The 57,671-nt window shown below is 54.6% G+C and carries 48 protein-coding genes, 1 tRNA gene and 8 pseudogenes (2 of these 57 cut by a window edge); 31 read left to right on the forward strand and 26 right to left on the reverse strand.

The window, feature by feature from the left end:
• A protein-coding gene (locus ET810_RS06050; RefSeq protein WP_166741028.1) for a RidA family protein crosses the window boundary here: on the forward strand, positions 1 to 75 show its end. The gene continues 384 nt to the left of window position 1, outside the view; the window shows 75 of its 459 coding nt (coding positions 385-459); its start codon lies off the left edge, out of view; it ends in the stop codon at positions 73 to 75.
• Positions 76 to 147: 72 nt separating this feature from the next.
• Positions 148 to 990: an MBL fold metallo-hydrolase gene (locus tag ET810_RS06055; RefSeq protein WP_087453267.1), complete on the forward strand. Its 843-nt coding sequence runs from the start codon at positions 148 to 150 to the stop codon at positions 988 to 990.
• Positions 991 to 1,100: 110 nt separating this feature from the next.
• Here ET810_RS06055 and glxR read toward each other — a convergent pair whose 3' ends face one another.
• Complete coding sequence (gene glxR, locus ET810_RS06060; RefSeq protein WP_087453268.1) at positions 1,101 to 1,784, reverse strand: CRP-like cAMP-activated global transcriptional regulator GlxR; 684 nt, start codon at positions 1,782 to 1,784, stop codon at positions 1,101 to 1,103.
• Positions 1,785 to 1,958: 174 nt separating this feature from the next.
• Entirely contained in the window at positions 1,959 to 2,300 is a 342-nt protein-coding gene (locus tag ET810_RS06065) for a hypothetical protein (RefSeq protein ID WP_134316141.1), read from the reverse strand.
• A gap of 80 nt (positions 2,301 to 2,380) precedes the next feature.
• Between ET810_RS06065 and nth the strand changes: the two genes are divergently transcribed.
• The 4 genes from nth (at position 2,381) to ET810_RS06085 (ending at position 5,849) form a co-directional block, all read left to right on the forward strand.
• A complete protein-coding gene (gene nth, locus ET810_RS06070; RefSeq protein WP_087453270.1) occupies positions 2,381 to 3,187 on the forward strand; it encodes an endonuclease III in 807 nt (268 codons plus the stop codon).
• Between the two features lie 2 nt (positions 3,188 to 3,189).
• Positions 3,190 to 3,792, forward strand: a complete 603-nt coding sequence (locus tag ET810_RS06075; RefSeq protein ID WP_087453271.1) for a TlpA family protein disulfide reductase — start codon at positions 3,190 to 3,192, stop codon at positions 3,790 to 3,792.
• Positions 3,792 to 4,571: an NUDIX hydrolase gene (locus ET810_RS06080; protein ID WP_087453272.1), complete on the forward strand. Its 780-nt coding sequence runs from the start codon at positions 3,792 to 3,794 to the stop codon at positions 4,569 to 4,571. Before ET810_RS06075 ends, ET810_RS06080 begins: the two co-directional genes overlap by 1 nt.
• A gap of 81 nt (positions 4,572 to 4,652) precedes the next feature.
• Positions 4,653 to 5,849 (forward strand): MarP family serine protease, encoded by a 1,197-nt coding sequence (locus ET810_RS06085; protein ID WP_134316142.1) that lies wholly within the window; start codon positions 4,653 to 4,655, stop codon positions 5,847 to 5,849.
• Here the strand turns inward: ET810_RS06085 and ET810_RS06090 are convergent.
• The gene (locus ET810_RS06090) at positions 5,846 to 6,760 is read right to left on the reverse strand and encodes an alpha/beta fold hydrolase (RefSeq protein ID WP_134316143.1); all 915 of its coding nucleotides are present in this window, start codon (positions 6,758 to 6,760) and stop codon (positions 5,846 to 5,848) included. The two genes, ET810_RS06085 and ET810_RS06090, sit on opposite strands and share 4 nt — an antisense overlap.
• A 100-nt stretch (positions 6,761 to 6,860) precedes the next feature.
• Positions 6,861 to 7,361, reverse strand: coding sequence for a phage holin family protein (locus ET810_RS06095; RefSeq protein ID WP_087453275.1), 501 nt, complete (start codon positions 7,359 to 7,361; stop codon positions 6,861 to 6,863).
• Positions 7,362 to 7,477: 116 nt separating this feature from the next.
• On the opposite strand from ET810_RS06095, the gene ET810_RS06100 reads away from it, so the two are divergent.
• On the forward strand, positions 7,478 to 8,143 hold the full coding sequence (locus tag ET810_RS06100) for a hypothetical protein (RefSeq protein WP_134316144.1): 666 nt from the start codon (positions 7,478 to 7,480) through the stop codon (positions 8,141 to 8,143).
• Positions 8,144 to 8,176: 33 nt separating this feature from the next.
• Here the strand turns inward: ET810_RS06100 and ET810_RS06105 are convergent, their stop codons facing one another.
• A complete protein-coding gene (locus ET810_RS06105) occupies positions 8,177 to 9,049 on the reverse strand; it encodes an HAD family hydrolase (RefSeq protein WP_087453277.1) in 873 nt (290 codons plus the stop codon).
• Positions 9,050 to 9,708: 659 nt separating this feature from the next.
• On the opposite strand from ET810_RS06105, the gene ET810_RS06110 reads away from it, so the two are divergent.
• The 8 genes and pseudogenes from ET810_RS06110 (at position 9,709) to ET810_RS06145 (ending at position 15,002) form a co-directional block, all read left to right on the forward strand.
• Positions 9,709 to 10,122, forward strand: a complete 414-nt coding sequence (locus ET810_RS06110; protein ID WP_087453278.1) for a hypothetical protein — start codon at positions 9,709 to 9,711, stop codon at positions 10,120 to 10,122.
• Between the two features lie 466 nt (positions 10,123 to 10,588).
• Positions 10,589 to 11,621, forward strand: a pseudogene (ssd, locus tag ET810_RS06115) (septum site-determining protein Ssd).
• 6 nt (positions 11,622 to 11,627) lie between these two features.
• Entirely contained in the window at positions 11,628 to 12,749 is a 1,122-nt protein-coding gene (locus ET810_RS06120) for a TadA family conjugal transfer-associated ATPase (RefSeq protein ID WP_087453280.1), read from the forward strand.
• A complete protein-coding gene (locus ET810_RS06125) occupies positions 12,749 to 13,504 on the forward strand; it encodes a type II secretion system F family protein (RefSeq protein ID WP_087454820.1) in 756 nt (251 codons plus the stop codon). Before ET810_RS06120 ends, ET810_RS06125 begins: the two co-directional genes overlap by 1 nt.
• Positions 13,504 to 14,124 carry a type II secretion system F family protein gene (locus tag ET810_RS06130; RefSeq protein ID WP_225870250.1) on the forward strand — a complete coding sequence of 207 codons (621 nt, stop codon included), beginning with the start codon at positions 13,504 to 13,506 and terminating at the stop codon, positions 14,122 to 14,124. Before ET810_RS06125 ends, ET810_RS06130 begins: the two co-directional genes overlap by 1 nt.
• Positions 14,125 to 14,198: 74 nt before the next feature.
• The gene (locus ET810_RS06135; RefSeq protein WP_087453282.1) at positions 14,199 to 14,393 is read left to right on the forward strand and encodes a DUF4244 domain-containing protein; all 195 of its coding nucleotides are present in this window, start codon (positions 14,199 to 14,201) and stop codon (positions 14,391 to 14,393) included.
• Between the two features lie 9 nt (positions 14,394 to 14,402).
• A pseudogene (locus ET810_RS06140) lies at positions 14,403 to 14,674 on the forward strand (hypothetical protein).
• Between the two features lie 10 nt (positions 14,675 to 14,684).
• Positions 14,685 to 15,002, forward strand: a complete 318-nt coding sequence (locus ET810_RS06145; protein ID WP_225870236.1) for an Rv3654c family TadE-like protein — start codon at positions 14,685 to 14,687, stop codon at positions 15,000 to 15,002.
• 48 nt (positions 15,003 to 15,050) lie between these two features.
• Here ET810_RS06145 and ET810_RS06150 read toward each other — a convergent pair whose 3' ends face one another.
• Positions 15,051 to 17,408 carry a DEAD/DEAH box helicase gene (locus ET810_RS06150; RefSeq protein WP_087453284.1) on the reverse strand — a complete coding sequence of 786 codons (2,358 nt, stop codon included), beginning with the start codon at positions 17,406 to 17,408 and terminating at the stop codon, positions 15,051 to 15,053.
• A 249-nt stretch (positions 17,409 to 17,657) separates the two neighbouring features.
• Between ET810_RS06150 and ET810_RS06155 the strand changes: the two genes are divergently transcribed.
• Positions 17,658 to 17,861, forward strand: coding sequence for a cold-shock protein (locus ET810_RS06155; RefSeq protein ID WP_087453285.1), 204 nt, complete (start codon positions 17,658 to 17,660; stop codon positions 17,859 to 17,861).
• Positions 17,862 to 18,103: 242 nt separating this feature from the next.
• Positions 18,104 to 21,049, forward strand: coding sequence for a type I DNA topoisomerase (gene topA / locus ET810_RS06160; RefSeq protein WP_087453286.1), 2,946 nt, complete (start codon positions 18,104 to 18,106; stop codon positions 21,047 to 21,049).
• 226 nt (positions 21,050 to 21,275) lie between these two features.
• On the opposite strand, the pseudogene ET810_RS06165 reads toward topA, so the two are convergent.
• Both ET810_RS06165 and ET810_RS06170 read right to left on the reverse strand, forming a co-directional pair.
• Positions 21,276 to 23,253, reverse strand: a pseudogene (locus ET810_RS06165) (OPT family oligopeptide transporter).
• Between the two features lie 212 nt (positions 23,254 to 23,465).
• Positions 23,466 to 24,992, reverse strand: a complete 1,527-nt coding sequence (locus tag ET810_RS06170) for an adenylate/guanylate cyclase domain-containing protein (RefSeq protein ID WP_134316145.1) — start codon at positions 24,990 to 24,992, stop codon at positions 23,466 to 23,468.
• A gap of 47 nt (positions 24,993 to 25,039) precedes the next feature.
• Here ET810_RS06170 and ET810_RS06175 point away from each other — a divergent pair, with 47 nt between their 5' ends.
• The 3 genes from ET810_RS06175 to ET810_RS06185 all read left to right on the forward strand — a co-directional run bounded on the left by ET810_RS06175 (position 25,040) and on the right by ET810_RS06185 (position 27,498).
• Positions 25,040 to 26,242 (forward strand): DNA polymerase III subunit delta', encoded by a 1,203-nt coding sequence (locus ET810_RS06175; protein ID WP_134316146.1) that lies wholly within the window; start codon positions 25,040 to 25,042, stop codon positions 26,240 to 26,242.
• A gap of 60 nt (positions 26,243 to 26,302) precedes the next feature.
• Positions 26,303 to 27,265 carry an SMI1/KNR4 family protein gene (locus ET810_RS06180; protein ID WP_087453289.1) on the forward strand — a complete coding sequence of 321 codons (963 nt, stop codon included), beginning with the start codon at positions 26,303 to 26,305 and terminating at the stop codon, positions 27,263 to 27,265.
• A gap of 160 nt (positions 27,266 to 27,425) precedes the next feature.
• A tRNA-Thr gene (locus ET810_RS06185) sits at positions 27,426 to 27,498 on the forward strand.
• Positions 27,499 to 27,738: 240 nt separating this feature from the next.
• Here the strand turns inward: ET810_RS06185 and ET810_RS12635 are convergent.
• The 5 genes and pseudogenes from ET810_RS12635 to ET810_RS06220 all read right to left on the reverse strand — a co-directional run bounded on the left by ET810_RS12635 (position 27,739) and on the right by ET810_RS06220 (position 32,226).
• Positions 27,739 to 28,194, reverse strand: a pseudogene (locus ET810_RS12635) (tyrosine-type recombinase/integrase).
• Positions 28,195 to 28,980: 786 nt separating this feature from the next.
• Positions 28,981 to 29,793, reverse strand: coding sequence for a DUF3037 domain-containing protein (locus ET810_RS06200; RefSeq protein ID WP_087453290.1), 813 nt, complete (start codon positions 29,791 to 29,793; stop codon positions 28,981 to 28,983).
• A gap of 109 nt (positions 29,794 to 29,902) precedes the next feature.
• A complete protein-coding gene (locus tag ET810_RS12640) occupies positions 29,903 to 30,520 on the reverse strand; it encodes a HipA family kinase (protein ID WP_225870235.1) in 618 nt (205 codons plus the stop codon).
• Between the two features lie 167 nt (positions 30,521 to 30,687).
• On the reverse strand, positions 30,688 to 31,119 hold the full coding sequence (locus ET810_RS06210) for a hypothetical protein (protein WP_225870234.1): 432 nt from the start codon (positions 31,117 to 31,119) through the stop codon (positions 30,688 to 30,690).
• Positions 31,120 to 31,896: 777 nt separating this feature from the next.
• Positions 31,897 to 32,226 carry a hypothetical protein gene (locus tag ET810_RS06220; RefSeq protein WP_087453294.1) on the reverse strand — a complete coding sequence of 110 codons (330 nt, stop codon included), beginning with the start codon at positions 32,224 to 32,226 and terminating at the stop codon, positions 31,897 to 31,899.
• 506 nt (positions 32,227 to 32,732) lie between these two features.
• Between ET810_RS06220 and ET810_RS06225 the strand changes: the two genes are divergently transcribed.
• Positions 32,733 to 33,044, forward strand: a complete 312-nt coding sequence (locus ET810_RS06225) for a hypothetical protein (RefSeq protein ID WP_087453295.1) — start codon at positions 32,733 to 32,735, stop codon at positions 33,042 to 33,044.
• Positions 33,045 to 33,273: 229 nt separating this feature from the next.
• On the opposite strand, the gene ET810_RS06230 is transcribed toward ET810_RS06225, so the two are convergent.
• Positions 33,274 to 33,510 (reverse strand): hypothetical protein, encoded by a 237-nt coding sequence (locus ET810_RS06230; RefSeq protein WP_087453296.1) that lies wholly within the window; start codon positions 33,508 to 33,510, stop codon positions 33,274 to 33,276.
• A gap of 125 nt (positions 33,511 to 33,635) precedes the next feature.
• On the reverse strand, positions 33,636 to 35,282 hold the full coding sequence (locus ET810_RS06235; RefSeq protein WP_087453297.1) for an acyl-CoA synthetase: 1,647 nt from the start codon (positions 35,280 to 35,282) through the stop codon (positions 33,636 to 33,638).
• Positions 35,283 to 35,491: 209 nt separating this feature from the next.
• Between ET810_RS06235 and ET810_RS06240 the strand changes: the two genes are divergently transcribed.
• A complete protein-coding gene (locus tag ET810_RS06240; RefSeq protein WP_134316147.1) occupies positions 35,492 to 36,301 on the forward strand; it encodes a GDSL-type esterase/lipase family protein in 810 nt (269 codons plus the stop codon).
• Positions 36,302 to 36,428: 127 nt separating this feature from the next.
• Here ET810_RS06240 and rfbA read toward each other — a convergent pair whose 3' ends face one another.
• From rfbA to ET810_RS06270, 6 genes are all read right to left on the reverse strand, one after another.
• Positions 36,429 to 37,298 (reverse strand): glucose-1-phosphate thymidylyltransferase RfbA, encoded by an 870-nt coding sequence (gene rfbA, locus ET810_RS06245; RefSeq protein WP_134316148.1) that lies wholly within the window; start codon positions 37,296 to 37,298, stop codon positions 36,429 to 36,431.
• A 3-nt stretch (positions 37,299 to 37,301) separates the two neighbouring features.
• Positions 37,302 to 38,708 carry a dTDP-4-dehydrorhamnose reductase gene (rfbD, locus tag ET810_RS06250; protein WP_087453300.1) on the reverse strand — a complete coding sequence of 469 codons (1,407 nt, stop codon included), beginning with the start codon at positions 38,706 to 38,708 and terminating at the stop codon, positions 37,302 to 37,304.
• 3 nt (positions 38,709 to 38,711) lie between these two features.
• The gene (gene rfbB / locus ET810_RS06255) at positions 38,712 to 39,716 is read right to left on the reverse strand and encodes a dTDP-glucose 4,6-dehydratase (RefSeq protein ID WP_087453301.1); all 1,005 of its coding nucleotides are present in this window, start codon (positions 39,714 to 39,716) and stop codon (positions 38,712 to 38,714) included.
• Positions 39,717 to 39,739: 23 nt separating this feature from the next.
• Complete coding sequence (locus tag ET810_RS06260) at positions 39,740 to 41,113, reverse strand: M1 family metallopeptidase (protein ID WP_087453302.1); 1,374 nt, start codon at positions 41,111 to 41,113, stop codon at positions 39,740 to 39,742.
• A complete protein-coding gene (locus tag ET810_RS06265; protein WP_087453303.1) occupies positions 41,106 to 43,187 on the reverse strand; it encodes a prolyl oligopeptidase family serine peptidase in 2,082 nt (693 codons plus the stop codon). Before ET810_RS06265 ends, ET810_RS06260 begins: the two co-directional genes overlap by 8 nt.
• Positions 43,188 to 43,272: 85 nt before the next feature.
• A complete protein-coding gene (locus ET810_RS06270) occupies positions 43,273 to 44,352 on the reverse strand; it encodes an alpha/beta hydrolase (protein WP_087453304.1) in 1,080 nt (359 codons plus the stop codon).
• A gap of 399 nt (positions 44,353 to 44,751) precedes the next feature.
• Here ET810_RS06270 and ET810_RS13015 point away from each other — a divergent pair, with 399 nt between their 5' ends.
• Both ET810_RS13015 and lpdA read left to right on the forward strand, forming a co-directional pair.
• On the forward strand, positions 44,752 to 44,886 hold the full coding sequence (locus ET810_RS13015; RefSeq protein WP_259484390.1) for a hypothetical protein: 135 nt from the start codon (positions 44,752 to 44,754) through the stop codon (positions 44,884 to 44,886).
• A gap of 290 nt (positions 44,887 to 45,176) precedes the next feature.
• Positions 45,177 to 46,586, forward strand: coding sequence for a dihydrolipoyl dehydrogenase (gene lpdA, locus ET810_RS06275; protein WP_087453305.1), 1,410 nt, complete (start codon positions 45,177 to 45,179; stop codon positions 46,584 to 46,586).
• A 70-nt stretch (positions 46,587 to 46,656) separates the two neighbouring features.
• Here the strand turns inward: lpdA and ramB are convergent.
• Positions 46,657 to 48,085 (reverse strand): annotated as a pseudogene (gene ramB / locus ET810_RS06280) (acetate metabolism transcriptional regulator RamB).
• A gap of 475 nt (positions 48,086 to 48,560) precedes the next feature.
• Between ramB and ET810_RS06285 the strand changes: the two are divergent.
• The 7 genes from ET810_RS06285 (at position 48,561) to ET810_RS06315 (ending at position 55,088) form a co-directional block, all read left to right on the forward strand.
• Positions 48,561 to 49,319 (forward strand): succinate dehydrogenase cytochrome b subunit, encoded by a 759-nt coding sequence (locus ET810_RS06285; protein WP_087453306.1) that lies wholly within the window; start codon positions 48,561 to 48,563, stop codon positions 49,317 to 49,319.
• A gap of 18 nt (positions 49,320 to 49,337) precedes the next feature.
• Complete coding sequence (locus ET810_RS06290; RefSeq protein ID WP_134316149.1) at positions 49,338 to 51,353, forward strand: fumarate reductase/succinate dehydrogenase flavoprotein subunit; 2,016 nt, start codon at positions 49,338 to 49,340, stop codon at positions 51,351 to 51,353.
• Positions 51,353 to 52,102 (forward strand): succinate dehydrogenase/fumarate reductase iron-sulfur subunit, encoded by a 750-nt coding sequence (locus ET810_RS06295; RefSeq protein ID WP_087453308.1) that lies wholly within the window; start codon positions 51,353 to 51,355, stop codon positions 52,100 to 52,102. The genes ET810_RS06290 and ET810_RS06295 overlap by 1 nt, the downstream gene beginning before the upstream one ends.
• A 59-nt stretch (positions 52,103 to 52,161) precedes the next feature.
• Positions 52,162 to 52,512, forward strand: a complete 351-nt coding sequence (locus tag ET810_RS06300) for a hypothetical protein (protein ID WP_087453309.1) — start codon at positions 52,162 to 52,164, stop codon at positions 52,510 to 52,512.
• Between the two features lie 336 nt (positions 52,513 to 52,848).
• Entirely contained in the window at positions 52,849 to 54,156 is a 1,308-nt protein-coding gene (locus ET810_RS06305) for a DUF445 domain-containing protein (protein WP_134316150.1), read from the forward strand.
• Positions 54,157 to 54,218: 62 nt separating this feature from the next.
• A complete protein-coding gene (locus ET810_RS06310; protein WP_087453311.1) occupies positions 54,219 to 54,509 on the forward strand; it encodes a DUF2516 family protein in 291 nt (96 codons plus the stop codon).
• 6 nt (positions 54,510 to 54,515) lie between these two features.
• A complete protein-coding gene (locus tag ET810_RS06315; RefSeq protein WP_087453312.1) occupies positions 54,516 to 55,088 on the forward strand; it encodes a beta/alpha barrel domain-containing protein in 573 nt (190 codons plus the stop codon).
• Here the strand turns inward: ET810_RS06315 and ET810_RS06320 are convergent.
• The 4 genes and pseudogenes from ET810_RS06320 to ET810_RS06335 all read right to left on the reverse strand — a co-directional run.
• A pseudogene (locus ET810_RS06320) lies at positions 55,085 to 55,932 on the reverse strand (LmeA family phospholipid-binding protein). The gene ET810_RS06315 and the pseudogene ET810_RS06320 overlap by 4 nt on opposite strands.
• 90 nt (positions 55,933 to 56,022) lie before the next feature.
• Complete coding sequence (gene pflA, locus ET810_RS06325) at positions 56,023 to 56,892, reverse strand: pyruvate formate-lyase-activating protein (protein ID WP_087453314.1); 870 nt, start codon at positions 56,890 to 56,892, stop codon at positions 56,023 to 56,025.
• A 182-nt stretch (positions 56,893 to 57,074) separates the two neighbouring features.
• Positions 57,075 to 57,668, reverse strand: a pseudogene (gene grcA2 / locus ET810_RS13340) (autonomous glycyl radical cofactor GrcA2).
• Positions 57,648 to 57,671: pseudogene (locus tag ET810_RS06335) on the reverse strand (pyruvate formate lyase family protein) (its annotated part continues 1,878 nt past the right edge of the window); the annotation flags it as partial. The pseudogenes grcA2 and ET810_RS06335, both read right to left, overlap by 21 nt.

Genomic DNA, 57,671 nt, shown 5'->3' on the forward strand with positions numbered 1-57,671 from the left:
AGCGCCGTAGGGGTGGCGGAACTCCCGTTGAATTCTCCGGTTGAGATTGAAGTTGTTGTTGAGGTTGCTGAGTAGGGAGTGTTGGCAGTCCTCTATGCAAACGGGCCCTGCAAAACTAACGGTGGGGTTCCGTTTAAGTAGTTTGGCATGGCAATAATCGCTAAGCTGATGGGCATGGAGCATCCTGCTTACAGTCAGCTACGGCCGGTTAGTCCGTCCGTTTCGGTGGTACTTTGTCCCAATCCGGGGTACGCCGCCCTCGAAGGAACGAATTCGTGGGTGGTGCGTGCGGAGGGGGACTCGCGCAGCATAGTTATTGACCCTGGTCCTGAGGACGAGGGGCACCTTAATGTGCTCAACAGTAAGGCCAATGAGGTTGGCCTGATACTGCTTACGCATAGGCATCACGATCATGCTGATGGGGCACCGCGCTTCTACCAACTCACGGAGGGTACTCCTATCAGGGCGCAGGACCCGGCTTATTGCAAAGGCGGAACACCGCTTGTCGACGGCGAGGTGATCACCGTGGACGGCGTTACTCCCCAAGTAGAGGTTGTTTTTACGCCGGGACACACCGCTGACTCCGTGTGTTTCTTTGTGTGGAGCGGGGAGCCGCACGCATCGGAGTTGGAGGGGATCATCACTGGCGATACCATCGCGGGGCGCCATACCACGATGATTTCCGAGACTGATGGCGATTTGGGGGATTACCTCAATACTCTCGCGCTCCTGGAGGAGCGGGGCAAAGACGTGTGTCTTATGCCGGGTCACGGGCCGGAAGGGCATGACGTTGCAAGCTTTGCGCATTGGTATACCCAGCGTCGTCGTCAGCGCTTAGATCAAATCCGTGCAGCGCGTGCTGAGCTCGGCGAGGATGTGTCTATCAAGCAGCTTATCGACGCCGTCTACGATGACGTGGACCCAGTTCTGCGGGGTGCTGCGGAACAGTCGACCCGCGTGGCACTGCGCTATCTGGCGGAGCAAGAATAGTCGCATCCATAAAAGGCCTGTTGGCCCGGCTCCCGCATGGGAAAGCCCGGGCCAACAGGCCTTTGTAGGGAGTGGAAAACCAACTCCCTATATGTAAGCGCTGGACAACGTTAGCGTGCGCGCTTTGCCAGGTGCTCGGTGTCCACGATCAGAACCGACTTGCCTTCGAGGCGGATCCAACCGCGGTGGGCGAACGTGGCTAGGGCCTTGTTCACGGTCTCACGGCTTGCGCCTACGAGCTGAGCGATTTCTTCCTGTGTGAGGTCGTGATTCACGCGGAGAGCGCCGCCTTCTTGGGTGCCAAAGCGGTTGGCCAGCTGCAGCAGCGTCTTGGCAACGCGGCCGGGAACGTCGGTGAAAATCAGGTCTGCGAGGGAAGCGTTGGTGCGGCGCAGGCGACGAGCCAGGACGCGAAGCAGCTGCTCGGAGATCTCTGGGTGATCACTGATCCACTGGCGCAGCATCTCCGAATTCATGGTTGCGGCATGAACCTCGGTGACGCAGACAGCGGAAGACGTACGTGGGCCTGGGTCGAAGATGGACAGCTCGCCGAACATGTCGGAGGGGCCCATGACTGTTAAGAGGTTTTCGCGACCGTCGAGTGAGTGGCGGGCCAGCTTCACTTTTCCGGAAGTGATGATGTACAAACGGTCGCCAGGCTCACCCTCTTCAAAGATTGTTGCCCCACGCGGGAATCGGACGCTTTCAAGCTCCTGAATCAGATTGCTGACCGCAACTGGATCTACACCTTGAAAAATTCCGGCGCGGGAGAGAATATCCTGCACACCATCCACGTCAATACTCCTCTAGTAGGCCGCGCTAGGAATGTCTCCGAGTCTGAGCTATAGCTAGTGCGGCGTTATAACCGGATCCTGGTGCGATTGTGGAGATCACGTTCGCATTGCCTTGATCGGTTTAGTTAATGTTTCCTAGATCACCATACTATGTACTGGGTCACTTTTGCACCCTCAAAATGGATTGGTCACAAAGTGAGGGGTTTGGGTACTGAATGGGGGTGAAATTTTTGAATTATCGCGAGTAATCCGCTTCATCGTGGGGTTCGGGGTCCGCTGCGGGGGTACCAAAAAGGTGGGATTATTTTCCGTCCTTAGATAAAAATTCTTAGCATCGCCGGCAGGGTCTGGTGTCTCTGCGTCTGCGCTGGTGAGTGGGAGGTCAGTGATCTCGGCTGCGGCGTTGTTTTCCTCAGGAATTCCGTGTGGGTGGAGTACCTTGATCTCTAGACGATCCATCCATAAGAGAAACAGTGCCAGAGCAAAGGGGACGAAAAATACCAACAGGAAGCTCATGCTGCCACTTTAGCCTTGCATCAAGCGGCATGCAGCGCAGTTTCGGGTCAATGTCACAGGCCTGGAATAAGGTGGGTGCCATGTCGAGTCAGTATCCGTTAGAGTTGCCAACCTCTCCGCCAGTTACCCGGGTCAAAGTGGGGGCGCATAAGGCTGCGCGTGGGCAGGAGACTCCCCTGGGGAAGAAGCGCCGAGCGCGCAGGATTAACAGGCTTCTGAGCGTGGGATACCCAGAGGCCCATTGTGAGCTGGATTTTAAAAATCCATTAGAACTCACCGTGGCCACAGTACTGAGCGCGCAATGCACTGACGTGCGCGTTAACCAGGTGACTCCTCGGCTTTTCTCCAAGTATCCAACAGCATGGGACTACGCCAACGCGAATGAGCTTGAGCTGCAAGAAATCATCCGACCTACCGGATTTTATAAGGCAAAGGCCGCGCATCTTATCGGGTTGGGGCAGAAGCTGGTGGCTGACTTCGGCGGTGAAATCCCGCAGAGTATCGAGGATCTGGTGAGCCTGCCGGGCGTGGGGAGAAAAACTGCCAATGTGGTTCGCGGAAACGCTTTTGGCATTCCGGGGCTCACCGTGGATACGCATTTTGGTCGGCTAGTGCGTCGCATGGGCCTAAGCTCGCACACTGACCCTCTGAAAGTGGAGTCTGAACTCGCAGAACTCATAGAGAAGAAAGAATGGACGATGTTTTCCCATCGCATCATCTTTCATGGTCGCCGTGTGTGCCATTCACGTAAAGCTGCCTGTGGAGCTTGTTTTCTGGCTGCGGAGTGCCCAAGTTTTGGGGTTGAGGGGCCGGTGGATCCCGAGCTGGCATCTGCTTTAGTGGTAGGGGATAATCGTGAGGCGTTAGTGGAGTTGGCAGGAGCTTAAGTATGAAAAAGACAATCGCTGCTTCTTTTGGCGTTTTTGTCGTGATGCTTGTGCTTCTCATTGCGGTCGTTCCGCATCTCCTGCGTGGCGGCTCGGGCGACCAGAAAGAAAGTGCCGGGGCTGAGGGGGCTGACATCGTGGCCCAGAACGTTCAGAACCGTCCGGAATGTCCCGTTGCGGACGTGGGTGGGGTCTCGCTTCCGTGCTTGGGTGCTCAGCACCGCGCCCATCCTAAGCCTGCTGTTACGGTGGTATCGCTGTGGGCTTGGTGGTGTGAGCCGTGTCGCAAGGAATTACCGCTTTTCGACGAGCTCGCGGCCAAACACCCAGAGTTTTCCGTGGTAGGAGTCCATGCAGACACTCATGCCGCTAACGGCGCTGCGTTGCTCAACGACCTCGGTATTCAGATGCCATCGTTGCAAGACAATAACAATAGTTTCGCAGCCTCACTCGGTTTGCCTAAGGTAGTGCCCATCACCCTTGTTTTTGATCAGAACGGAAAGCTCATCTCGACGATCCCGAAGCCCTTTGAACACTATGAAGATCTTGAGTCTGCAGTGCTAAAAAATCTCCCCGCAACTGTTACTCCTACGGAGGCCTCCTGATGGACAGCAACGAGGGGCGACTTGGCGATTTCCCGCAACCAGATATGCCAGGAGAAAACATCACGCTGCGCCCAGAACGCGCTCCCGTATGGATGAGGCGCCTGGTCGGGGATGTGACTGGTGGTGCTATCAACGGAAGGATCCGGCGGGCACTACGCCCGGAGTCCTCTCCCGATTCCACTAAGCGCGCTGCGGTGCTGGTTCTTCTTGCTGGAGCGGAAACCTCAGCCGAGATGCCTAACGACGCCTCTGTGCTTCTCACGCACCGGTCGCCAAGCATGAGAGCGCACTCCGGGCAGGTAGCTTTCCCTGGTGGTCGTCTTGATAAGACTGACGCGAACGCGGTGGACTGTGCGCTTAGGGAAGCGTGGGAAGAAACCGGGCTGGATCGTCGGACGGTGACGCCCCTGGCGCAGCTTCCGGAGGTGCATATTCGTGCCACAGGCTACCCGGTGCTTCCTGTGTTGGCTCATTGTCACAGCGTCGGGCCCATCGGCGTGGTCAGCCCACAAGAAGCCGACTCGGTGGCTAATATCCCCGTGTTGTCTCTCACGGATCCCGCTAACCGGTTTATGGTGCAGCACCAGGACTGGTCTGGGCCGGCATTCCGGGTGAACGATTATGTGATCTGGGGTTTCACCGGGGGATTGCTGGATGCTCTTATCGCTCATGCGGGATGGGAGCATCCGTGGGATAAAACCACCCACTACGATTTGCACAAGACACTGTCTGAATCGCGAAATAATGAGCGGCTTGGCCAGTTGTACCCGCGTAGGTAGACCACCGCCTGCGGCCAGGTTCTCAGATATCGCGCCTAGTGCGCTTTAGTACACACGCTCATAGGAAGGTATCCCACAGACGTGACTCCAGGAACAGTCGTGGACATAATCATCGGTCTGGCGTTCATCTTGGCTATCTTTTCCGGATGGCGACAAGGCGCGTTCGCCTCGGTGCTCTCGACCTTGGGTGTGATAGCTGGCCTGATCTGCGGGGCTGCCCTTGCCCCGGTGGTGATGGAACAGACAGAATCCACGGCATTGCGCTTCCTGCTTGCTTTGGGCACGGTGATTCTTCTCGTCGGAATAGGCAATCTCGTCGGCGGGCTTATCGGCTCGTCGTTGCGAGATCGGGCCCAGTGGCGCAAAACTTTGGCGATAGACTCGATGGTGGGGGCGTTATTTCAGGCGCTTGCCACATTGATCGTTGCGTGGCTGGTTGCCATTCCACTGGCCACGAGCCTGAGTGGTTCGGTATCGCAAGGTATTAAGAACTCCACGATTTTGGGATTCGTTGATCGCAACATTCCAGCTGCCTTGTCGACGTTGCCCTCTAGGATCTCCGCGATGCTCAATGAGTCCGGGCTACCGCCTTTGATTTCTCCCTTTGTGGAAGGAACGCAATCAAAGCAGGTAGAAGCACCCGCAATTAAAGTTGCGGATACAGCTCTTGTGGAGCGCCTACGTCCTTCGGTTATCCATGTGCTGGGCGAATCTGAAAAATGTAGTCGACGACTCATGGGGTCTGGCTTTGTCATAGACGAATCCCACGTGATCACTAATGCGCACGTGGTGGCAGGTACCGATAAGGTTAGCTTGGATACCGTCGAGGGCGTCTTTGCCGCTGAAGTCGTGTACTACAACGCACAACTGGACGTAGCAGTGCTGAAGTCCGACAAGATCAGTCTCCCTGCGCTTGCATGGGCTCAAGAACCGGCTGAATCTGGCGCGGATGCCATTGTCATGGGATTCCCGGAATCAGGCCCCTTTGAGGCAGCCCCTGCGCGTGTGAGCGATCGCATTAAAATCTCTGGCGCAGACATCTATTCCAACGGCAGGGTTGAACGTGAGGCCTATACCGTGCGCGGCAGCATCCGAAAAGGAAATTCCGGCGGGCCCATGGTGGATACTGAAGGAAACGTGCTGGGGGTGGTCTTTGGGGCATCTGTAGACAGCAGCGACATCGGCTATGTGCTTACCTCCCAAGAAGTACAAAACATCGTGGGCGATATCGCAGCGCTGGAGAGCCCTGTGGATACTCAGAAATGTGTGGCCAGCTAGATAGTCCGGATAAAACGCAGCACCTCGGAAATAAAACCCTCAGGGTTTTCCAGGTGCGGGCGTTGGCCTATGCCACCGACTGTGGAGGTGCTGAGCCCCGCTGCCGACCGTGAGTGCGCGCGGCGGGCGAGCCATGCGGACGTGGCGGAGGCGTCGACAAGCATGTGCACAGGCACCTGGACCTTAGACAGCGTCCACTTCACGGGAGGAACATTAACGCTATAGCGAGAGGTTTTTGTTACCGGGAGGAACGTGGAATCGATCGACATCGCTCTACGACGCAAACGAAGCTCCTGCTCAAAACGCTCGCTGACGTGAAAGCTAAGGCCTGTGGTGAGTCGCAGATCGCGTTCAATGAGACGGTCGCGCCGGGACCAGCACCAGGAGCGTAGCAGATGGGGGAGCCGGAACATCATGGTCATCGGAAGAATGTGAGAAAAAAGCCAGGGGCGAAGCCCAATCGCTCGGCGCATGTCGGCGGGGTGAAGCGCCCCAACGGCTAGCAAAGAATCCACGTGATCGGGATAATTAGCGGCCAGCAACCACGCGATAGAAGCCCCGGAGCCCACCCCGATGACGTGGGCAGAATTATGCCCGAGCGTCCGGATAGAACCTGCGATGTCGCCCGCGGCAAAGCGGTGTTCGTAGCCGCTTGGGGGTTTGTCCGAGAGCCCGTAGCCGCGCATGTCCAGCGCTGCGACGTGAAAACCAGCTTCTGCTAAAGGCCCGATGACGTGGCGGAAATCAAACCAGCCTCCAAAAGAGTCGTGCAGAAGCACAATAGCGGGATTCTGCGGGTCGCCCGCTGTCGCAGCGTGCAGGCGCAGCCCACGCGTATGCAGCATCTGGTGGTGGAATGGGCCCTCCAATGCAACTACAGAGGGGGACAGCGGCTGCCGGTGTTTCTTCAATCTCTTAAGCTTTCTTGTGGACGCTAGTAGGCTAGTAGGACGCAAAACGCCCCCGCACAACGACGTGTGAGGGGCGCACTAGTGTTTCCGCTATTAAGCGTTAGCTGTACATTCCGTGCTGCTTAGCCTCCAAGCTGGCCTGTGCCTTTCCCGGAACGAGATTCTTAAGCTCTGTGACGGACTGAATAGTCTGCTTGGGCTTGCCGATCTTCTTGACTTTCTTAAAGCCCACAAAGGCAAGAAGGGCCGCGAGGACGATCATGATGAGGAAGACGATGAGGAATGCAGCCCAACGATCCAGCCAGACACTGAGCAGCTCTGCAAGGAAGAAGAAAAAGAAGAAGGAGCTGTAGAGGGCGATAGTGCCAGCGACACTAAACAGGCCGCCGCCGATCACGCCTTTTTTAGCTTCTGCAGCAAGCTCGGTCTTAGCAAGCTCGACCTCTGCGCGGAACAATGAGGACATCTGCGCGGTAGCGTCACTTACGAGGGAACCGATGGAGCCTTTGTTGGTGGCATCGACATCAGTCAGGGGGATTCCATTAACCTTTGCGTCGAATTGATCCGCGCCATCAGTGAAAAAGCCGTTGTCCTTGCTCACAGGTTGATCCCTTCAGATCGAATTCATTTAAAACAGTTATCTTCAATCGTGCCACGAAACGCGCGTGAAGGTGAATTTACTGGATAGATTGTTGTGTATTTGTAGTATTAAAACTCATGGCAACCTTGGACCATCTACTCGCATCCGGTGAAATTAAAACACTCGCTCAACGTGCTACAGATGGCATCGCCGCAGTTCATCGCAGGCCAGTCAACCTGCGCAAGTATGAAGTTACCTCCTCAGAATCGCTGTTGCGAGGCGCACGAACCAGCGCCGCTCTTGATCCCGAACTGGGGGAAAAGTACCACATCAGTGGGTACAGCATGCTCGCGCCAGCTGTGATCGAACAAACATCGAGGACCTTTCTCCGTGCGCCACTCCAAGTCCTTGCCCGCATAGATGCTTTGGCGGGAGGACCCGGCAGGCCTACCTCTGCATCCGCGGAACTTGAAGTCCTAGCCCGCGTGATCACATCGGACCCCAATCCGGCTCTGATACCGGCTGTTGTGCATGGGGAGATCATCGGGCGTGCAGCTTTTGGCCCTAGAAGCGCGCTCGTGGCACGCGTTGCTGCTCGTAGTGCAGCGGTCACCTTTGGCAGTGATCCGCGTGGATTATGCGTGCCAGAAACCTATCTGCGCAGGCACCGATCCGAGTATCAAGCGAGCGCAGCGCACTTCACGGCAGGTCAGGAGCAGGCGGTGACATTCATAGAGCTGTATCTCAAAGCGATGATAGCCGGCGCGGAAGAGGCGGAATCCATCGCAGCTGCGGCTCGGTGATGGCTCTGTGGGAAGGAGCGGGGCGTCGGCAAGCTAAGTGCGCTTATCGGTCCGCTTATTCCACCACACCACGCCTCCCAGCATCGCGGCGACTCCCGCAGCGACACCCGTGCCGATTTGGACTTCCCGCATCGTGGGCTTTGGAAAAAGGGGAACAGGGTTTTTAAACGTGCGGATTTCCCAGCCCTTTTCCGTAGCTATTCGACGCAGCGCCCGATCCGGGTTCACCACAACCGGGTGGCCGACGGCTTCGAGCATAGGAAGATCCGTGACCGAATCTGAATACGCAAAGCTGGACTCCAGTGCGTATCCCCGCTGTTGCGTGATTTCTGCAATCGCCTGAGCCTTCATCTCCCCCTTGCAATAAAAGGGAATCTCACCAGTAAATTTGCCGTCTTTCACTACCAATTCTGTGGCAACGACCGTTTCCACTCCCAGCTCCTGAGCGATCGGCTCCACCAAAATACGAGCTGACGCGGAGATGATCACCACATCGTGGCCTGCCTCCTGATGCATGCGGATGAGCTCACGGGCTTCTTCATAAATGGTGGGCGTGACCAGCGAGTGCATCGTCTCCGTGGCGATGGTTTTTACCTGTTCCTCGCTCCAGCCAACAATCATCTGAGCCAATTGATCCCGAGTGGTATCCATTTGCTCGCTACTATGGCCGGCGATCATATAGGTGGCTTTAGCTATGGAAATCTGCAAAGCAGTGGCGGGGGAGATCAAACCGGAATGGAGAAACTCTCGGCCATATACATAGACGGAGGATGTCGCGATGATCGTCTTATCTAAGTCAAAAAAAGCGACAACTTTGGAAAAATCGGCGGGAAATATCATGCCGGAAGCAGGGGCGGAACCATCGTGTGATGCTCCGGGGCGGGGGTGCTCGGATGAATATGCCATAGTGCCTAGCGATTGTAGCTGTTTTTATGCCGTTACGAGCAAAAATGTCAGGCGTGTGGTGCGGCGACGACGCTTTAGCAGCGGACGAGAGGTGTACTGAAGGTGTATTGAAAAGAAAAAATGTGCTCGATGTCTCGCGGAGTATTGCCTGTTGCTGTGGTTTGTGCAATAATGGCAAGTGCAAGGCCCCGATATACAGTGCGGCCTGCCCCGGCCCGCCCCCCTGTGGCCGGGTGGCGGCTCGCGCTTACCCCCCTAGCGCGAGCCGCCCTTTTGTATGTTTAAGCGACCGTTGCTGGTTAAGTGGTGGCGGTTCTAGTCTTCGGTTAACTCTTGCCCCTCAGTACCGAGACTGCATATTGAACAGCTTCACTGCCTTTAATCACTTAATCACTGCCGATTTTGAGTCGTAGGATCCTTTAGCAGCAGCTTTACTGTGGTTTGCCTTTGAGTTGGAAGTGGGACTTGCTGGTTATCGGTTTGCTTCTATTTCTGTCAGGTTCTTCTACCGTTTGCTGTGCCAACGGACGCAATGCCCACCCCTACCTATTCCCTACCTATTGGGTCGCTCTAGCACTTGCGGTAGTGGATATAAAATAAGTGAAGTGATGTGAGCTAAAGCGAAAGTTTTCTGTGTATTGAAATACGGAGCGTAAAACATGACAGCTAACTGGAGTCTATCGTCCTTTGGGTTTTATATGAATTCTCTTTTGAAGAGGCATTTTGCTCAAGAAAATCTTGTTTCTTCTGGGGCTGTTGAACTTCGGGCAGCGTGGCGACCGCCTTCGTTTGTTTATGCTGTATTTACCGTTATGTCGACAAGGGGGCTTGCGTATGTTGGTCTTGAAATGGACCCAATTCCGGCGAGCGGCAATGTTACGTCAGAGGAAGACACCGCTGTTAAAGGATGGGTGGCTCAACTTGCCGGAAGTCCGTTTGCTGGTGATTTAGACTACGAGGCTGAAGATAGGATTCAGTGGCTTGGGAAAGTTAGCGACAATGTTCCTCAACATTTTTCAGAATTGAGAAGGATGGGGACAGAAGTTTTTCTTCCATTAACCGACCATGGCTAATAGTTCAGTTCTGTCCCATCAAAGTATTTTCCAGTCTATGTTCCTTCGCATTGCTCCTGCGCGGGTAGGGGTGGACCCAATTAATAGGAAAGGCCAGTTTATCTAGCTGATTGATTTGGTCTACGCAGACGCATGGGGCAAGTCTTTTCAGATGACAATGCTCCTGCGTCTACACGCTCTTTTAGATATTTAAACGTGGGCTTTTTAGAGTGTGCGATGTCGTTTTTGAGAACGCTAGAAAACTTACCCTGGGGTTTTGCCTGGTTGTGTGTCTGCTTCAGTGGCTAGCGTTCTCAAAAACGACAAACCAGTGGCCTCGTGTGCCCAATAGTGAGTTCATCCCCATTACACAACCAGGTCGGGGAGTTATCCACAGACATTAGAAAAATCGAGACGAGAATCGTGTTATCCACAGAAGCTCTTTACACACTCGTCATAAGCCGGCGTTGCGTGAAAGCTGTCAGCTATGAAGCCAGCACCAGTACTTATAGCGGTAACGGATCCCATTGTTCACCCCGAAGCCGTGCATATAGTTGCAGCTACGGGGCGACCCATGATCGATAGCACTGACCCCCGGGAAATTACTCGCCATGCTCATCGAGCTGCTGCAGTGCTTGTCGACGCAACAACGGCTCCGCACGCAGCAACGCTTCCCGCTGGCACTCGGGCGTTTTCTTCTCGCTGCAGAACCTGGCCCCATCGATTGGAAACTGGCCATGGCGTGCCATGCAGAGGCAGTATACATTGTGCCGGCGCAAGCCCCAGAATTACTCAAAGCACTTGGTAGAGACGATGATCCGCCACCAGCGGAAGGCATCGTGATAGCGGTTATGGGTGCCGTCGGCAGGGCGGGGACATCAACTCTTGCCAGCTCTATAGCGCTCAGTTGCGAGAACGCTGTGCTCATTGATGCAGATCCTTCTTCTGGTGGCGTAGATCTTCTCCTGGGCATCGAGGAATCACCGGGTATGAGGTGGAATGATCTGGTGTTACGCCAAGGTGACGTGCGTTCTGACGACCTCATTGCGGCGTTTCCTAAGACGGCTCAGGGGCTTTCTGTCCTCACGGTGGCCCGTGGCAATGATGCACACACTATTGATGACACAACATTGAATGCGGTTATTCGGAGCCTGCGTGGGCACACCAACGTGGTTGTCGACCTTTTACGTGGAACGAGTATTGCCGATTCCGCTCTCGACGCCGCCGATTGCGTAGTGCTGTGCATCCCCGCCGAAATTCGCACGGTCGCAGCAGCAGAAAAATTGGTCCAACAGATGCGCGCCCGCAACATCAAAGTCGTCGGCGTGCTGCGGCACCGCTTATGGTCATCGGTGGATGCCACTGATGTTGAACGAGCAGCGCACCTCGATGTTGTAGCGGAAATAGGAAATCTGTCGCGGCTGACAAAAACCACCGAATACACGGGTCTTTCGTCGCCTTTGCCACGCAGTCTCAAGGCTGCAGCGACAGCAGTGCTGGAAGAAGCGCAGGCAGCATGATGAACCATCAACCATCAAGACGTGGTAGCACGTGTTCAACGAAGAATCGCTGAAGACCCAGGGTTGGCGGATTCTGCATCGCTTGCGAGTCTGGTCAGACAAGAAGCACACGGAGTAATAAGCGACGTAGACATGATCGCGCTGCTTAGGCAACTGAGATACGACTCCGTTGGGATCGGCCAGCTAGAGAGGCTTCTGGTTATCCCCGGAGTGATCGATATCGTGGTCAATGGAACCATGGGGGTGTGGTTTGATCGCGGACAGGGATTGGAACGCGCTGACGTGGCTTTTGCCTCAGATGATGAAGTCAGGCGATTAGCTACCAGATTCTTAGTGGCATCCGGCAGCAGGCTTGATCATTCACATTGCTTTGGCGACGGGCGAATCACCAGGGATGATGGCACAAGTATCCGCGTTCATGCGGTACTGAGCCCGCCGTCGGAAAGCGGTACCTGCCTTTCCCTCCGGGTACTCAGACAAGCAACGACAACGATAAAACAACTCACCGCAACGGGCATTTTTAGCCCAGAAGTAGCTGGTGGGCTGCAAGAGATGATTGCGCTGCGCAAACCCTTTTTGGTCGTTGGTGGGACGGGAAGTGGGAAAACGACACTGCTGAGTGCACTGCTTGCTCAAGTGGAACCAGGAGAACGCATAGTGTGCATTGAAGATACTGCGGAACTCCGACCCGCGCATCCTCACGTGGTATCGCTTGTCTCTAGGGCTAAAAACACTGAAGGTAGTGGCGAGATAACAATGACCACTTTGTTGCCTCAGGCTCTCCGGATGAGGCCAGATCGCATTGTTCTCGGAGAAATACGCGGTCCAGAGGTGGTCGATTTGCTTGCGGCCCTCAATACCAGACACGAGGGATGCGCAGGAACCCTGCACGCCAATTCGCTGCAAGAAGTACCAGCCCGGATTGAAGCTCTAGCAGCTCTTGGCGGGCTTGATCGACAAGCTTTGCATTCCCAACTCGCAGCTGCTTCACCTGTGGTTTTGGCTATGAAGAGAACCCAGCAGGGGAGACGGCTTCAGCAAATCGGTGTTCTTCAGGGACACCCTCTTGAAGTGCATTCAGTGTGGGACGACACAATGCAAGGAGCGCCCTCGTGGAATCCTTCATAATGCTTGCAGCTGCCACCTGGGTTTCAGCATCTCCGTCTCCGAAACAGCGGGTTGCAGGGAAGAAAGTCGCACGACAATGGCGGAAGAAAGCCATAAGCGTGGTCCTTATAGTGGTCATACTTTTTCCCCTTCGGCATCACATTCCCCTCGTGGTTTCAGCAGCGCTCATCGTCGCTACAATCGTGAACGCTTGGAATAAGAGGAGATCAGAGGTATCTCAACGCAAGCAACAAGAGGAAATATCAGCTGTATTGGGAAGTCTCTCTGGGGATTTACGGGCGGGAGTTGAAGCTTCCCGGGCTTTAGAAAACGTGGCTCAGAACCTTCCTGAATCAGCGCTCAGAGATACGCTCATGGCGGCGTCGAGAAGCTCGCGCCTTGGAGGATCAGCGTCCGCATATTGGCAGCAACGTGCTGTTGCTATCCATGGCATAGAGAAAATAACCCATGCCTGGCGCCTGAGTGAACGGTACGGAATTGCGCTGGCGCCATTATTGGAGAGAAACAGGGCCTCATTGGATGAAGATCTGCGCCATGCAGAACGCATCCAAGCTGCCATGCAAGGAGCTAAAGCCACGGCATATATCCTCACCGCACTACCTTTTGCAGGGATTCTTCTGGGGCGAGGAATGGGTGTGAATGCTTTGGGTTTTTTGCTCCACACACATATCGGAGCAGTGCTTTTAATACTGGGGACACTATTGGTCTGCGTGGGGAACCTGTGGAGCCAAGCGATAATGGAGAAAGCGCGATGATGCCGGTTATTGCGGTGGCATTAGTAGCATTAGCGGTCAGCATCACACGGCCTGATGTTGTATACCGAATCCATCGCGCTCGCGATGGACCTCAGAGAAAGTCCGCTGGAGTGAAAAAGCATTGGGACGCTCTAACGCACAAGCTTTTTACAACCCAGCTATCGGGGGATTTTCTACGTAAAAGCGCCTCCCAACTGGATCTTTTTGCTGCTTGCGCGCAATCGGGTTTGACGCCTTCGCAGGCGGCATATGCCGTGGCTTTGACGGAAGAAACGTCACGTGGGAGAACTCGAACCAGGAGTGAATGGTCGGATGTGGCAATCCTGCTCGAAATGGGGATGCCCGCTGAGCGCGCATGGCAGCCCCTCGCCGGGCACCCTGCGCTAGGAGAACTGGTAACGGTGGCGCGAGCTTCGGAGAGATCAGGAGCGACGTTGGTTGAGGCGTGTGAGAGGTTAGCCCGACAATTGCGCGCACGGGCATCAGACCTAAGCCTTGCACGAGCAGAACGTGCGGGAGTGCTCATTGCACTGCCGTTGACCGTATGTTTTCTTCCCGCATTCTTCTTACTCGGGCTTGCGCCAGTGGTCATCAGCTTGGGGATTGGGATTTTTTCTTGATTTACCCACGCGATTGAAAACAGAAAAACGAGACAACGACATAACCGACATAACAACGAAAAGGAACAAAAGTCATGCTTACTGCATTCATCCATAAATGTCACAAACTCATTGATAATGAAGATGGGATGACCACCATCGAGTACGCCATGGGGGCACTAGCAGCCGCAGCTCTAGCAGGCGCGCTGTATTTAGTGGCTACGAGTGGTTCAGTATCAACTGCTTTGGAAGGCATAATCACGAATGCTTTGAATAAAACGCCAGGTTAATAAGCGCTCATGAGCACGATAGAGACGGCAATTGTGTCGGCGGCACTCATTATCGTTGCTGCGGCGATGTGTGGCGGGATTGTCAGCGTCGCTGCGCAATTAGCCGCGATTGATAATGCTGGTGCCGCCGCACGGCTCGTGCCATAGGTGTGGAGTTCGTGGCATCACGAGGAACGATTGATTTCACAGAATCCGGTGGATTAGTTACCGCTACAGCGCGCGTTCCGAGTCCACTAGGGACGCGAACAGCTACTGCGATTTTTCCCAAGGAACAGCCATGAAAATCTTCAATTGCTTATACGCAACCAGGACGGAAACGCAACAGTTTTGGGAGCCGGAATAATGGCGGCATTCTCTGCTGTGTTGTTGTGTTGTGTGGTAATAGCCAACTCTGTTTTAGATCAGCACACCACCCAAAACGCGGCATATCTTTCTATGATAGCAGGAGCGACCGCCGCAGCGCAAGGCTTGAACGCCTGTGAAGAATCTCAAAGAATAGCGGCACTCAATGGTGCAGTACTCATCGACTGCACGAATGTCTACGAGGATGTCATCGCCGAAGCCAAGGTGGACAGGCAAACGGCGAAAGCACGAGCGGGACCCTTATAAAATGGGACCTTTATACACCGTAACCTCTATGAACGCAGAGACCTCCGGCTAAGGCGTGACACCGAGCATCGCACACATGGTGCCAAGCAATGTTAGCGCGCCGCCCTTATCCAGAGGGCTGTTCCCGTTGCCGCACTTAGGCGATTGAACACAGGACGGACACCCCGACTCGCACGAGCATGAGCGGATCGCATCAAAGGTCGTGGCAATCCATTCGGGGAAGCGATCGTAACCGCAATCGGCAAACCCAGCACCACCAGGGTGTCCGTCGTAGACAAAGACTGTGGGTAGCCCAGTGTCTGGGTGAAGCTCTGTGGACACACCGCCAATATCCCAGCGATCGCATGTAGCAATCAGCGGAAGGATGCCGATAGCCGCATGCTCGGCGGCATGCAGCGCGCCGGGGATATCGGTGATCCCTAGTTGGGTCAGGACAAGCGGATCAATTGTGTACGCAACCGCACGCGTGACGAGCGTTTGCGGTGGTAGTTGGAGAGGAACCACGTCTAGAACCGATCCGTCTGGTGCCTTCACCACATAACCTGTGACCCTGTCGGTGACTTCCACATGTAAGTTGGAAACCCACAGGCCAGGTGCGGGGTTAGCAACTTTGTCTACGTCGCCTAGGATGCGGATGTCTGTGGTGCTTCGGGCGTAGGTGCTGTAGTCGGGAGCATCAGGACGGGCTAGTGCAAGGCGTTGGTCAAGATCGAGGCTGTTAATAACAAAAGTCTCGCTCCGGTGGAGATACACCGCGCCAGGATGGACTTGGGAGACCGCCCGAGTCTGTTCGATGGTGCCCAAGACTCGACCGTCAGTCTCATCGACAATGGTGATGGCGGATCCGGATCCTCGTAGGCTCACTAGCTCATGCGCGGGTGGTTCGCCGGGTTTCTCAACAGCAAACCACCCGTGGCGGCGGTGTCTCAGCAATCCTTCGCGCTCTAGCTGCTCAGCTACTTGTTGCGCCCCCAAGGCGTTAATCTCTGCGTCGGAGAGGGGAGCCTCTGATGCTGCACAACAGAGATGTCCGGCCAGAATGTGTGGGTTATGTGGGTTGAAAACGGTGCGCTCGATGGGTCTACCAAGAAGTGCTTCCGGGTGATGGACTAAATACGTGTCCATGGGTTCATCGCGGGCGACGAGGGTGACTAAGGAACCTTGGCCGCGTCGGCCAACTCGACCTGCCTGCTGCCAAAAGCTAGCGACAGTTCCGGGGAAACCTGCGGTCACTACTGCGTCGAGTCCGCCGACGTCTATACCGAGTTCCAGGGCATTGGTGCTGGCGACGCCGAGGAGTTCGCCGTTGTCTAGCTGTTCTTCGATTTTTCGGCGATCTTCGGCCAGATAGCCGGCTCGATAAGCTGAAATTCGGCGGGCCAGATCAGGGCGGCCATGATAGGACAGCTCTTCTGCGCAACGTAAAGCGGTGAGTTCGGCTTGGCGTCGAGAGCGGACAAAAGTAAGGGTTCGTGCGCCTTCTGCGATGAGAGTAGCCATGATGCTGGCTGCCTCCGATGACGCTGCGCGCCGTACAGGAGCACCATGCTCGCCCTCCACGCCGTCGAGAAAGCCTGGTTCCCACAACATGACGGTGCGTGCGCCGGTGGGGGCTGAATCCGTGGTAACCGCATGTACGGGACGGCCTAGGAGTAATTCGGCGTGTTCGGAGGGATTGTTGCTTGTGGCTGATGCCAAGATCACCGTGGGGGTGCTTCCATAGCGGGCCGCTATCCGGAGAAGCCGACGTAAAACAAGGGAGACCCCAGCGCCGAAGACTCCTCGGTAGGAGTGACATTCGTCGATCACGATAAACCGCAGGTGTCGTAATAGCCGTGCCCAGCGCTGATGGTTGGGAAGAATTCCGGCGTGGAGCATGTCGGGATTGGTGAAGATGAAGCGGGACTGTTCGCGGATTCCGGAGCGCGCATCGGAGGGGGTGTCGCCGTCGTAAGGCGCAGGATGGACAGAGCGTACCGTATCGCCTCCCATGGTTTGCGCTTCTTGCACTAGTTGCGTGACTGCATTGAGCTGATCTGATCCGAGTGCCTTTGTGGGCGTGAGATAGATCGCGCATGCGGTGGAGTCGTATGCAAGACAGGAAAGTATGGGGAGCTGATAACCCAGTGATTTGCCGGAGGAGGTGCCCGTTGCAATGACGGTGTCTATTTTTTCCCACGCATTGTGTGCGACTTCTTGCTGGTGGGCGTACAGCTGTTGGATGCCTCGGTTCACAAGGGCTTCTTTGATAGGGGGATAGACCCATTCTGGCCATTCTGCGTAGCGTGCTGGCTTGGCTGGGGTGGTTTCCAGGTGCGTACACGTGGAGTTGGGGTACCTGTCTGCCACGATGGAAGCGAGCTCTTGGCCCAATTGATACCCCATATCGGGGTTAGTTCCAGCCATGGGGAATCCTTAATTATTTTAGTGCGACCTGCAACAATCTAGCATTTTTTTGAATGACCTATCGCTGAGCGCTTAAACATGACACACTGGGCAGTGGTCGCCGAATCCAGCTAACGGTTGGTGGCATTTTTACAGAGGTGATCTGCGGGCTTTCCAACATGAAAGTTCGTGGTGTTTCCGAGGTGTGAGGATGAACGGCTCCACTGCAATTCGGTATTCACCGAAAATTCTAGAAGTAAGGTTTTAAATATGGCACAGGGAACTGTGAAGTGGTTCAACGCTGAAAAAGGTTTCGGCTTCATCGCACCGGACGATGGCTCCGCTGATGTTTTCGTTCATTACTCTGAGATTCAGGGCAATGGCTTCCGCACTCTCGAAGAGAACCGGAAGGTTGAGTTCGAGATCGGCGAGGGAGCTAAGGGTCCTCAGGCTCAGCAGGTTCACGCTCTGTAATTCCTCGTAAGCGGAAGTGCGTAGCACCTACAAGCTTTAGTGCCTCTGGCGGTCATATGATGACCGTCGGGGGTACTTTTTTATAGTTGAGCCATCCGATAAGGGGAGTGAGAAACGCCCTTTTTCCTGCCCTATTAGTGTTTTGGGATTCCTGCGTTGGACAAAGGTGCGTAGTAGACCCGTACTATAAGGTGCCAACGCATTTTTATCGTGCTTTTTGTGAATTGAGGTTTTCACCTTTTATGGCTGAAAAGAGCGGACCTAAGCGCCTTGTGATCGTCGAGTCTGCGACGAAGGCTAAGAAAATTGCCCCTTACTTAGGTGATGACTACATCGTCGAGGCTTCCGTGGGACATATTCGCGATCTCCCGCGAGGCGCTGCAGATGTTCCAACTAAGTACAAAAAGGAGCCGTGGGCTCGGCTTGGCGTGAACACAGAGAACGGCTTCGCGCCTTTGTATGTGGTCAGCCCGGACAAGAAGAAGAAAGTCGCCGATCTCAAGCAAAAGCTTAAGCTTGTCGACGAACTCCTACTGGCCACAGACCCCGACCGCGAAGGGGAAGCCATCGCATGGCACTTGCTTGAGGTTCTCAAGCCTAAAGTGCCCGTGAAGCGCATGGTGTTCAATGAGATCACTAAACCAGCGATTCTGGCGGCTGCCGAGAACACCCGCGAGCTGGACGCAAACTTGGTCGATGCGCAGGAAACTCGCCGTATCCTCGATCGCCTCTATGGCTACGAGGTCTCCCCGGTGCTGTGGAAGAAAGTCATGCCGAGGCTTTCTGCGGGCCGTGTTCAGTCGGTGGCTACTCGTGTGATCGTTGAACGGGAACGCGAGCGTATGGCTTTTGTTTCCGCTGAGTACTGGGACATCGAGGCGGAATTCGATACGGGCAAGCCTGATACGGATGGCAATCCACATCAATTCACTGGCCGTCTTACCTCTGTCGATGGCAAGCGCGTAGCTACGGGCCGCGACTTCAATGATCGCGGTGAGCTTAAAGGCGACGTTGTGGTCGTCGATAAGCAGCGTGCCGAGGCATTGGTTGCGGAGCTGACAGGCGCTCCTATGAGCGTGGCCAAGGTGGAAGAAAAGCCTTATACCCGCCGCCCTTATGCGCCGTTTATGACCTCAACTCTGCAGCAAGAGGCCGGCCGCAAGCTGCACTTTACTTCCGAGCGCACCATGCGTATCGCGCAGCGACTGTATGAAAACGGCCACATCACGTATATGCGTACAGACTCCACGACACTGTCGGAGCAGGGCCTCAAGGCTGCTCGTGAACAAGCGATTTCCCTTTATGGGAATGATTATGTGGCGGATGGGCCGCGTCGTTACGACCGCAAGGTGAAGAACTCGCAGGAAGCTCACGAGGCTATCCGTCCGGCGGGCGAGCGTTTTGCGACCCCCGGAGAACTTCACTCCCAGCTCGATGCCGAGGAATTTAAACTCTACGAGCTCATCTGGCAGCGCACCGTCGCTTCCCAGATGGCAGATGCCAAAGGCACCTCCATGAAGGTGACCATCGCAGGAAAGAACGCTGAGTTCTCAGCTACTGGACGAACGATCACGTTCCCGGGCTTCCTGCGCGCATACGTGGAAATCACCAAGCTTTCCGACGGCCGCGACCTCGCCGATAACGCCGAACGCCATCTGCCTCGTCTCGCTGAGGGCGACGCACTGGACGTGAACAAGCTGGAAGTCGACGAGCACTCCACCAACCCGCCTGCGCGCTACACAGAGGCGTCTCTGGTGAAGAAAATGGAAGAGCTGGGCATTGGACGCCCATCGACGTATGCCTCGATCATCAAGACCATTCAAGATCGCGGATACGTTTATTCCCGCGGTAACGCGCTCGTCCCCAGCTGGGTGGCTTTTGCGGTCGTTGGCCTTTTGGAGAAGAGCTTCTCCGCTCTCGTCGATTACGATTTCACCTCCTCGATGGAAGATGAGCTAGACGACATCGCCGCAGGACGGGAAGACGGCACTGCATGGCTCACCGGTTTCTATTTTGGCGATGCCCAAGCCTCCGACGCTACTGCAGAATCCATCGCACGCCACGGCGGACTTAAGGCGCTGGTTGGCGACAACCTCGAACACATTGACGCGCGTTTGGTCAACTCCTTAGAACTTTTCCAGGACGCAGAAGGCCGCGCCGTTAACGTCCGTGTTGGGCGGTACGGCCCCTATATCGAACGGCAGATCGGTGTGACCGCTGATGGCGAGGCCGAATATCAGCGCGCCAACTTGTCAGACACCACCACCCCAGACGAGCTGACCCTCGATGTGGCGGAGAAACTGTTTGCGACTCCTCAATCTGGCCGTGAGCTGGGCAGGAACCCCAAGAACGATCGCATGATCGTGGCCAAGGAAGGGCGTTTTGGCCCTTACGTCACCGAGCTGGTCAACGACGATGAGCGCACCCAAGTGGAGACTAAGGCAGAAGAGATCGTTGCCGCTGAGCGCAAAGCCGAAGATGAGCAGCGTGCCGCCGAGGGTAAACGCGCCAAGAACTGGGAGACCAAGACTGCAGTTAAGCAGAAAGAAAAGCGGATCGCTGAGATCGTCGACGAGACCCTGAAACCAGGCACCGCGTCGCTGTTCAAGGCCATGGAGCCTGCTACCGTCACGCTTGAGGAAGCCCTGCAGCTTCTGGCCCTTCCGCGCGAGGTCGGTGTTGACCCTAGCGATAATGAGCCCATTACTGCGCAGAACGGTCGCTATGGTCCTTACCTGAAAAAGGGCAATGATTCGCGGTCGCTGGCCAAAGAAGAGCAAATCTTTACTATCACTCTCGACGAGGCCCGCCGAATCTACGCTGAGCCTAAACGACGCGGCCGAGGTGCCACCTCCCAATCCGTGATCAAAGAACTTGGCGATAACGACGTCTCCGGCAATCCCATGTCCGTGCGCGATGGACGCTTTGGCCCTTACGTAACCGACGGCGCCACCAACGCTTCTTTGCGACGAGGCGACGACCCCACGGCGCTTACGGATGCGCGCGCTAACGAGCTTCTTTCAGAGCGTCGCGCGAAGGAAGCCGCGGATGGCGGCACGGCGAAAGCTACGAAGAAGACGGCAAAGAAGGCTGCGAAGAAAGCGACCAAGAAGACCACAGCGAAAAAGGCTGTGAAAAAGCCTGCGAAGACCACAAAACGAGTGGTCAAAGCTGGACGCAAGAAATGATCTACTGAAATTAGGCCCCTTTAAAGGGGCCTAATTTTGTGTCTGGGTATGAATTCCCGCTTCGAGCCTGCATTACCATAGACATTGAGCAGTTTTTGGGCCCTTGAAGCCTCTAGTATCTACGGTAATGCAGGTTCTGGGGGTGCTTTGGGGCTTGGGGCCCTAAACGCAACAATCCCCTCTGTTAGAACTCGCAGAAGTTCAGTCAGAGGGGATTGCGTCTGCTTTAGGCAGAGGCTTTGCTACGAACCCAGCGGTAGAGCGATACCACGAGGAGAGTAAACACTATGAGTCCTACCCAGGTGGCGACATTTTCGCCGTAACCAAAGACAGCAAGTGGTTCTTCAACACCTGTTCCGCCAACGATAGCGGCGTTGAATACACCAAAGAGGGATTCGCCCACGATTACGCCGGTGGCAAGCAGAATGCCCATGCGCTTGGAGAACTCCGGATTGCTTTGCTTCTTTGCCCACTTGTCGTAGAAGTAGCCGATGAATGCGCCGACCGGAATGATGACCGTGAGGGCAATAGGGAGGTAGATGCCCATGCCTACGGAGAGCGCAGGGAGGCTCCAGCCCTTGGTGCGCTTGAGGACCTCGTCGATGATGATGACAATGACGCCGATGATGGCGCCGAGGCCAATGCGGCTCCAGTTGAGAGAGCCACCGAAGATGCCGTTTGCTACCGAGGAGAGCAGTGCTGCCTGCGGGGCCGCGAGAGCGTTGTCGCCAGCGCCTTCCATTCCTACAAAGCCGAAGCCGTCGAGCATGAGCTGGAGGACGGGAGGAATAATAATCGAGCCGAAGAGCACGCCGATGATGAGGGCGCCCTGCTGTTTCCATGGGGTGGCGTTGACAAGCTGGCCGGTCTTGAGGTCCTGCAGGTTGTCGTTTGAAATCGTGGCGATACCAAAGACCACAGCGGAGGTGAACAGCGTGTAGGCAACCAGGGCAGGAGCGTTGGAGTCGGACTCGGAACCGGTAACTACCTTGATCAGCAGGGCCGAAGTGAGAACAACGATGATGCCCACGCCGGAGATGGGGGAGTTGGATGCGCCGATGAGGCCAGCCATATAACCGCACACAGAGGCAACGATGAGACCAATGAGCAGCACGAACACGATGCTGAGGATCACGAGCGTTGCTGTGTGGTGGGAAATTTCAGATGCGTGAATGAAGAGATACAGCAGGGCGCCCACGGGCAGCATGGCGGCTAAGATCGTTCCGACGACCAGCTTGAATGGGATGTCTCGTTCGGTGAGCTCTACGTCGCTACCAGCGGCACGTGCTCGGGAGGACGCAAGGGATTCCCTGATGCCCTTGACAATGGGGCCGATGATTTTGATAAGCGTCCATACTGCTGCGACTGCCATTGCGCCGGCACCGACAAAGCGAACCTCGCCGACGAAGGTAGAACTGACGACGCTCGAAAGCTCGCCGCCTGCCGCTAGAGGAGCTGCGGAGAAGTAGGGAAGCAGAACACCATAGGAGATCAGGAGTCCGACGATCATAGAGATGCCGACGGCAGGGCCAACCAGGTGGCCTACGCCAATGAGGGCGAGGGACAAGCTGGAACCAAACATAGTTCCGCCGGCACCGACTTTGAACGTGGCGGAAACTGATCCTGCGGCACCCTTCATTGCAGCGAGCAGCGAGTAACCTGCAGATGCAATTCCGCCCCAGATAGATGATAACGGCCAGGCCTTTTTTATTACCTTCGTGCTCTTGGGCATTGCCTGCGTCGTTGCCGACCTTCAGGACCTCAGCTGCTGCCACACCTTCGGGATAAGGGAGATCAGAGCTAGTAACCAGGGCACGACGTAGCGGGATGGAATACATCACGCCGAGGATGCCGCCAATTGCGCAGACAAAAGCCGTGGTCCAATAGGGGAATCCGCTCCACCATCCGACCATAATGAGGCCGGGGAGGACGAAGATGATGGCGGATAGTGTGCCAGCTGCAGATGCAATCGTTTGAACGATGTTGTTCTCTTGGATGGTGTGGCCTGCGAAACGACGCAGGATCGCCATCGAGATAACCGCAGCGGGGATGGACGTGGCAAAAGTAATGCCAACTTTAAGCCCCAGATAAACATTGGCGGCCGTGAACACGAGGGTGATCAGGCCGCCGATGATGACGGCGCGCAGAGTGAGTTCGCGGATACTGGAACCCGTGGCTGGTTTCGCAATGTCGGTGTCAGACACGACATTTCCTTCCTAGTATGTGGGGAAAGATGCGCGGTTCACAGAGGGCCAGCAAACGCGCAAGAATCACAAAAAGATCGGATTTAGCGTAGAACTGAGGCCCGGTAAAAGTCCATTCGGTCGACAGATAAGCTACGCGTACTGCCGTGCTCTCTGGGGAAATATTCCTGCGCGAGTATCCGAAAGAAAGAATTGGAGTTAGCGTTTTCTCGCTAAGAACGGTCTGCAAGCGTCGGGCGGATGGGGCGTGCAAGCTGCGTCATCATGCTGCGGCCACGCAGTTCCACGGACTTCATGCGCGTCCAGCGGCCCTGTTCCGCCTCGTTAGCCTTCTTGAGGGTTGCGGCGTTAGTAAGAACACGGCCAGGAGTGTCTTTGGCAATCTCAGTGAGACGCGCTGCGGTATTCACAGCGTCTCCGATGACTGTGTACTCAAAACGATCAAGACCACCAATATGCCCTGCAACCACGTGCCCTGAGGCAACACCAATACCGGCTTCCAACCGTAGCCCGCTGAGCTCTTGCCGCAGTTCACGCGCGGCGGCGAGTGCATGCCCGGTGGCGTCGGAAAGCGTAATAGGTGCACCGAAAACCGCAAGGGCGGCATCGCCCTGGAATTTGTTGATGATGCCCTTATTTCGGTGAACCACGCCGACTACATGCTCGAAAAACTTGTTCAGCTCTGCCACAACCTCTTCTGGGCCATGATTGACAGCGAAGGTAGTGGAGCCAATGACATCGACAAAGATCACAGCGACTTCTCTGTCCTCGCCGCCCAACTGAGGTTTTTCTTCGAGTGCCCGACGCGCGACCTCAGCGCCCACATAACGGCCAAAAATATCGCGGACACGTTGGCGCTCTTTTAGCCCACGCATCATCTCGTTGAAACCCGCCTGCAGTACGCCCAGCTCGGAACCATCGTAGATGTCCACCTGGACGTCGCTTTCTCCCCGGCGCACCCTGTTAATGGCCCCCTGCAGCTCCAGGATGGGGTCTACAACACTCATAATGGATAAGGTCGTGCCCAGGAACCCCGTGACAAGTGAAACAAGCGAGAGCGTGAGAACAGCCGGGATAATGTCGCGGATGTTATGGCCAAAGAAACCCTCATGGTAGCCCACGATCGTAAGGATCACGCCGAAGATGGGGACCGCCGACGTCAACAGCCAGGTGAGTCGTAGACGAGAAGCAATGGGAGGCTCAAGGGTCGAGTCCTCAAACCTGCGGGCTAGGGCAGTGGCTGCCACAGGACGTACGAGGCGCTCGGCTTCAAGATACGTCAACACAATGACAACAGACCCGCTCAACGTAGTGGCGACGACAATAGCCAGAGCTAAGCGCGGCGAAGTCTGTGCGGAAGCCACCGCCAGAATCACGATGCCGATAAGCCACACCAAAGCACACAGAGCTGACTGATAAAAAGGGATGCGCATGACGAGGTTGCGCACCATGTTGGGGTCGTGAGTATCTGGGTGGCGCTGCCAATCCAAGACAGGGCGAAACAACCTGAACGTCACCACGATGCCAAAAGCAACCGCGACCACCAAGTAGCTAATCCCTAAGGTGGGAAGATAGCTGGTTCCCTTGGTAAAAGCCGCAAACTCCGGCATGGGGACGAGGTATCGCAAAAACAGCATGACGCCAACTGCCCCCAGCACATTAGAGCCGAGGACAGTGGTGGCGTATAGCGGCCACGATGTGCCAAAGAGCCATTTAAAGGCGCGCCACATTTTGGTCATGCCACTACTTTAACGGTCATACAAAACTAGCGATACTCTTGTTAGTGATGAGCACCAACGACATCTTCTCGCATATGGGCGTGAGCGAGCACATTGCACCAGCCCTCCGAGCTGCGGCGTATGCGGCGCGAACGCATGAGGACAGCAGCGCAATGACCCACGCGTGGCTGTTCACAGGCCCCCCTGGGTCGGGGCGTTCAGTGGCTGCAGTAGCCTTCGCGGCGGCACTGGAATGCGAGGACCCCCATGTGGCCGGTTGCGGCCGGTGCCCTCAGTGTCGTTCGGTGATTGCTAATGCGCATGCTGACGTAGTCCACATCGTTCCCCGTGAGCTATCTATCTCCGTTGAGACGATGCGCGCGGAAGTCGTCGAACCAGCCGCAAAGCGCCCGACGGTAGGGCGATGGCGTGTGGTGATACTGGATAATGCAGACAGGCTTACCGACGGAGCCGCCAACGCCCTACTTAAAACGGTAGAAGAGCCCCCCGTGCACACCGTGATTATGCTGTGCGCCCCCTCGACGGATCCCACAGACATTATCCCGACGCTGCTGTCTAGAAGTCGCCACGTGTATGTACCGCAGCCCACCACGGAACAAGTGGTGGCGGTGCTTACTCGCGACGGCTCAATCACAGAACAAGACGCGCAGCTGGCAGCGGCCTCCTCTGGCGGGCACATCGGACGGGCACGGTGGCTGGCCCGCGATGTTGAGGCACAGCGCCGTCGCGCAAGCATACTGAACATGGCTGAACTTGTTTTTCATGGTGACCAGGCATTCCAAGCAGTGACCGGAATCGTGAAAACCGTGACAAAACAAGTGGAGGAACAATTATCACAAGAAAACGACGCAGAGCTGGATAAGCTACGCAACTCACTGGGAATGGGAGCCCGTGGCAAAGGCGTGCATAAGGCTTTGCGGGGGTATGAGGCTTCTGTGCGTGAACTAGAGGAACGGCAGAAAAAGCGGAGGACGCGAGCAATTCGCGATAGCCTGGATCTGTCCCTTGTCGACCTAGCAGGGCTATACCGTGACGCCATCATGGTTAGCTCGCGCGCAGACGTAGCTCGGACGCATCCAGATATGGTCGGCCTGGCAGAGGAATTAGCGCAACAGGTAAGCACTGAAGGGCTGGTTGCCTGCGTCGACGCGATAAATCTATGCAGGGAGCACATTAACCACAACGTTCGCCCAGAAGTAGCTTTCGATGCAATGATCGGACGCATTCGTCTGGCCTGCGGAGCCCGCTAAGTAGAGGGGCTTGAGGGTAGGCACTGGGGAGTAAAACGTTAGCAACCTAAGGACACAACAATGGCTAAGCTCACACGGATTTTTGCCCAAAAAGGAAAACGTGCCAGTGCAAAGCGGCTATCAGAAATCGAAGCAGCTCTTGGCAAGACGTTACCCGAGGACTACAAACAGTTACTCCAGAAAACTGGAGTTGGCACGTTAAAAACTGATTGCAGCTTCATTACTGGTATCACCCTGGCCTCCGGAGAAGAACTAGACATTGGTGTGGAAACTATCTATGGCAATGGGGCAACTCGCAATGGAACGAATATTGATTTAGTTGACTATGCGATGTTCCTTATGCAGGAGTGGGAAATATCAGACGAAGTCCTGCTCTTAGCAGATACTAAGGATGGTATGCATCAGTGCTTTGTCATCAATTATGGTGTGGAAGGTTTTCCTGTAGGGGCTATTCTTCATTGTGATACTGATCCAGATGGACAAATGACTCTTGTCGCAGATTCTGTGACTGATTTTCTGGAAAAGCTTGGTCCTGACCCGTATGAAAGTAGTACTGATAGCTCTGATCAGTACGGTATGGGGATTAAAGGTATTCAGCATGGGGCATTGTCAGAAACCTTGCAGCATGCAATCCGTGCTACGCCGACTCCTGATATTGAACGATTCCTACGCAAAGCAGCAGAGCCGGTTGCCAACGATATGAACCCCGCAATCTTGTATAACTCTGTGGAGGGGAGGCGCTTTTTTGATGTCTTGTACTGGATAGCGCAGCATGTTCAGCCGCAGCCGGATTCTGTGACGTATGTCAATGTAAATAGGAATGAACAGGAGATCTTTCTGGGGAATCTTCTTAGTGGGTCGTTTAAAATGCCTACGCAAAAGTACGGTTTTATTTACACCCCTGCAGCTGTTGAAGCGTGGTGGAATATTCGAGTTGCGGAGGGTGTGCTGAATCCGACGGAAAAGGGGTACGTTTTGGAGGAGGGCTATATTGAGAATGTTTTAGAGGAATTGCGTGGTTAGAAACGATATGATCTGTGCCCCTTGCAATGCCTGGGGGCGCGGATCATTGGTTAGGTTGGCAATGTAAAGCGATTTTGTGGCACCTACGCACCTCGTTTTAAAGTTTTGACCGCTATGTTGTAAGCTTATCCGCGGACATGACGCTGTTGCGTTAAGCCCAGCCGCCTTAGCTCAGTCGGTAGAGCGCTTCACTCGTAATGAAAAGGTCGCGAGTTCGATTCTCGCAGGCGGCTCAATAAAACCCCAGCTAGAAGATAGTTTCTAGCTGGGGTTTTGCTTGTAAGTCTTCAATAGCGTGTTGCGTATTGTTGCAGGTGATTGCTTCTCGTCCTGAACAAAACCCGAACAGATTAAACGGCCCGAAGCCCACGCTCACTACGTCTACGCTCTCTCTGCCAGCCTTTCCCGTTCACGCTGCATATGGGTGCTCATCGCGCCGGGCACATAGCCAAGACCAGTTTCCCAGAGGTGAGCTAAACATCTAAGGTCATTGCTGCGCTAGCGTGTCCCAACATTAGCTGGACGGTTTTCACATCAGCGTCAGCGGCGATGGCAAGGGAAGCCGCTGTATGTCTAAGCTCGTATGTCTTTAATTTCGAGATATGTGCATTGTTGCAAACGGTATGCTAACGTCGCCGCCATTTTGTCGAGGTCCATACATGACCTATTTCGTCAGCGAGCAGCCAGTCGTTGGGGTCCTTATTCTCGGCAGCGTCTTCAAGGTCAAAGAGAAGATCACCACCAATGGGTACATCTCGATGGTTCCTGGTCTTGGTTTCATCTGGGCACCCAAGATCATCGACATCTCGACGGATATATAGGCGACCGCGTAGTAGATCGAAGTCCTTTACTTTGAGGAGGCCTTTTGATTCCCCCGGACGAAGCCCTGTGGAAAACAAAACGTTAATCATGAGCGAGACTTCGGGCATAGCACGTGCAGCTGCTAGGAGACAGTCTATCTCACGGACCGTGAGATAACGATGCTCTGCTTTGCCTTGGTGGGGTATGTCATTAGACCGGATCTTGTTTTTCCAATAATTTCTAAATCTTCTGCTTGATCAAGGAGAGCTCTAATAACGATGCCGATTTTGCGCTGCGATCCTGATCCAATGATACGAGGTTCTTTATCTTTGCCACTTTACGTTGTGACAATTGGGATCCACGCCGCGACTTTAACTCGTTCAATTTTCCAACAAGGGACGCTGCCAAAACGGATTTGATGTGCTTCCAGGCTGTCTCATAGCCAGCTTTCGTGCTGGATGCGCGTCCCTCTTTTGATGCTATCCATACATCTCACATATCTTCCAGAGTGATCTCGAGTTTATCTTTAGTGATCCAGGTGCCGTCAGCTTGTCCGACTTCTGCGCGGGCAGCATGGAGCTCCGCTGCGTCTTTGTTATAAAAAGATCTGGTTGTTTCATCGCCATTTTCAACCCAGACGGCTTGCCAGCGTTTCCCCTTGCCTCATCGTGCTGATCGCACCTTTTTAATACGTGAGGTTTGATCTGGGTTTTTCTTCATCCAGAGATCACGGACGTATGCCATGAGGTACACTTCTTCCTTGTCAGGGCGGACTCGTCTCATATAGAGAAGAGTTCACCTGAGTTGGCTCACTTTCACGTCCTCCGCCAAGATGACCGTGGAAGGGAATTGTTTTACTTTTCGGAAATTCCGAACAAACCCCCCGTTCGATAGAACTGGGGCGATTTACGAGGTTATGCAATTCTCCTGTGTAAGAAGTCGGCATGGGACTCGATGTCGGCTTCTTTGCGTTGCGTAAGTACACGGAATTGTTCTTTGTTCTTGTTCTGGGGGCTATTCCGAAGGACTGCAACAACATCGACATTCTCGTTGATGCTCACGGCTTCTTCATTGAATAGCAGATGGCCTCCTTTTTCCCTTAAACGAGCAACTTTGAGTTCCCAGGCTTCGGCACGCTCGAAGGATTGCTGATCAGTGATATTGAAGGCTTGGTTAAGCTCGTAAACTTCTTCGTTATTGAGGACAGCAACGTTGAGACCAAAGGAATAAGCAGAGGTTTCTACGCGTGGATCAATTTTTGTGATTTCCGACAGTACCGGGTCATTGGTGTATGCGGTTCGGATCCTTTTCCTGATTTGTGAAACCGTGGTGCGGCTTTCTCGGACAGGTTCGACTCCAATGAACACTTCGAACGCTAATTCCGTAGCATGGTCGAGATTATCAGCGGCTATAACTCGGGCTCGATCGACTCGTATGAGGTTATTCCAGTGCTGGTTGAGCAAGGAAAGACGGTTCGGCAGGTGAAATGATTCACTGATTTCCAACGAGGGCTGTGCAACGACGTGATCTTCCACTTCCTGCATGAGGACCTTTAGTGAACGCTCGATGGCTCCTACGTTGTCGTGAGCGTTGAAAACAGATTTCACATTACAGAAGTGAGTTTTGAATCGTGCAGTGAGCGGATCGTAGACGATTACGCCGACACCAATTGAGGTCACGCTCAAAGGGCGGGGAACTACGCGGATAGTCCAGACATCAAAGCGCATGTCATCTCCTTCCTGCTACCTGTTTATGAGAATTCAGTATGTCACGGGCATAGTCTATTCTTCCGATAGTGTAGTTAACGAGTGTAGCTATTTCAGCACGAGTGACCTCTCACTCCTCGGGTAGTTTTCCGCAGATTTCATCAATAAGAGAATTATCTAGTTTATCGATTGCCGCGATAGCCTTGTCCCAAGATTCTGCTGGTATGCGCGCTGTAAGTCGTGGAACCTGAATACGACCAGCTAGTTGCTCTACGGGGCTTAGCTGCCAAGGGAACGGAAGAGAATCGAACCAAAAGCCATGGTCGATAGACCAGATCTCGTAGTCATTATTAGTCTCGTAGAGAAACTGAAGATCCTCCTGAACATTGCACAGCGCCCATAGCGCAATGAGCTTAGGAATCTCATTGTGATTGCTGTCATCGAGAACATGATGAATAGCCGCCGGCTCAGTCTCAAGAACCGCCCCTTCGAGATCAAGGGAACCGAACAATGGCGTGCCATCTAGAGAATACCTGCGAGTACTATCTCCAACACGGTATCCAACAAACGTATCCGGAACATGGATTCCCGCCCATTCACGAACACACGCACCAATACGTTTGCCAATCTCACTAGCAACGACCTCATTGATCGTTGATTCCCGCCCATGATCATTAATAAACCGCTTGCACCAGTAAACATTTCCGTCACTTGCACGAGCTGGAAAGCCTTGTCCCAGTATCCGCAATTTCCCCAGGCACCTGCAAATAAATAGGCACTTCTTTTCGGGAGCGGTGCTGTTCCATAGAAATAATGTTGCTGTTCATGACTTTTGTCCTTGTCTTCGGGACTGTGAGGGCAAACCCTTTACTTGTTGTGCTTGGCGGCTCGTAGGCGGAGGGTTTTGCATGGTTTTTACATAAGTATGATTACTAAGAGAACAACACCTGCAATAACTAGTAGCAGTGTGAGATTGCTCGAATGAGATTTCTTTCCACTTTGTGCATACGATTCCTCCCACTCCCGTCGTCTGCGGGCGGATTCTTCGGCCTTTTCTTGTTCTGTAAGCGCGACAGGTTTTACGTGGTTGAACTTCGCGGATGGAGTTTTTAAGGTGCTATCTCCTGTATGTCCATAGGCGGGCGGTACGGTATAGGAATGCGATTTGGTGACTAGCCCAGATTCCGTAGTTAATGCCTTATCGCCGCTAAGAAGATAGACGGAAATATCAAAGTAATTACCGTTTTTGTGTAGTTTGCCTTTAACGCGAGCCATCATGCCGGATGCGGTGATCCTGGCAATAATTGGCCAATAGGTTGAGGTCCGTTCCCGTGGGATGTACCCCACGACGTTGCCGCGGCTTCTAATACTGATTGCATGATCGTCGTATGGGGGTTGTCTGGCTCAGGAACGAGCTCAAAATACTGAACTCCAGATGGCAACCTTCGAAGCGTATCTTTATAAGCAAACACGCCTACAGCTGCAACGGTGGGGCGTTGCGACGAAAGTAAGTCGTAATACTTCAACATGCTCTCCTTTAAGCGGGTGAAAGGCAACTCTCGGGTTGGATTCGCCCTTGTTGGTAGAGGCGTTTCCAAACATCAAGAATCCGAGGGGTCACTCCTAGCTCATATGCTATTGCCCCTAAGCAGCCGTTATGTGCGCTTTCGGCGAGCCGGTAATTATCGGGGGTGATGAGGATTTGAGCGGCGAATTGGTCAGCTCGCCGCTCAAGCCTTGGGTCTCCGTGCTGCGCGTCGCCATACCAAGCATATCCAAGCTGAGCAAGTGTGGAGCGGTGGCTCCATGTGCAAGGACCGGAACGGATAAGGATTATTTTCCGGTGGTGGAGATACATGCCATCGATGCCTGAGGGAAGGTCATGAGTGTCGAGAATGCTCACACCAAGGCTTTCGATGAATGCTTCGAGGTCCAATTTTCGCGTCTCCTAAGGCGAATCAGGTTCAACTAATTCTTCCGATGCGGGGTGCGCTGCTTTACGGAGTTAGTGGGCTTCGCGGATTGCCGCGGCTGCTTCATCATCGCTAATGGTTCTGACACACGGGGGTGAATCAGGGGAGGAACTATGGGCGTTGGCTTTTCTACGAGCTGCGAGCTCGTTGCCTATCGAGTGGGAAAGGTTTCTTCCCATGCTGCTTCTTCACTATTGATACGCATTGCAAGTTCATGGATTAGCTCTTGGTCTGTGAGTCTCGCTGCGAGTTCATCATCTTTTCCTCGTACCTCGGCATCTGTCAGATACCCAACACGAAGGAGGGCATCAACAGGATTTTTGCCGTATCCACGGGCTATGGCGATCACATTGCCTTCTGACAGGATACCTTTGGCGAGCTGACGATTCAGAGTGCTAGTTGTTATGCGGGCTTTCTCTGCTGCGGCCTTCTCCGTGTCCGTTCCAACTATTGAACGGTACCAATCAGTGTGATTCCTCATATATCCCATTATGCACAACGTGTTACTCGTGTGCAGTATGCGAAAGGTTTTCAACGTGCAATTTTATTATATTTCGCAAAATGAGTTGTGCATTATGCGCTGTATGTGCTTAATGGGATAAGAATGCAAAATGCACACGGAGGTTAAGTATGGAATACCGAATCAGGCCAAAAGTGCTTGATCTGATCCGAGAAAAATTTGACTCAGCTCAGACGAGGCAAGCGCAGTAAAAGCAGGATTTTCCCTCGGCACCATCGGTAGAATGCGTCGAGGCCACGACGTGAAACTTGGTACTGCCATAAAACTGATGGATCTAGCAGGCATAACAAATATTCATGAAGCCACCATAAAACTACCCTCAGCTACCTAAGCGCGCCGGGGAGACAAAGGAAACAGTAAACATGAGCACAAGAATTCAGGAAGCAGAGAAAATCTTGAAGAGCTTGTGAATCTACAAGGAGACAGAGATCTTCATTTCCCGCGAGGATCTAAGGAGATTCACGGACGTGGAAAAGCGCTTGGACAAACTCGCCGTGCAGTTTAGGGAAGCAGCGAAGAAGTTGAAAGACGCGAGGGAAGTGACCCCGGTGAATCTCTCCACCCTCACGTCTGAGGAACTGGCAGCGTGCAAAGGCATGTGGGTGCGCTGGAAATATGCAGGCGATACCTGTGAAGGCGTTCTTTTGGATGTCGGGAGACGTGTGTCAATGGTCTGTCACCCTGCTGGTGGAGGAATCACTTTATTATGCAATGAAAAGGTCGCGAGTTCGATTCTCGCAGGAGGTTCAATAAAACCCCAGCTAGAAGATAGTTTCTAGCTGGGGTTTCTTGCTGTGTATGTGCATAGCCCTGTTGGTTATCACCGGTAAAACACAGAAAGCTACCGCAGTTCGTCCTGAACAAAACCCGAACATCTAGCTCACGCGATAGCGGGGCTAACTCAAAAATGTCGTTTTTGAGAACGGTAGCGGGTGTCTCAGATACAAAACCGCAGGAGAGATTTTTTAGCGTTCTCAAAAACGACAAAAGCGATCGTTAGTCGAAGATTTAGTTGTCCCGTCGGCGGTTAACCCCGCAGATCGCCACCCAGATTCCGGTGGCGGCGACGGCAATGAAGCTAAGCCCGATGAGATGCTCTGAGAAGTGGCCATTTTTGAATGCAAAGATGCACACCAGGATAAGAGCGATCCAGGAAATGGCATGAAGAACACCGGCCACTATGGATGCAGTGGAATATGTCTTTTTGTTGTGCGGCAAGGAACGTTGCGAGCGGGACGAGGGCATGAGGAAAACTTTACTAGAACAGGGTGTTTCCTATGCATAAAGGGTTGGGCTTCTCGACGTACGCCGCACACTAGTGCTCAGCCGCGTACAGCGAAAAGCTGTGACAGCCGAGCACTGTGCTCTTTTTAGGGCTTGAGCATGCGGGGGATTACTTTGCCCGTGGCATTGCGTGGGAGGGAGTCCACAAAGTGGACGTCGCGAGGGATGGAGTGTTCTGCGAGGTTGTTTTTTACCCAGTCACGAATCGAGTCTTCGCTAAGGGCGGAGCCTTCGGGAGAATCTTCGCGAACGATCCATACGGCAATGCGCTCAAACATGTCGTCGTCTTCCACGCCGCTCGCATAGAGATCGGCAATGCCTGGCATGGGTTCGAGGACTTCTTCGACGGAGCGAGGATAGACATTTTCTCCTCCGACGATGATCATGTCGTCGGCACGCCCGAGCACAAAGAGGTAGTTGTTCTCATCGATGTAACCGCGGTCGCCGATTTGGATGAGGTCTCCGACGCGGGGGATGGGGATGGTGGGGTCGGTGTATCCGGTGAGTGACATGTTGTTGTGGCAGAAGATGCGACCGGGAACCCCGGGGCCTACGGGGTTGTCATTGTCATCGAGGATGACCAGCTGGGTGCCTTTGCAGATTTTTCCGGCCACAGCAGGATTCTTTGCGATCTCTTCCATGCTTGCGATAGCGGCAGCAGAGATCTCGGTGCTGCCGTAGAGATTGCACAGGATTTTGCCAAAGCGCTCGTGGACGGCGTCGACAAGCCATGGAGAGAGCGAGTGGCCGGAGGAGAAAATGAATTTGAGGCTAGAGCAGTCGTAGTTTTCTTGGCCTTCGACCGCAAAGAATTGTTTAAGGAAGATGGGGGAGGAAATCATCCCGTCGATCTGATGCTTTTGGACGTCGGCAAGCGCCTCTTGGGGATTGAATACGCGGCGGGTGATAACCGTGCAACGCAGCGCGAATGCAATGTTGAGGCAGGCCCATCCCCATGTGTGGAAGATGGAACCGGTGAGCTGAATTGTCATGTTCGCGCGCCATGGAACTTGAGCGAGCACGCTTTCGAGCACCGTGGGGGCCGTGAGCTCTTTGCGCATGACACCTTTAGGAATTCCTGTGGTGCCGGAGGACATAAGCACGATGCTGCCGTGTTTGGGGAAGATGGGCAAAGAAACGCCCGCGGTTTCCCATGGCTTTTTTACAATATCGTCCAGGGTGATCAGGTCTGCGGTGCGTTGGGCGGGGGTTTCTTCGCGGTATCCGACAATGACGTGTAGACCGGTGAGATCGGCGGGGAGGCGGTCGACGAATTCCTCGTCGATAACCAGGACGTTGATACCATCGCGTTTGATGCATCCGGCTAGCTGCTCGGGGGAAGACCCGATGTTGAGGAGGTAGATCGACGCCCCCACGTAGCCTTTAGCCGTAAGCGGATAAATGGACGCTCGGCCGTTGCGCGCCATGACGCCGATCCTGAGGTCGTCGAGGCCGAGGGACGCGAAGTGTCGGGCGAGGGTAAGCGAATCGTTGCGTAGCTGGGTGAAGGTCAGGGTGCCGTCGTCGTCGATAAGCGCTATGCGGTGCGGACAAATGCGGTATGCCTGTTCAACTTCGCGCGCAGTCGTAAATCTATAACGGGCAAGAAGCTGTGGAATGGAGAAGAGAGCGGAGGGATTGCCCTCTACGCTGAGAATCCCTGAAGAGATAAGCGTTGGGGCAAGCTGAACCATTGCTTTGAGCGTGGAAGGAACTCCAAGTCGTGCTTTCATTGTAAGGAAACTCCTTGTAGAAGAGCAGATTGTAATAAAAAAGGTTTATTTACCGATGGTCAAAAGAGAACGTTGGTTTAGTTATGGATTCTGAAGATCTATTAATGAATATCGTTAAGAACTACCAAAACGTTAGCCACATCAGTAGCATCTGTAACTTAATACCTGAATATTTGCCTTAGCAAAACTAAGTCTCTGTTAGGAAGAATATGCTTCGTAAACTCGTTACCGCACTTACCTCAGCGGCGATTCTGGCTTCCCTCACCGCGGCTCCTCAAGCACTCGCAGCTGAGCGCAACATGGTTGTCCTCGGAGACTCCATTATCGCGGACTCCCCGGCGACGCAGTTGCTAGCAGATCGTTTCACCTCATCGAGGAACTGTCGACGTTCCCCCGACAGCTACGCCGAACAAGCCGGGCGTCGCTTGGGGCTTCCTGTACGCAATTTCTCATGTCCCGGTGTTCAGTCTGTTTCCACGGGTTCCTTTGCCGGTGGGCCTTTCAACGTAGAAGTAGATTCAGCGCTTAACAGCGGCGCTTTGAATGCTGCTACCGCACGAGTGGTGATCACTCATGGATTCAACGACACCTACTTCAACGGAAGCGAATCCGAGGGAACAACGCGTGAGCGTTTTGTCGCGGCTATGCGCCCGCAAATTGATCGCATCCGCGCAGCCGCCCCACATGCGCGTATCCAGATTGTCGGTTATCCGACCATGGTTACTGGTAGTCGTATCTGCCCTCTGCACATTATTCCTAATATCACCCTTCCAGTGCCGGCTGGGGCAATGGAGCGCTGGGAGAATCTCGCACAGGGGATGAACATAGATCTTGCTCGCGCAACCGGCGTGGAATTCCTAGATCTCAAACCGCATACCCGCAACAATGGGATGTGCGCACCTGATGCAGACCGCTACTTCTCCGGTGTTATTGATTTCACCACTGGCAAAGGCAACATGCCGCTTCATATCAACGCCCGAGGTCATGAGCGTATCAGCGAGATCCTCGCCAACAGCTAGACCCGAAACAGTTTCCTTAAGAGATTAAAAGCACGGAGGTGCTCTCCGCGACAATGTGGGGAGCACCTCCGTGCTTTATGTGTTTTATGGGTTGTGACCAGCGGGGATACTCAACCCCCGCTGTCGGTCACCAGCCTTCGCCTAAGGCACGCAGCAGATACCTGCCGTAGCCAGGCTTCAGTTGGGAGTGGCCCAACGCGCGTAGCTGGGAATCGTTGATAAAACCTGCTCGCCACGCGGCAACCTCGGGGGAACCGATGATGGAGCCGGTGCGTTTTTGTAGGACCTCAACATAGGAAGAGGCCTCACTCATAGAGTCGATTGTGCCGGTATCCAGCCACACACTTCCGCGTTTTAGTTTGTGGACACGCAGCCTATCTTGCTCCAGGTAGGCGCTGTTCAGCGCAGTGATTTCTAGTTCGCCGCGCTCGCTGGGGATAAGGTTTTCTGCGATTGTGGCAGCGTCGTGAGGATAAAAATAGAGGCCGACTATGGCAAAGTTGGATGTCGAGTGGGCTGGTTTTTCTTCGATCGCGGTGGCCATTCCGCGAGCATCAAAGTTAACCACGCCGTAGCGTTGCGGATCGGAGACCTCGTAGGCAAAAACGGTGGCTTTACCTGGGGTGTAGCAACGTTGAAGCGAGGCGTCGAGGTCGCTGCCGTCAAAGATATTATCGCCGAGGACGAGCGCCACGTCGTCGTTGCCAATGAAGTCACGGCCGATCACTAATGCTTGCGCAAGTCCATCGGGGGATGGCTGCACCGCGTAAGACAAGGAAATACCCCATTGCTCGCCAGTGCCTAGGAGACGCTGAAAGGCTTGCTGGTCTTCAGGGGTGGTGATCACCAAGATTTCAGAGATACCCGCCTGGATGAGCGTGGTCAGCGGATAGTAGACCATGGGCTTGTCATAGATCGGCATAAGCTGCTTGGAAATGCCGAGCGTTATGGGGTGCAGCCGGGTTCCCGACCCGCCCGCCAAGATGATTCCCTTCACAGCCTAGATCTCCTTTGCATCCGATGTGGCGCAGTACTGTGAGCAGTAGCGCGCGTAGTAGTGAGCGAGCACATCTTGCCAATCACGTGGGGAAAACCCGAGCTTAGTGATTTTACTCAAGTCCAAGGCTGAGTACTGGGGGCGCGGGGCGGCGGTTACCGTGTCCGCAAAATATTCGGCTGTACTGAGCGGCTGCACGTCGGAAGCAGAACGACCCGCCAGCTCAAACACCCGCTGCGCCACCTGCGCCCAAGAAACAACCTCACCAGAATTGCTCAGGTTATACACCCCATAGGGCGCGTGATTATCGAGCAAGAACTGAATACCCGCAGCTAAATCATCGGTGAAGGTGAGTCGGCCTAGCTGATCGTCCACCACCTGCGGAGAAACCCCACGTGCAGCAAGGGAAGCCATCGTGGACACAAAGTTTTTCCCTTCTCCCACCACCCAGCTGGTGCGCACTACGTAATGCTGTGGGGCAACGCTTACCGCAGTATCGCCTGCGGCTTTTGACTGGCCATAAACGCTCAGTGGGCTGAAGGGTTCGTGCTCGTCGTGGATAGGGCAGGTGCCATCGAAGACGTAGTCGCTGGATATATGCACCAACGTGATCCCATAACGAGCCGCAATTGCAGCAAGGCGTGCGGGTGCTTCCGCGTTTGTACGCCACGCGGCGGCCGAATCAGTTTCGGCGGTATCGACGGCTGTATAGGCGGCGGCGTTGATGATCACGCTGTAGTCCGCCCAACGACGCGCCTCTGTGATGTCTGAGGTGATGTCTAACTCGGCGCGAGAACAGACCTCGGCATGGGGAAAAACCTTTTTTAAGGCTTGTCCAAGTTGTCCGTTCCCGCCGGTAATAAGCATTTTCTTGGGAGGGACGGGTGTAGCTTCGGTCAGCGGAGGGTGCGCCATGTCTTTGTCAGAGAGCGTTGCGTGATCGAGGGGGATCGGCCAAGAAATATTCAATGCGGGATCAGCGAGATTCACAAAAGAATAGTGAGCATCTGGCGACCAGTGGTCGTTGACCAAATAGGTATATGCAGTGGATTCAAGGGCTTGGAACCCGTTGGCAACCCCTCGCGGAACAAAGACAGCTATCTCGGGAGTAATAGTCAAGGTAAACGTGGCGCCAAATGTCGCGGAACCTTCGCGTAAGTCACACCAGGCCCCAAAGACCGAACCAGTTGCTACGGAGACGTATTTATCCCAAGGCTCTGCGTGCAGCCCTCGGGTTACGCCGACTTCCGCGTTGAAAGAAATATTGTTTTGTACTGGTCGGAAACCGGAGAATCCTAAGTCTGCGAGTTTGGACTCTTGCCAATTTTCTTTGAACCAGCCGCGGGAGTCCTCATGCAGATCGAGATGGATGACCATCATGCCCTGAATAGAGCAGGTTTCTATCTTCATCGTCTACTGTCCCCGCTTGGCGTAGTTGTTTTCTACTGTCTCTTTGAGCGGTCGCCACCAGTGCTCGTTGTCGCGATACCACTGAATCGTATGAGCCAATCCCTCGCGCATACCGGTCGCAGTGTCCGTGAAGCGGGGCTGCCAGCCCAGTTCTGTGCGCAGCTTGGTGGAATCCATGGCATAGCGCATGTCATGGCCGGGGCGGTCGGCGACGTGTTCATAAGAATCTGCGCCCATGAGCTCGCAGATCAATTCGATGACGTGCTTATTATTCACATGATCGTTGTCAGCGCCGATGATATAGGTTTCTCCGATGCGTCCGCGGTCGAGAATCGCATGGATAGCATCGTTGTGGTCATCTACGTGGATCCAGTCCCGCACTTGTTCCCCGGTTCCGTAGAGCTTGGGTGGAATCCCACTCAGGATATTGGTGATCTGCCGCGGGATGAACTTTTCGATGTGCTGATACGGGCCGTAGTTGTTTGAGCAATTAGACAACGTGGCGGAGATGTTAAAAGACCGCACCCATGCCCGAACCAGGTGGTCAGAACCGGCCTTGGTCGCGGAATAAGGGGAGGAAGGATTGTAGGGGGTGTGCTCGGTGAAGCGGTTTGGGTCGTCAAGCTCAAGATCACCGAAGACCTCATCGGTGGAAACGTGATGAAAGTGCACGTGGTGGCGTCGAGTAGCTTCCAACAGCGTGAACGTGCCCACTACGTTGGTGTGAATAAACGGAGAAGGGTCTTCAAGGGAGTTGTCGTTGTGGGACTCCGCCGCAAAATGCACCACGACATCTGTGTCGCGCATAAGCTTATCGACGAGCGTCGCATCGCAAATATCGCCCTCAACCAGCTCCGCGTCGCAGCCGTCGAGGTTGGCGCTATTCCCCGCGTAGGTGAGCTTGTCGAGCACCCTCACGCGATAATCGTCGCGGGTTTCAAGGGTGCAGCGAACAAAATTAGAACCGATAAAGCCGACGCCGCCGGTAACAAGCAAATTCTTTCTCACGGAATCACACCTTACGGGGCGTTTTATGGGTTGGGGAACTTTGGCAGTTCCGTCCGATAGAGCCAGTTGGTCCAGAGCTCTTCACAGCGCTGTGGGTTGGAGGCTTCCTTGAGGACTTCGCGGCGCAGGTCATGCGGCTCTACCACCGAATGGCGGCCTGCCGCGACATAGCGTTGGACGGTGCGGAAGAAGGCGGCGTCGCCAAGCTCACAGCGCAGGGCATGGACGGTGAGAGCTCCGCGCTTATAAATGCGGTCGTCAAACATCTCCTTTGGACCGGGATCTGCAAGAAGTACATCCTGAGGCAGTGCGGCGAGCTGATCATAATGGAAGCACGCAGACTCGTGAGCACGTGGCCCACGGCCGGAATACTCAAACCACAGCCATTCCGCATAACACGCAAAACCCTCGTTCAACCAGATATCGTTCCACTGAGCAAGACCAAGAGAATTGCCAAACCATTGATGCGAGAGCTCATGGGCGACGAGGCGTTCCCACTGGTTGTGGCCGCGCGCATGGTTTGCTCCGAAGATAGACAACCCCTGCGCCTCCAACGGAATCTCCAACTCATCTTCCGTGATCACTACTGAATAGGAATCAAAGGGATAACGGCCAAAAAGCTCACTGAATATGGCGAGCATCTTTTCCTGCTGCGCAAAATCATGACGGAAGCCGGAGACCATATGGGAGGGAACAAAACCCTTAACCGGCACCGTGGTGAGCGGAGGGCTCTGATTGAGAGATTCTTCCCGATATTGGCCGACCTGGATGGTGGATAAATACGTGGCAAGTGGATGCTCAGAGCGATAATGCCAGGTAGTGCGGGCTCCGCTTGTGTTTTTACTTATGAGTCCGCCGTTGGCGATGACAGAATAATCGGAATCGCAGGTGAACGTGATGTCAAAGACTGCTTTCTCATCAGGGGTGTCGTCGCAAGGCAACCAGGAACGCGAACCGCACGGCTGGCTAGCCACAAGTGAGCCATTGCTGAGTTCCTCCCAGCCGATGAGACCCCACAAAGTACGGATAGGATGCGGGTTTCCGGAGTAACGCACGCTGAGCGCGAACTCCGCATCCACGGGGATCGGCTCAGTAAAAGAGACACGCAGCTTATTGCCCGACTGCCGGAATCGCTTCACATCCGTGTGCACGCCGCCAGCTACCGTGATATTCACTGACGTGGCCCGGAGGCTGTCGGCGAAGTCAAGAGTCAGATGCGAAAGCGGCAGGTAGTTGTCCATGTATAAGGTCGCCTCTGCCGCCAGCCGATTGGGGCCCACCGCATAATCCATGATGAGTTCATAGCAACGGACGTGGAATCCAAGGTTAAAATCCACTCCGGTATAAGAATCCCGAGTCCCCGGGACAGGCGTAGAACGCAATCGTGGCCTAGACATGATGAGAACCTCCCTCAGTGGAGATTGTGCAGCCATCAGATGCAGTGGCTGCACGGTTCTGCAACCACGTGAAAATCAGGGCTTCCATGAACGCAACTTGGCCGTTATCGGCAGCTCCCGCGTGCCCACCCTCAACGTTTCCGTAGTAATCAACCGGCTGTCCACAATCGGCGAGCGCGGCGGCGAATAACCGGGCGTGTGCGGGGTGGACGCGATCGTCTCTCGTGGAAGTGGTAACCAGCGTTGGCGGATAGGAAACTTCCGAATGCTCGCGGATGTTGTGCAGCGGGGAGTAACTCGCCAAGACTTCGCGTTCTTGGGGATCCGAGGGGTCGCCATATTCAGCAATCCACGATGCCCCGGCAGACCATTCGTGGTACCGCAACATGTCAGGCAGTGGGACCTGGACAACGGCACCTTGAATCAGTTCAGGATAAGAAGTGAGAGCTACAGACGTGAGCAAACCACCATTGGAGCCACCCCGCACGAAGACGGAGGAGGCATACCCGCGGGAGACGACGTCGTTAAGCACAGCCTGATGATCTTGGTAGATAAGAGGTCTGTTCTTCCTGATAACGCTTTCGTGCCACGTGGGACCGAACTCGCCACCACCACGCAGATTAGGCTGAACATAAAAGTTGCCTTGCTCCAGCCAACCCAAACCCCGCGTGGCTGAATAGCCAGGAACCAACGAGACCTCAAATCCACCATAACCGCCTACCAGCGTGGGACGAGGACCACGGGAGAAATCGCCGACGATAAAATACGGGATCTTTGTCCCATCTGCAGAGGTGGCCCAGTGTTGGCGAGTTTCCATACCGTGTGCGTCGAAAAGCGCCGGGGCATGCCGGACTTCACCAGGAATAAGAGACTCGCTCACGTTGACGCGGAATAACGTATCGGGCTGCGTGAAAGAGGAAGCACCCAACCACGCCTCGTCGCTATCATCACAGGTAGAAACGACTCGTGCGGTGGTGAGGGGCGGCAACTGAATGTCCGCGTGCTCGGACTCTAGAGAATCGAGCCTTAACACCTCTAACGTGGAGCTAACGTTATCCAGTACCGTCAAGATAATCCGGGTCTTGGTAAAAGAAATATCCTGGATACTCGTCGTAGGGGTAGGAGTGAACACCGTATGGAAGTCTCGGCTCCCATCTAAGAAACGCTGAAAATCAATGGCACCGACCCCGCCAGCGGGCACCCCAGCATAATCTTCTCGTGGAAAGACAAACATCCATTGCCGATGAAACGTGAGCTCGCAGTCCTCGGGCACCTCTACTATTTGCAACGCGTTGTCGCGTTCGATAAAGGTGCGCGAACGGTAGAAATCCAGGGATCGGCGGACAAATTTTCGTTCAAAACCGGGCGTAGAATCTGCCCACGCTGAAACTGCCAGATCGCTGGTCTTACCAGCAAAAAATTCTTGGGCAGAGTGTATGGGAGTGCCGCGCTGCCACACATAGGCTCGCGCCGGGTATCCAGAATCAGTCAGCGTTTCTGGGCCTAGATCTGTCCCTATAAGGAGAGTATCTCTATCCACCCAACTGACGAGTGTCTTGGCCTCTGAAATATAAAAGGGGTCATCGGTGACAAAGGAGTTAGCGCATAAATCGAACTCGCGAATTTCTACGGCATCAGCGCCACCTCGGGACAGCTGGATAAGCGCTCGGTCAAAGTGATGGGGGCGAACATGGGCGCCCTTCCACACCCAGCTTTCCTTTTCCTCATGTGCAAGCTTGTCCACGTCTACCAGGATGTGCCATTCGTCTGCTCCTGAGAGAAACGCGTCTAGCGTAGTTCTACGCCAAAGGCCCCTGGGGTGATCTGCGTCTTGCCAGAAGTTATAGAGGTATTCACCACGACGAATCACATAAGGAATTTTGGTGTCGACGTTCAGCGCAGTGCGCATCCTCTGCTGGAGAACGGAAAAATCAAGTGCCGATTCCGTGGAGTCAGACCAGCGTTTGGCCCAGTCAAGTGCTTCCGGGGCGTCGATGGTTTCAAGCAACGCAGCATCAAAGGGCAGATCAGCTAATTCACGGTGCTCTGGCCGTGGGGAAGATGTAGTAGTCATTGCCTCTGAGATTACTCATTAAAGGGACCGCCCGCCGGCGGAAGATCGCTGGCGGGCGGTGTAACTGGGAAAGAAGAGCTCAGGTTTACTTGTTAAAAGCGCGCTCGAATGTCGGCCAAGAAGCGCGGAGGTCATCCTGCCAGTAGCTCCAGGAGTGGGTGCCTGTGTTGCGCATGTTGAAGTCGGCTGGGATGTTCAAGGACTTCAAGCGGACCTTGAGGTCGTTGGTGCACATGTTGGTTCCAGCTTCGATGAGGCCACCCTCTACCACTACCGCGGTAAGACCAGTGGAAGCGATTGCCGGGTCCAGGCCAGCGTAACGAGGGTTAGCCAAGGTGTCGTGGCCACCTGCAATGCCGCTGGCGTTGGATACGTAGATCTCCGTGCCGCGGAGGTCCTCAGCCATGACAACTGCGTCGTTGTAGCGGTTGTAGTCAGAACCCATGGGGCCCCACATCTGCTCAGGGGTTGCCTGGCCGCGCTGCAGCGTCAGGCGCAGGAACTGATAAGCCATAGGAGTGGAGGTGGCTGCGCAGCCAGAGAAAGAACTTACTGCGTCGTAGAAGCCCTTTGCATGCGCGGCGAGGAGCAGCGAGCTGGTGGCGGACATGGACATGCCGACGATAGCGCGCTTGTTGTTTGCCTTAAGCATGGACTCCATCGGTCCTGGAAGCTCCTTGGTAAGGAAGGTCTCCCACTTTTGCTTGCCGCCTAGGGCAGCGTTCTCTGATACCCAGTCGGTGTAGTAGGAGAATTTACCTGCCATAGGAACGACAACGTTGACGTCCTTCTCCTTGTAGAAGTTCATCGCGTCGGTCTGCATGACCCAGTTAGCGCGGCCTTCTCCACCGTCGCCACCGTTAAGGAGATAAACAGTTGGGCGGTTGGGGCTCGAAGCTTTGAGGACCACCATCGGGATGTTGCGATTCATGGATGGGGAGTGCGCCCATGCCTCAACCACACGATCGTTGTCGAGCTTCTCGCGCCATACCGGGCTAATGTCCGGCGTTGCACCAAAGTGCACGTCTGCTAGAGCGGTGCCGTTGCTGATCTGTGCGGGAGTCTTTTCAGCTGCGCCGGCAGTAGGTGCGACAGCTGTGCCGAGAAGGCTAACAGTAGCTGCAGTAGCAACCGAGAAGGCCGCGATCGACCGAAGGAACTTCATACTGCTTTTTCTTCCTTGTTTTCTATCCAGTTAGTGGGCAAATGGAAGGACATGCTTTTCGACGCTCGCCATTGCCCGAAAGCCTGCTGGCGTCAACATTTACATCGTTTTCTTCACGTAGAACGTTAACAGGTTCCTATGGTGTGGGGTAGTAGCCAGCCCCAAATAAAACCAGTTTTTTGCGCAAAAATGCGTGACGCTCACAACATTTTGTGAGATTTTTCTAAGCGTTGAGCAAGGTTTCATTATATGTCATATTAGTCAGAAGGTTGCTCTAGGTAGGGCTGCTTCATGTTATTTTGAATCATTCGAAGGCGACGGAAACGGGCGTTTAGGCTTACACTCTGATTGTCACTTTTGTTCTTCCAGACTTTTTCAAGCGAAAAGGATGTAACTTTTATGGAAAAGATCGCTGCTTTTTTCAGCAATCCACTCGGCTCTATCCAGGCCTTTATCAATGAGGCTGTCGGCGCCACTGTTCAGGCAGGCTCTGCGGGTTTGAGCAACTTCTGGCACCTGATCGGGCTGCTTTAATAAAAAACTCACGCGTAATCACGTGCAATAACGCAAGCCGGGAACTGTGTGGCAACGTCCGGGGCTTGCGTTATTTTCTGTCTGTGAGGCAGTTGCTTTTGCTTGCTCAACTCTTGTGCGGATGGGGTAACGCGGGGGAGGCGAAAGCTTGAAGGCTCACATTTTTGGGTAGGGGAATCGGGTCATTGTGGCCGGGTAAATGTGGTTTTTTATTCGCTGGAGTGAGTTCAATTGGGCAAAGGTGAGCTACTACACGACATTTTGGATAGAGACACGTATTCTAGAGACTTGTGACTGAACATTATGACGTTGTAGTACTCGGCGCTGGCCCCGGTGGCTATGTCGCCGCCATCCGTGCAGCCCAGCTCGGCAAGAAAGTCGCCGTGGTTGAAAAGCAGTACTGGGGAGGTGTCTGCCTCAACGTTGGATGTATCCCGTCCAAAGCTTTGCTCAAGAACGCTGAGGTCGCGCACATCTTTAACCATGAGGCAAAGACCTTTGGCATCTCCGGTGATGTTTCTTTTGACTTCGGTGTCGCGCACAAGCGTTCCCGCAAGGTTTCTTCGGGAATCGTCAAGGGCGTTCACTATTTGATGAAGAAGAACAAGATCACTGAGATCGACGGACTCGGTAGCTTCAAAGACACTAAAACGATTGAAATCTCCGAGGGCAAAGACGCAGGAAAGACCGTTACATTTGACGACTGCATCATTGCGACAGGATCCGTCGTTCGTTCTCTGCCAGGCGTAGAGATCGGTGGCAACATTGTTTCCTTTGAGGAGCAGATCCTCAAGGAAGAAGCACCTAAATCCATGGTCATCGTTGGTGCAGGCGCCATCGGTATGGAATTTGCGTACGTTCTTGCCAACTACGGTGTAGAGATCACCATCGTAGAATTCATGGATCGCGTGCTTCCTAACGAGGACGCAGATGTTTCCAAGGAGATCGCTAAGCAGTACAAGAAGCTTGGCGTGAAGCTCCTCACCGGCCACAAGACTACTGCCATCCGTGATAACGGCAATGGTGTAGAGGTGGACGTGGAGTCCAAGGATGGATCCAAGTCGGAGACCATCAAGGCGGAGCGCGTCATGGTATCCATCGGTTTTGCACCACGCGTGGAGGGCTATGGCCTGGAGAACACCGGCGTAAAGCTTACCGACCGTGGCGCTATTCAGATCGACGATTTCATGCGTACAAACGTTGACCACATCTACGCTATCGGCGATGTAACCGCGAAACTTCAGCTGGCGCATGTCGCTGAGGCACAAGGCGTTGTGGCAGCCGAGACCATCGCTGGTGCGGAGACCCAAGAGCTGGGCGACTACATGATGATGCCTCGCGCTACCTTCTGCAACCCGCAGGTAGCTTCCTTCGGATACACCGAGGAGCAGGCCAAGGAGAAGTTCGCGGGCCGCGAGATCAAGTCCGCCACGTTCCCATTCTCTGCTAACGGCAAGGCACAGGGCCTCGGCGAGTCCGCTGGCTTTGTCAAGATCATCGCAGATGCTGAGTTCGGGGAACTCCTCGGTGCTCACATGGTGGGTGCAAACGTCTCTGAGCTGCTGCCAGAACTCACGTTGGCTCAGCGCTTTGACCTGACGGCTGAGGAAATCGGACGCAACGTTCACACTCACCCGACCCTGTCTGAAGCAATGAAGGAAGCTGCAGAAGGCATCATGGGACACATGATTAACCTGTAAAGCTAGTGGCTTATCACCCCAGGTTCGCGGAAAACGATCTGCGACCTGGGGTTTAGCTATGGAATCTGTATCAGTATGGCGCCACGGAGGACGTGTGGGCGTCGATAGCGATGAGTTTATTGACCGCGGGGAATGCTCGTTGTGCACAGTCCTCGCGAGTGCATACGCGACAACCTGCCCCGATAGGGACGGCGTTGGCAAAGGTTTTTACGTCGAGACCATGGGCATAGACTGTTCGTGCTGCGTGGCGTGCCTCGCACCCCAAGCCGATGGAAAACATTTTTCCAGTCTCCCCAAAACGTCCCTGGTGATGCCGCACTGTTCGGGCGACCCAGAGATAGTTGCGCCCGTCGGGCATTTGCGCCAATTGCCGCATGATGGTGCCGGGACTGGTGAAGGTCTCGTAGACATTCCACAGCGGGCAGGTGCCACCAGCATGAGTGAAGTGGAATCCTGTGGCCGACTGTCGTTTGGAAATATTGCCGGCGCGATCGACGCGGACATAAGGTGAAGGGGATGCCTCGCAGGTTGGGGCGCTGCAATGTTGAGAGCCTGTGACATACCGTTTCATACCCCACCCCAAACATCTGGCATAAGTACTCGATGTCATAGCCGGAGCGCTCTGCTTCGGAATGAAATAGCCGGTAGGGCAGCATGACGGCAGCCGCAAAATAAGAAGCGATGCCACGCCGTGCTAGGGTGCGCGCCTCCACGGACGTGAAGTAGGCATCGGCGAGGAGGGCGTCGATACGCTCGTTGGCCTCCAAAAAAGCGAGCTCTGTGGCGAGTCTGAAAGCGCGTTGACCAGTGATAAGACGGGTGGACAAGGTGAGAACCCTGGTCTGCGTGTCAAAGTGGTGCAAGGTACTGCCGATGTCTATCCCGGCTTTAATGGTGACCCCGTGCCGCGATTCCAATCGGTCTATAAGAGATGCTTCGTTGGCGCGGATGTTGAAAGTGGTGATACCTAACTCGGCGGAGATGGCCTCGGCGGAATGGTCGAGATCGTCGAGATAATTTTGGCGTGCATAGAAGAAGTCGCGAACTTCATCGTGCGGCATGGATAGGGCTTCCGAGATCGCTTGAGTCTCGCCGAGACTGTTGACCAGGCGGACATCTGTGGCTGCCGAGAGCTTGTCGCGGACATTGCGGTAACGACGATGCATCTCCACGACGGCGCGAGCTATATCGGGATGATGATCTACCAGGTCAGAGAGTTCCTGTAGGTCAATGTCTTCAGGGCAGAGTTCTTTGTCCAGCATGACGTCGTGGACTTCTGCTAGGAGTCGCGAGTCGTCATCTTTAGAAAAGAATGTGGAGTCGACGCCAAAGACTTCGGTGATTCGGTGGAGCACGGGAAGAGTAAGTGGCCTGACGTCGTGCTCGATTTGATTGACATAGCTTGCCGAAAGTTCAAGCGTGCCGGCTAAATTAGCCTGGCTGAGGCCACGCTCTTTACGCAGCTGCCGCAGCCGCGAACCAACGTATGTCTTGCTCATGGACTTCAAGGATACGTGAGCAAGTTCACCGGGGAGGTGTATTTGTTGGTTTTTGATACCAGCAGACACTTGCGTTTACGCGGGTAACAAATTGTGGGTTCTATGCTTATGTTTAAATTTGCGGAATTTCAATGGTCGTAATGTGGCACTGGCCTTGCTAAATGAGTACTGGAGGGGTGCTCTCATGGTTGATAAAAGTACGCATTTCGGATGACGCCGAATAGGTGTGGGGGTGTGTTGATAAAAAGTTAAAAAACCAATGCGATATATCTCATAGGTGTCGCCTTGCGCTCGGGTGAAAGGGCCGGTAGAGGTGCCCTTTTGAAAGTCTCAAGCGGTGATATTTTAAGTCAGGCTATCCTAAATTGCGGGTAGGTGGGTATTTTTATGCTGTGTGAGGGGGGTCACCATAGGTTGTGGTAAGTGGTTTATCCATGGCGGTGGGTCGTAAAGTTAATACGACACTGGAGGTGCCATGACTGTAAATAACATCGACCGTGACGCAATCGCGCACGGCAAAATCACTGAAAAGCCGCTACGTGAGCGGCCAAAGTACCCGACCTGGGCACTGAAGCTCACTATGGCCGTCACTGGCCTGATCTTCTGCTTCTTTGTGGTCTTCCACATGGTCGGAAACCTTAAGGTTTTCTTGCCGTTCTATGAGGACGGTACGCATCCGATCGACGTCTATGGCGAGTGGTTGCGCAACCTTCTTTACCCGCTCTTCCCGCACGGTGCATTCCTGTGGCTGTTCCGCATCACGCTGCTTCTCTGCATCGTCTTGCACATCTACGGCGCTTTTGCACTCATCGGCCGTTCGAGCCGTTCACGCGGTAAGTTCCGTCGCACCAACCTCATGGGGGGCATGAATTCCTTCACCACCCGCACGATGTTGGTAACCGGCATCATTTTGCTTGCCTTCATCGTCTTCCACATCTTGGACCTGACTGTTGGTGCCACACCAGCCGCCTCCGAGGTGTTCGAGCACGGTCAGATTTACGCCAACATGGTGGCAAGCTTTAGCCGTTGGCCCGTCACCATCTTCTACATCATTGCGATGCTGACACTCTTCATGCATCTGTCGCACGGCATTTGGCTTGCCGCAAGCGATTTGGGCATCACCGGTAAGCGCTGGCGTGCAATCATTCTCTTCCTCGCTTACCTCGTTCCCGCAATCGTAATGATTGGCAACATCGCAATTCCGCTGTCTATCGCATGCGGCTGGATCAGCTAGGACGAAAAGGTAATAACAATGAGCATTAACTCTGAAACCGCTACTCGCCCTGAGTTCACCCAGCCAGCCTCCATCGTCGATGGCGTGAAACTGGGCAGCATCCTTGAGTCGAACGAGCCTAAGGGCGTTCCCACCAAGGACATGTGGGAGTACCAAAAAGACCACATGAACCTGGTCTCCCCACTGAACCGTCGTAAGTTCACGGTTCTTGTTGTGGGAACCGGCCTTTCCGGTGGTGGCGCTGCTGCTGCCCTCGGCGAGCTGGGCTACAACGTTAAGGTTTTCACCTACCATGACGCTCCTCGCCGTGCGCACTCCATTGCTGCGCAGGGTGGTGTGAACTCCGCTCGTGGCAAGAAAGTGGATAACGATGGCGCTTACCGCCACGTGAAGGACACCGTGAAGGGTGGCGACTACCGTTGTCGCGAGTCCGATTGTTGGCGCTTGGCATACGAATCCGTACGCGTTATTGATCACATGAACGCCATTGGCGCTCCCTTCGCCCGCGAGTACGGCGGAACCCTGGCTACCCGTTCCTTCGGTGGTGTGCAGGTCTCTCGCACGTACTACACGCGTGGTCAAACAGGCCAGCAGCTTCAGCTCTCCGGAGCAGCTGCGTTGCAGCGTCAGATTGGTCTCGGCACGGTAGAGATCTTCACGCATGCAGACATGCATGACCTGATCCTCACCGAGGAAAACGGCAAGAAAGCCTGCCGCGGTATCGTCACTCGTAACCTGATCACCGGTGAGCTCACCCCTCACACGGGCCACGCAGTCATCTTGGCTACTGGCGGTTACGGCAATGTCTACCACATGTCTACGCTGGCTAAGAACTCCAACGCGTCGGCAATGATGCGTGCGTATGACATCGGCGCTTACCTCGCTTCTCCGTCTTTCATTCAGTTCCACCCGACCGGCCTTCCGGTCAACTCGGAATGGCAGTCGAAGACGATCCTGATGTCCGAGTCTTTGCGCAACGACGGCCGCATCTGGTCCCCAATCGAGCCCAAAGACGATCGCGACCCCAACACGATCCCTGAAGACGAGCGCGATTACTTCCTTGAGCGCCGTTACCCGGCATTCGGTAACCTCGTGCCTCGCGACGTGGCGTCGCGTGCTATTTCTCAGCAGATCAACAAGGGACTCGGCGTTGGGCCTCTGCACAACTCCGCATACCTCGACTTCCGTGATGCAATTGAGCGTCTTGGTGAGAACACGATCCGCGAGCGCTACTCCAACCTCTTCCAGATGTATGAAGAGGCAATCGGCGAGAACCCGTTCAAGGCTCCGATGCGTATTGCACCGACCTGCCACTTCACCATGGGTGGCTTGTGGACGGACTTCAACGAGATGACCTCCATCGACGGCCTCTTTGCCGCCGGTGAGTGCTCCTGGACCTACCACGGTGCAAACCGTCTGGGTGCTAACTCCTTGCTCTCTGCTTCGGTCGACGGCTGGTTCACCTTGCCGTTTACTATTCCGAACTACTTGGCTAACCACCTTGGAGAGGCCAAGCTTGCTGAGGATGCTCCTGAGGCAGTAACGGCAGTCGCACGAGCTCAGGCTCGTATCGACAAGCTCATGAACATCAAGGGCGACGACCCTCATGGTCCTGAGTACTACCACCGCCAGCTAGGCGATATCCTCTACTTCTCTTGTGGCGTTGCCCGCAACATCGAAGACCTGAAGACCGGTATTGAGAACATCCGGAAGCTCCGTAAGGAATTCTGGGCGAACCTCCGCATTACCGGCGAGGCAGAGGAAATGAACCAGGTTCTTGAGTACGCATGTCGCGTAGCGGACTACATCGACCTCGGCGAGCTCATGTGCGTTGACGCACTCGACCGCGACGAGTCCTGTGGTGCGCACTTCCGTGACGATCACCTCTCTCCTGAAGGTGAAGCTGAGCGTGACGACGACAACTGGTGCTTCGTTTCCGCATGGGAGCCAGGCGCACAGGAAAATGAGTTCATTCGCCATGCTGAGCCGCTCACGTTCGAATCGATCCCGCTGATGACAAGGAACTACAAGTAATGAAACTCCATCTTGAAATTTGGCGTCAGGCCGGTCCTAACAGCGAAGGTCATTTCGAGTCCATCGACGTCGACGACGCCGTAGCACAGATGTCGATCCTTGAGCTTCTGGACCACGTCAACACTGGCTTGGTTGAGGAAGGCAAAGAGCCTTTCGTCTTCGCTTCGGACTGTCGTGAAGGCATCTGTGGCACCTGTGGTCTGCTAGTTAACGGCCGCCCACATGGCCTGGATAAGAACAAGCCTTCCTGCCAGCAGCGTCTTGACCACGTAGCAGATGGCTCGACCCTCAAGATTGAGCCTTTCCGTTCTGCTGCTTACCCGGTGATCAAGGACCTTGCGGTTGACCGCTCGGCTCTTGACCGCGTGATGCAAAAGGGTGGCTACGTTTCCATCAACGCAGGCACGGCCCCTGATGCAGACACCATTTACCAGAACCACGAGAAGGCTGAGCTTGCTCTCGACCACGCTGCATGCATCGGTTGTGGCGCCTGCGTGGCTGCTTGCCCCAACGGCGCAGCACACCTGTTCACCGGAGCAAAGCTTGTGCACCTCGCTCTTATGCCTTTGGGCCGTGAAGAGCGCGGCAAGCGCGCCCGCAATATGATCGATGAGCTTGAGACCAACTTTGGTCACTGCTCGTTGTACGGCGAGTGCGCCGATGTCTGCCCGGCAGACATTCCGCTGTCCGCTGTTGCGGCTATTAACAAGGAGCGGGCCCGCGCTTTCTTCCGCGGTAAGGACGACTAAGCTAAGGTTTAACGCAACGAGCTGACTCACTCACAGGGAAAAATTTAGAAAGGCACATTATGTCTCATTCAGCACCTGCGACGCAGGAGACTGCGGGATACCCAGTTTTCGAGGGGCGCATGCACTACATCGATGGCTACGACCCCGCGAGCCTCTGGGCACCGCATTCGTCGCTACAGCGTACGAGTACGTGGGTGGGCATGGGTGCCATTCTTGTTTCCCTCGCAGGATTCGGTGCGCTGATCTTTGGCTTGGGTGCTGCTTCTGTAGGAAGCCAAGAAGCTTGGGCTACCTACGTGATCATCGGCGCGGTTATAGGTTTTGTTCTGCTCATCGGTGGTTTTGTTCTGATCCACCGTGGGCGTCGCAACTACCGTCAGTATCGCGCTGAAACCGGTCGCATGAACTAATCGTTTCGCGACACCTCCACTCACAAGGCTCCGATATTCCTAAGGGAAATCGGAGCCTTTGTGCGTCCACGATTAGCATCAAGGCTATGAATGACAAAAGGGGAAAGTGTTATGGATACTTATGACGCTGGCTGCGACGCTGATCGGCATTAATTACATAGTGGCCGGGTGGAATGCACTGTAGTCTCCCAGCAAAGTCCGGCCTTACGGACTTAAGCTGCGAGCATCCTCCGAGGCTGTAGCCCAGACAGTTCGCCTCTATACCTGGGGTGTCTTTGGCGTGCTCTGGGCGAACTGGCTACCGACTGGTGTGGGGAGTACGGGATAATGAGTGACATGGCACAACATGCAGCTCCACGCGGACTCGCGGTTCCTGGCCCCTCGCCTGAAGCAGAGGCCGAAAAGCGGCGTGCGCTACGGAAGCACAAGACTATTGCGACGGGATTACTTTTTGTTGCTGCAGCGATTTTTTTGAGCTGTCAGTGGTATACCTCGGTGACTGACCCCACCCCTGCATGGGTGGGCTTTGTTCGGGCTGCTGCTGAGGCCGGAATGGTCGGTGGCTTGGCCGATTGGTTTGCAGTGACTGCCTTGTTCCGATACCCCTTGGGCATCAAGATTCCTCATACGGCGATTGTGCGTCGGAAGAAGGATCAAGTAGGTGTGGCACTGAGCGGGTTTGTGAGCGAGAACTTCCTTAACGCAGAACAAATCACAGAGAAAGTGTCTCAGGCGAATGTGGCGAGTCGCATCGGCGACTGGTTGTCGGAGCCAGCTAACGCTGAGACCGTGTCGCGTGAGGTCGGTGCCTTTACGGCGAAGGCTGTCAAGGCGCTGGATCCTCAGGACGCAGAGGCTGTTATCCGAAAAGCGATCGTGGAAAAGCTCGCGGAGCCGGAGTGGGGCCCACCTCTTGGCAGGCTGTTGCAGCAGCTCAATCAGGGAGGCCAAACGGAACCAATAGTGGATCAACTGGTTTCTTGGCTGCATAAGAAGGCGCTGACGTCGGAAAGCTTAATCCTCAAGATCCTGGGGGAGCGCGCGCCTTCCTGGGCACCAAAGTTTGTTAATGAGCTGGTGGGCGATCGGGTGTATCGCGAGCTCATTCAGTGGACGGCTGCGGTGGAGCGCGATAAGAATCATGAGGCCCGTCAGGCGATCAGACGCTTCCTAGAGAAATTTGCTGATGATCTGCAGACGGATCCGGTTGTGATTCAGAAGGTGGAAGACGTCAAGCACGATGTGATGGGTTCAGCGCCGGTGCAGGATGCTGCGTCGACGATCTGGGCTAGTGTGTCTAAGAACGTGATCCTTGCTGCGGAAGACGCGGATTCCCTGTTGCGGCAAAAAATCAAAGAGTATGCGTTGGAGTGGGGAAACCGAATTCACGCCGATGATGCGTTGCGTGCAGATCTCGACGCTCGCATCACCAAGACTGCAGCGTTCCTTGCAGACAATTATGCGGATCAGGTGACGTCGATTATTTCAGAGACCATCGAACGCTGGGACGCGGACGAGGCCAGCGACAAGATTGAGTTGATGGTGGGCAAAGACCTGCAATACATTCGTCTTAACGGAACAGTGGTGGGTGCTCTTGCAGGCTTGGCCATCTACACTGTTTCATATTCACTCTTTGGGGTGTAGGCGGGGCCTAAAACGCTGTAGACACCGCTCATCCTCATGCATCTATCCAAGGAATTCTCTTCATGACCTTTGTTTTCCTGATTTTCGGTTACATCGTTGTGGCTGCGGTGTACCTCGCGGTGGCTGCTGCTCTGGTTGGCGCGGGATTAGCCGCTACGACGCGAGCCGATGCTTTTGAAGCCGGAGACCGACAGAACAAGTGGATCTGGGTGGGCCTGCTTGTACTGGCGGCCCTCATGGTTTATCTGAAAGTCCAGTTCCTTTCTTGGGTTGGTCTGGTGATCATCGGATTGTATTGGTTCGATGTTCGCCCTCAGATCAAGAACATCCTTAACGGCAATTACGGCTGGTAAACGGGCATGACGAGCGATAATACGGTGGTGGTCACGCTCCTTGACCCGCTGGCAACCGCCACTGATGTGCAGCAACTTACGGCAAACGCTAGGCAACAGGGGATGGGGATCTGCGTGGAGCCCTCACTCCTGCACGCAATCGACGCCCCAGCCGGCCAGAGGGAGCAGCTTGTGGTCTCTTGGGCGGGATACCCCACGGGTAAGCATCACGTGCTGATTAAGGCGTCTGAGGCTCGGCTCGCGGTGCAATCTGGCGCGACGATGGTGATTTATGTTCCTGATCCAGCTTCGCTTCTCGACGCCACCGGCGCTGCTTTTATCGGCGAGATTGCGGTGGCGCGTGAGACCGTGCCGCACCCTGCCCAGCTCGCAGTGCTTGTCGACGATACCATCCTCCACGATGAGCTACGTGCCCGTGCGCATGCGTGGCTGGCAAAGATAGGCGTGGACGCCGTGGTCTCCTATAGCGTGGGGGCGCATGAGACAGATGGAATTCCCCTATACGTTATATGCGATATAAGCGAAGCCCCCGTGCACAAGGCAGCGGGGGCATACGGAGTCTTGGTCACCGGACTCTAGCGCGCGGGAGCTACGGACTGCTGGTTTTCTCCTTGCCGAGCTCATTGAGGTTGATGTTGTCTCCGACAACCTCGATTTTGACGCCATGGTCTACCACCTCAACGCTTTTAATCATGAGGTTTCCTGCCATGGCACTCGCTTGATCGCGAAGCCCCTTGGTCAGTGCGTCAGAGACCGTGGAGGGCAGCTCAACGCCGAGGAGGCTCGCATTGGTGGCAGTGAAGGACAGGCGGCCGTCGATAGCCTCCGGCTTAAGCGTGAGGTTGGCTGCTCCGCCTGTGATATCGACTTTTACCGTGCCATCTGTGGGATTAGAAGTGATCCCTGTGACCTGAATAAGCTGTTGCAGGAAAGCTCCGGCAAGTGCGCCCAGGTCGTTGCCGGTTCCTTCAGCCGGGGCAGGCTGGCGCGTCTGATTTTCAGCGATGCTCTTTTGCAGTACCGCCAGGAGGTAGTCGTCGGTAAGCGTGGTGCGAAGCGAGAGCGAACCTGCAACCGGGTTATCGGGATCGGCAATATTTAAAGAATCAACGTTAATAAAAGACTGCGGCGTGCCGGTGACCTCTGGGACAGCATTGGCATCGCCAGGGTGTTTAATGCTGACCGTTGAAGGCGAGTCAATAGTGACGTGGGGGACGTTGCGAGTCACAGCCGAAAAAAGTAGGGGAGTTGGTCCGAAAGAGATACTGGCCTCTTGACCAGTGGAATTGGAACCCACAGCATCTTTGAGTTGTTTACTGACAGTCCAGCGCAAGCCGAATTCGGCCAGCAGCAAGAGAACCAGAAGAGCAATGATGATTGTGAGGATGAGTTTACTAATGCGAGAACCAATAGTTTTAGACACGGGTTCCAGTGTCGCCTATTTTTCGCAGTATCGCCACTAACGGAAAAGCTGAGGCCCGACTCCTGTGCGAGGAGCCGGGCCGGAGGTTGGCTAAGGAACCAGCAGACCACGAGAACGGAAAACGTTCTTGGTAAACGCAACCGATTCTTCTGTCGGAGGCTTGACGTCCTCGAGGTCATACTGAAGGTTAAGCTCGTGCCACTTGTCTGCGCCCATATTATGGAAGGGAAGCACCTCAACTCGTTCTACGTTGTCTTTCCACTGCTCAACGATGTCCGCCACGTTATTGATGTTTTCCGGGGAGTCGGTAAGCCCTGGGACAAGCACAAAACGAATCCACACGGGCTTGCCCACTGCATGGAGGCGGTTACCAAAATCAATAGTCGGTTGTAGCTCACGGCCAGTGACTCGGTGGTAGGTCTCCTCGTCGCCTGCTTTGACGTCGAGAAGCACAAGATCAATGTTTGTTAAGTCTTCGTCGCTGAGGCGAGCTCCCAGATAACCCGAGGTATCTATGGTGGTATGAATTCCTGCGTCGTGCGTCTCTTTGAGCACTCGGCGGGTGAAGGCTATTTGGAAGAGGGGCTCGCCGCCGGAGATAGTAAGCCCGCCGCCGGAAGCTTTGAAGACCCTGCGATAGCGCTTGATCTTCTTAACGATATCTTCCACCCGTTCGAGCGTCCCCGCCTTCATCTGCATAGTGTCAGGATTATGGCAGTACAAGCAGCGCAGGGGACAACCCGCCATGAACATGGTCATGCGAGTACCGGGCCCGTCGACGGCGGTGACTAGCTCCCATGAATGCACCAGGGCGATGTCGCCGGTGCGCCGGGCTTCGATCAGCTCCTTATGGGAAACATCCTCAAGCTCAAGATCTGTTCCGATGCCTGCGGCCGTGCCGCGAAGACGCGGGTCATCTGAGCGTTCGACCGTAACGGTGGAGTTAATTCCATCGGCCATGAGGATTCCTTTCGATCGCGACGTACGCGGGGCGGTAGATCTGCGAGGGGCTAAAACTAAGGGTGGTTGGTAGGCCAGTCGCTGTCACTGAAGTACAACAAAAATCTGGGCAAAAGTATGCCACCGTCTCAAGCGAACTCGAGGCGGTGGCAGCTAAAGATGCACGCTGAGCGCGCTACTCCTTATGCGGAGTGGTGGAAGGTGCGCGAGAGAACGTCGAGCTGCTGCTCACGGGTGAGCTTGACAAAGTTCACGGCGTAGCCGGAGACGCGAACGGTGAGGTTCGGGTACTTGTCAGGGTTCTCCATGGCATCCTCAAGGGTCTTCTGATCGAGGACGTTGATGTTTGCGTGGTACAGACCTGCGTTTGCGTTGTTCTGGTCACGCTGGGTCTTCATGTCGTTGAGGCGCTCTTCAAAGGTCTTAGAAGACATAAGTTTCTCCGATTTCTTGTGGGAATGAATTGTTAGGGATGGAGCGAAGGCTTAGTCTTCGTCCATGATGAATCCGGCATCGAGGATGCCGACCAGGTTCTTGACCTGCTCATCAGCTGTGCGGCCAAGGCCGGAAGGAGTGATGGTGTTGGTCAAGGAGATGCCGTCGAGAGCATCCTGGTAGTCCAGCTTGCCCACAGAGAGCATGGAAGCGACCATACCGTGGGTATCCGCACCGTTCTCTGGGTTTGCACCAGGGCTGAACGGAGTACCAGCCTTGTGTCCGGATGGGAACGCGCCGGTTGCCTTGCCGTAGACCACGTTTGAGGTGATCGTGAGCACCGA

Origin of the sequence: Corynebacterium silvaticum, from assembly GCF_004382825.2 — a bacterium.
GTDB lineage: Bacteria > Actinomycetota > Actinomycetes > Mycobacteriales > Mycobacteriaceae > Corynebacterium > Corynebacterium silvaticum.

Bases quoted from the DNA above. Each gene is read 5' to 3' on its own strand.
- ET810_RS06220 (WP_087453294.1), bottom strand. From the start codon at position 32,226: ATGAGGAATCACACTGATTGGTACCGTTCAATAGTTGGAACGGACACG.
- ET810_RS06155 (WP_087453285.1), top strand. From the start codon at position 17,658: ATGGCACAGGGAACTGTGAAGTGGTTCAACGCTGAAAAAGGTTTCGGC.
- ET810_RS06290 (WP_134316149.1), top strand. From the start codon at position 49,338: ATGAGCATTAACTCTGAAACCGCTACTCGCCCTGAGTTCACCCAGCCA.
- ET810_RS06170 (WP_134316145.1), bottom strand. From the start codon at position 24,992: ATGACCAAAATGTGGCGCGCCTTTAAATGGCTCTTTGGCACATCGTGG.
- ET810_RS06175 (WP_134316146.1), top strand. From the start codon at position 25,040: ATGAGCACCAACGACATCTTCTCGCATATGGGCGTGAGCGAGCACATT.
- ET810_RS06230 (WP_087453296.1), bottom strand. From the start codon at position 33,510: ATGCCCTCGTCCCGCTCGCAACGTTCCTTGCCGCACAACAAAAAGACA.
- ET810_RS06105 (WP_087453277.1), bottom strand. From the start codon at position 9,049: ATGGCATATTCATCCGAGCACCCCCGCCCCGGAGCATCACACGATGGT.
- ET810_RS06300 (WP_087453309.1), top strand. From the start codon at position 52,162: ATGTCTCATTCAGCACCTGCGACGCAGGAGACTGCGGGATACCCAGTT.
- ET810_RS06240 (WP_134316147.1), top strand. From the start codon at position 35,492: ATGCTTCGTAAACTCGTTACCGCACTTACCTCAGCGGCGATTCTGGCT.
- ET810_RS06315 (WP_087453312.1), top strand. From the start codon at position 54,516: ATGACGAGCGATAATACGGTGGTGGTCACGCTCCTTGACCCGCTGGCA.
- ET810_RS06260 (WP_087453302.1), bottom strand. From the start codon at position 41,113: ATGTCTAGGCCACGATTGCGTTCTACGCCTGTCCCGGGGACTCGGGAT.
- ET810_RS06285 (WP_087453306.1), top strand. From the start codon at position 48,561: ATGACTGTAAATAACATCGACCGTGACGCAATCGCGCACGGCAAAATC.
- ET810_RS06180 (WP_087453289.1), top strand. From the start codon at position 26,303: ATGGCTAAGCTCACACGGATTTTTGCCCAAAAAGGAAAACGTGCCAGT.
- ET810_RS06075 (WP_087453271.1), top strand. From the start codon at position 3,190: ATGAAAAAGACAATCGCTGCTTCTTTTGGCGTTTTTGTCGTGATGCTT.
- ET810_RS06265 (WP_087453303.1), bottom strand. From the start codon at position 43,187: ATGACTACTACATCTTCCCCACGGCCAGAGCACCGTGAATTAGCTGAT.
- ET810_RS13015 (WP_259484390.1), top strand. From the start codon at position 44,752: ATGGAAAAGATCGCTGCTTTTTTCAGCAATCCACTCGGCTCTATCCAG.
- ET810_RS06110 (WP_087453278.1), top strand. From the start codon at position 9,709: ATGACAGCTAACTGGAGTCTATCGTCCTTTGGGTTTTATATGAATTCT.
- pflA (WP_087453314.1), bottom strand. From the start codon at position 56,892: ATGGCCGATGGAATTAACTCCACCGTTACGGTCGAACGCTCAGATGAC.
- ET810_RS06055 (WP_087453267.1), top strand. From the start codon at position 148: ATGGCAATAATCGCTAAGCTGATGGGCATGGAGCATCCTGCTTACAGT.
- ET810_RS06305 (WP_134316150.1), top strand. From the start codon at position 52,849: ATGGCACAACATGCAGCTCCACGCGGACTCGCGGTTCCTGGCCCCTCG.
- ET810_RS06065 (WP_134316141.1), bottom strand. From the start codon at position 2,300: ATGAGCTTCCTGTTGGTATTTTTCGTCCCCTTTGCTCTGGCACTGTTT.
- rfbD (WP_087453300.1), bottom strand. From the start codon at position 38,708: ATGAAGATAGAAACCTGCTCTATTCAGGGCATGATGGTCATCCATCTC.
- ET810_RS06080 (WP_087453272.1), top strand. From the start codon at position 3,792: ATGGACAGCAACGAGGGGCGACTTGGCGATTTCCCGCAACCAGATATG.
- ET810_RS06135 (WP_087453282.1), top strand. From the start codon at position 14,199: ATGCTTACTGCATTCATCCATAAATGTCACAAACTCATTGATAATGAA.
- ET810_RS06125 (WP_087454820.1), top strand. From the start codon at position 12,749: ATGCTTGCAGCTGCCACCTGGGTTTCAGCATCTCCGTCTCCGAAACAG.
- ET810_RS06270 (WP_087453304.1), bottom strand. From the start codon at position 44,352: ATGAAGTTCCTTCGGTCGATCGCGGCCTTCTCGGTTGCTACTGCAGCT.
- ET810_RS06130 (WP_225870250.1), top strand. From the start codon at position 13,504: ATGCCGGTTATTGCGGTGGCATTAGTAGCATTAGCGGTCAGCATCACA.
- ET810_RS06310 (WP_087453311.1), top strand. From the start codon at position 54,219: ATGACCTTTGTTTTCCTGATTTTCGGTTACATCGTTGTGGCTGCGGTG.
- nth (WP_087453270.1), top strand. From the start codon at position 2,381: ATGTCGAGTCAGTATCCGTTAGAGTTGCCAACCTCTCCGCCAGTTACC.
- ET810_RS06100 (WP_134316144.1), top strand. From the start codon at position 7,478: ATGGCAACCTTGGACCATCTACTCGCATCCGGTGAAATTAAAACACTC.
- ET810_RS06235 (WP_087453297.1), bottom strand. From the start codon at position 35,282: ATGAAAGCACGACTTGGAGTTCCTTCCACGCTCAAAGCAATGGTTCAG.
- ET810_RS06295 (WP_087453308.1), top strand. From the start codon at position 51,353: ATGAAACTCCATCTTGAAATTTGGCGTCAGGCCGGTCCTAACAGCGAA.
- ET810_RS06150 (WP_087453284.1), bottom strand. From the start codon at position 17,408: ATGGCTGGAACTAACCCCGATATGGGGTATCAATTGGGCCAAGAGCTC.
- topA (WP_087453286.1), top strand. From the start codon at position 18,104: ATGGCTGAAAAGAGCGGACCTAAGCGCCTTGTGATCGTCGAGTCTGCG.
- ET810_RS06200 (WP_087453290.1), bottom strand. From the start codon at position 29,793: ATGCGCTTTGATGTCTGGACTATCCGCGTAGTTCCCCGCCCTTTGAGC.